Annotated in this window: 49 protein-coding genes, 2 tRNA genes and 1 riboswitch (1 of these 52 cut by a window edge); of the genes, 13 read left to right on the forward strand and 38 right to left on the reverse strand. The window is 65.7% G+C overall.

The annotated features are described in order from the left end of the window. Positions 1-1,092 (forward strand): HNH endonuclease signature motif containing protein (locus AC3A4Z_RS09905; protein ID WP_498711436.1); only part of this gene is annotated, 1,092 nt, incomplete at its 5' end. Between the two features lie 144 nt (positions 1,093-1,236). Here the strand turns inward: AC3A4Z_RS09905 and AC3A4Z_RS09910 are convergent. Next, positions 1,237-2,076: a hypothetical protein gene (locus tag AC3A4Z_RS09910; RefSeq protein WP_498711437.1), complete on the reverse strand. Its 840-nt coding sequence runs from the start codon at positions 2,074-2,076 to the stop codon at positions 1,237-1,239. A gap of 20 nt (positions 2,077-2,096) precedes the next feature. Next, positions 2,097-3,848, reverse strand: a complete 1,752-nt coding sequence (locus tag AC3A4Z_RS09915; RefSeq protein WP_498711438.1) for an NAD(P)/FAD-dependent oxidoreductase — start codon at positions 3,846-3,848, stop codon at positions 2,097-2,099. 234 nt (positions 3,849-4,082) lie between these two features. Between AC3A4Z_RS09915 and AC3A4Z_RS09920 the strand changes: the two genes are divergently transcribed. The 4 genes from AC3A4Z_RS09920 (at position 4,083) to AC3A4Z_RS09935 (ending at position 6,480) form a co-directional block, all read left to right on the forward strand. Further along, on the forward strand, positions 4,083-4,385 hold the full coding sequence (locus AC3A4Z_RS09920) for a UBP-type zinc finger domain-containing protein (RefSeq protein WP_498711617.1): 303 nt from the start codon (positions 4,083-4,085) through the stop codon (positions 4,383-4,385). A gap of 65 nt (positions 4,386-4,450) precedes the next feature. Continuing rightward, positions 4,451-5,143 carry an MSMEG_4193 family putative phosphomutase gene (locus AC3A4Z_RS09925; protein WP_498711439.1) on the forward strand — a complete coding sequence of 231 codons (693 nt, stop codon included), beginning with the start codon at positions 4,451-4,453 and terminating at the stop codon, positions 5,141-5,143. 24 nt (positions 5,144-5,167) lie between these two features. Next, the gene (locus tag AC3A4Z_RS09930; RefSeq protein WP_498711440.1) at positions 5,168-5,713 is read left to right on the forward strand and encodes a DUF3090 domain-containing protein; all 546 of its coding nucleotides are present in this window, start codon (positions 5,168-5,170) and stop codon (positions 5,711-5,713) included. Beyond that, complete coding sequence (locus AC3A4Z_RS09935; RefSeq protein WP_498711441.1) at positions 5,713-6,480, forward strand: SCO1664 family protein; 768 nt, start codon at positions 5,713-5,715, stop codon at positions 6,478-6,480. The genes AC3A4Z_RS09930 and AC3A4Z_RS09935 overlap by 1 nt, the downstream gene beginning before the upstream one ends. A 92-nt stretch (positions 6,481-6,572) precedes the next feature. Here the strand turns inward: AC3A4Z_RS09935 and AC3A4Z_RS09940 are convergent, their stop codons facing one another. After that, positions 6,573-7,406 carry an aldo/keto reductase gene (locus tag AC3A4Z_RS09940; RefSeq protein ID WP_498711442.1) on the reverse strand — a complete coding sequence of 278 codons (834 nt, stop codon included), beginning with the start codon at positions 7,404-7,406 and terminating at the stop codon, positions 6,573-6,575. A 272-nt stretch (positions 7,407-7,678) separates the two neighbouring features. Between AC3A4Z_RS09940 and AC3A4Z_RS09945 the strand changes: the two genes are divergently transcribed. Continuing rightward, entirely contained in the window at positions 7,679-8,842 is a 1,164-nt protein-coding gene (locus AC3A4Z_RS09945) for a low temperature requirement protein A (protein ID WP_498711443.1), read from the forward strand. Positions 8,843-9,058: 216 nt separating this feature from the next. Continuing rightward, positions 9,059-10,111 (forward strand): MsnO8 family LLM class oxidoreductase, encoded by a 1,053-nt coding sequence (locus tag AC3A4Z_RS09950; protein ID WP_498711444.1) that lies wholly within the window; start codon positions 9,059-9,061, stop codon positions 10,109-10,111. Between the two features lie 140 nt (positions 10,112-10,251). Here the strand turns inward: AC3A4Z_RS09950 and nrdF are convergent, their stop codons facing one another. From nrdF to AC3A4Z_RS09985, 7 genes are all read right to left on the reverse strand, one after another. Further along, entirely contained in the window at positions 10,252-11,226 is a 975-nt protein-coding gene (gene nrdF / locus AC3A4Z_RS09955; RefSeq protein WP_498711445.1) for a class 1b ribonucleoside-diphosphate reductase subunit beta, read from the reverse strand. A gap of 516 nt (positions 11,227-11,742) precedes the next feature. Next, complete coding sequence (gene nrdE / locus AC3A4Z_RS09960; protein ID WP_498711446.1) at positions 11,743-13,863, reverse strand: class 1b ribonucleoside-diphosphate reductase subunit alpha; 2,121 nt, start codon at positions 13,861-13,863, stop codon at positions 11,743-11,745. A 20-nt stretch (positions 13,864-13,883) separates the two neighbouring features. Then, on the reverse strand, positions 13,884-14,432 hold the full coding sequence (gene nrdI / locus AC3A4Z_RS09965) for a class Ib ribonucleoside-diphosphate reductase assembly flavoprotein NrdI (protein ID WP_498711447.1): 549 nt from the start codon (positions 14,430-14,432) through the stop codon (positions 13,884-13,886). Positions 14,433-14,483: 51 nt separating this feature from the next. Then, positions 14,484-14,729, reverse strand: a complete 246-nt coding sequence (gene nrdH, locus AC3A4Z_RS09970; protein ID WP_050054847.1) for a glutaredoxin-like protein NrdH — start codon at positions 14,727-14,729, stop codon at positions 14,484-14,486. Between the two features lie 399 nt (positions 14,730-15,128). Next, complete coding sequence (locus AC3A4Z_RS09975; RefSeq protein WP_498711448.1) at positions 15,129-16,541, reverse strand: class I SAM-dependent methyltransferase; 1,413 nt, start codon at positions 16,539-16,541, stop codon at positions 15,129-15,131. Beyond that, entirely contained in the window at positions 16,538-17,263 is a 726-nt protein-coding gene (locus tag AC3A4Z_RS09980) for a DUF1365 domain-containing protein (protein ID WP_498711449.1), read from the reverse strand. Before AC3A4Z_RS09980 ends, AC3A4Z_RS09975 begins: the two co-directional genes overlap by 4 nt. Continuing rightward, positions 17,260-18,660: an NAD(P)/FAD-dependent oxidoreductase gene (locus AC3A4Z_RS09985; protein ID WP_498711450.1), complete on the reverse strand. Its 1,401-nt coding sequence runs from the start codon at positions 18,658-18,660 to the stop codon at positions 17,260-17,262. The genes AC3A4Z_RS09980 and AC3A4Z_RS09985 overlap by 4 nt, the downstream gene beginning before the upstream one ends. A gap of 125 nt (positions 18,661-18,785) precedes the next feature. Between AC3A4Z_RS09985 and AC3A4Z_RS09990 the strand changes: the two genes are divergently transcribed. From AC3A4Z_RS09990 to AC3A4Z_RS10000, 3 genes are read left to right on the forward strand one after another with little or no spacing between them, the layout of a single operon-like run. Then, positions 18,786-19,703, forward strand: a complete 918-nt coding sequence (locus tag AC3A4Z_RS09990; protein WP_455834617.1) for a LysR family transcriptional regulator — start codon at positions 18,786-18,788, stop codon at positions 19,701-19,703. A 45-nt stretch (positions 19,704-19,748) separates the two neighbouring features. Beyond that, positions 19,749-20,255: a DUF2004 domain-containing protein gene (locus tag AC3A4Z_RS09995; protein ID WP_498711451.1), complete on the forward strand. Its 507-nt coding sequence runs from the start codon at positions 19,749-19,751 to the stop codon at positions 20,253-20,255. An 18-nt stretch (positions 20,256-20,273) separates the two neighbouring features. Next, a complete protein-coding gene (locus AC3A4Z_RS10000) occupies positions 20,274-20,978 on the forward strand; it encodes a DUF4386 family protein (RefSeq protein ID WP_498711452.1) in 705 nt (234 codons plus the stop codon). A gap of 62 nt (positions 20,979-21,040) precedes the next feature. Here AC3A4Z_RS10000 and metE read toward each other — a convergent pair whose 3' ends face one another. The 8 genes from metE to AC3A4Z_RS10040 all read right to left on the reverse strand — a co-directional run bounded on the left by metE (position 21,041) and on the right by AC3A4Z_RS10040 (position 29,914). Next, positions 21,041-23,371 carry a 5-methyltetrahydropteroyltriglutamate--homocysteine S-methyltransferase gene (gene metE, locus AC3A4Z_RS10005; RefSeq protein ID WP_498711453.1) on the reverse strand — a complete coding sequence of 777 codons (2,331 nt, stop codon included), beginning with the start codon at positions 23,369-23,371 and terminating at the stop codon, positions 21,041-21,043. An 82-nt stretch (positions 23,372-23,453) separates the two neighbouring features. Continuing rightward, positions 23,454-24,419, reverse strand: coding sequence for a methylenetetrahydrofolate reductase (locus AC3A4Z_RS10010; protein ID WP_498711454.1), 966 nt, complete (start codon positions 24,417-24,419; stop codon positions 23,454-23,456). A 363-nt stretch (positions 24,420-24,782) separates the two neighbouring features. After that, positions 24,783-25,493 (reverse strand): hypothetical protein, encoded by a 711-nt coding sequence (locus AC3A4Z_RS10015; RefSeq protein WP_498711455.1) that lies wholly within the window; start codon positions 25,491-25,493, stop codon positions 24,783-24,785. Then, complete coding sequence (locus AC3A4Z_RS10020) at positions 25,490-26,536, reverse strand: vWA domain-containing protein (RefSeq protein WP_498711456.1); 1,047 nt, start codon at positions 26,534-26,536, stop codon at positions 25,490-25,492. The genes AC3A4Z_RS10015 and AC3A4Z_RS10020 overlap by 4 nt, the downstream gene beginning before the upstream one ends. Next, positions 26,533-27,570: a vWA domain-containing protein gene (locus AC3A4Z_RS10025; RefSeq protein ID WP_498711618.1), complete on the reverse strand. Its 1,038-nt coding sequence runs from the start codon at positions 27,568-27,570 to the stop codon at positions 26,533-26,535. The genes AC3A4Z_RS10020 and AC3A4Z_RS10025 overlap by 4 nt, the downstream gene beginning before the upstream one ends. Next, positions 27,570-28,037, reverse strand: a complete 468-nt coding sequence (locus AC3A4Z_RS10030) for a hypothetical protein (protein ID WP_498711457.1) — start codon at positions 28,035-28,037, stop codon at positions 27,570-27,572. Before AC3A4Z_RS10030 ends, AC3A4Z_RS10025 begins: the two co-directional genes overlap by 1 nt. Next, a complete protein-coding gene (locus AC3A4Z_RS10035) occupies positions 28,027-28,899 on the reverse strand; it encodes a DUF58 domain-containing protein (RefSeq protein ID WP_498711458.1) in 873 nt (290 codons plus the stop codon). The genes AC3A4Z_RS10030 and AC3A4Z_RS10035 overlap by 11 nt, the downstream gene beginning before the upstream one ends. A 7-nt stretch (positions 28,900-28,906) precedes the next feature. Beyond that, on the reverse strand, positions 28,907-29,914 hold the full coding sequence (locus AC3A4Z_RS10040; protein ID WP_498711459.1) for an AAA family ATPase: 1,008 nt from the start codon (positions 29,912-29,914) through the stop codon (positions 28,907-28,909). Positions 29,915-30,054: 140 nt separating this feature from the next. On the opposite strand from AC3A4Z_RS10040, the gene AC3A4Z_RS10045 reads away from it, so the two are divergent. Continuing rightward, on the forward strand, positions 30,055-30,258 hold the full coding sequence (locus tag AC3A4Z_RS10045) for a hypothetical protein (RefSeq protein WP_050054834.1): 204 nt from the start codon (positions 30,055-30,057) through the stop codon (positions 30,256-30,258). 22 nt (positions 30,259-30,280) lie between these two features. On the opposite strand, the gene AC3A4Z_RS10050 is transcribed toward AC3A4Z_RS10045, so the two are convergent. Then, complete coding sequence (locus tag AC3A4Z_RS10050) at positions 30,281-33,661, reverse strand: nSTAND1 domain-containing NTPase (protein ID WP_498711460.1); 3,381 nt, start codon at positions 33,659-33,661, stop codon at positions 30,281-30,283. Positions 33,662-33,789: 128 nt separating this feature from the next. Between AC3A4Z_RS10050 and AC3A4Z_RS10055 the strand changes: the two genes are divergently transcribed. Then, entirely contained in the window at positions 33,790-34,569 is a 780-nt protein-coding gene (locus AC3A4Z_RS10055) for a hypothetical protein (RefSeq protein ID WP_498711461.1), read from the forward strand. Positions 34,570-34,652: 83 nt separating this feature from the next. On the opposite strand, the gene AC3A4Z_RS10060 is transcribed toward AC3A4Z_RS10055, so the two are convergent. The 6 genes from AC3A4Z_RS10060 to AC3A4Z_RS10085 form a co-directional block, all read right to left on the reverse strand. Then, entirely contained in the window at positions 34,653-35,534 is an 882-nt protein-coding gene (locus tag AC3A4Z_RS10060; RefSeq protein ID WP_498711462.1) for a carbohydrate ABC transporter permease, read from the reverse strand. After that, positions 35,531-36,412 (reverse strand): carbohydrate ABC transporter permease, encoded by an 882-nt coding sequence (locus tag AC3A4Z_RS10065; protein ID WP_498711463.1) that lies wholly within the window; start codon positions 36,410-36,412, stop codon positions 35,531-35,533. Before AC3A4Z_RS10065 ends, AC3A4Z_RS10060 begins: the two co-directional genes overlap by 4 nt. Positions 36,413-36,415: 3 nt before the next feature. Next, the gene (locus AC3A4Z_RS10070; RefSeq protein WP_498711464.1) at positions 36,416-37,768 is read right to left on the reverse strand and encodes an extracellular solute-binding protein; all 1,353 of its coding nucleotides are present in this window, start codon (positions 37,766-37,768) and stop codon (positions 36,416-36,418) included. Positions 37,769-37,876: 108 nt separating this feature from the next. After that, entirely contained in the window at positions 37,877-39,079 is a 1,203-nt protein-coding gene (locus AC3A4Z_RS10075; protein WP_498711619.1) for an ROK family transcriptional regulator, read from the reverse strand. Positions 39,080-39,293: 214 nt separating this feature from the next. Beyond that, on the reverse strand, positions 39,294-40,445 hold the full coding sequence (locus AC3A4Z_RS10080; RefSeq protein ID WP_498711465.1) for a class I SAM-dependent methyltransferase: 1,152 nt from the start codon (positions 40,443-40,445) through the stop codon (positions 39,294-39,296). 53 nt (positions 40,446-40,498) lie between these two features. Next, positions 40,499-41,581 carry an FAD-dependent oxidoreductase gene (locus tag AC3A4Z_RS10085; RefSeq protein WP_498711466.1) on the reverse strand — a complete coding sequence of 361 codons (1,083 nt, stop codon included), beginning with the start codon at positions 41,579-41,581 and terminating at the stop codon, positions 40,499-40,501. A gap of 67 nt (positions 41,582-41,648) precedes the next feature. On the opposite strand from AC3A4Z_RS10085, the gene AC3A4Z_RS10090 reads away from it, so the two are divergent. Further along, a complete protein-coding gene (locus AC3A4Z_RS10090; protein WP_498711467.1) occupies positions 41,649-42,983 on the forward strand; it encodes a class I SAM-dependent methyltransferase in 1,335 nt (444 codons plus the stop codon). 136 nt (positions 42,984-43,119) lie between these two features. On the opposite strand, the gene AC3A4Z_RS10095 is transcribed toward AC3A4Z_RS10090, so the two are convergent. From AC3A4Z_RS10095 to AC3A4Z_RS10155, 13 genes are all read right to left on the reverse strand, one after another. After that, positions 43,120-43,192: transfer RNA gene (locus AC3A4Z_RS10095), tRNA-Ala, on the reverse strand. A 193-nt stretch (positions 43,193-43,385) separates the two neighbouring features. Further along, positions 43,386-43,461 (reverse strand) — tRNA-Ala (locus AC3A4Z_RS10100). A 116-nt stretch (positions 43,462-43,577) separates the two neighbouring features. Next, positions 43,578-43,979, reverse strand: a complete 402-nt coding sequence (gene rsfS, locus AC3A4Z_RS10105; protein ID WP_050054813.1) for a ribosome silencing factor — start codon at positions 43,977-43,979, stop codon at positions 43,578-43,580. Positions 43,980-44,025: 46 nt separating this feature from the next. Beyond that, a complete protein-coding gene (locus tag AC3A4Z_RS10110; RefSeq protein WP_498711468.1) occupies positions 44,026-45,510 on the reverse strand; it encodes a hypothetical protein in 1,485 nt (494 codons plus the stop codon). Positions 45,511-45,517: 7 nt separating this feature from the next. Continuing rightward, on the reverse strand, positions 45,518-46,129 hold the full coding sequence (gene nadD / locus AC3A4Z_RS10115) for a nicotinate-nucleotide adenylyltransferase (RefSeq protein WP_493968846.1): 612 nt from the start codon (positions 46,127-46,129) through the stop codon (positions 45,518-45,520). 55 nt (positions 46,130-46,184) lie between these two features. Next, positions 46,185-46,418, reverse strand: a complete 234-nt coding sequence (locus tag AC3A4Z_RS10120) for a hypothetical protein (protein WP_498711469.1) — start codon at positions 46,416-46,418, stop codon at positions 46,185-46,187. 78 nt (positions 46,419-46,496) lie between these two features. Continuing rightward, a complete protein-coding gene (locus AC3A4Z_RS10125; RefSeq protein ID WP_498711470.1) occupies positions 46,497-47,876 on the reverse strand; it encodes a glutamate-5-semialdehyde dehydrogenase in 1,380 nt (459 codons plus the stop codon). 26 nt (positions 47,877-47,902) lie between these two features. Beyond that, entirely contained in the window at positions 47,903-49,054 is a 1,152-nt protein-coding gene (gene proB, locus AC3A4Z_RS10130; protein ID WP_498711471.1) for a glutamate 5-kinase, read from the reverse strand. Continuing rightward, entirely contained in the window at positions 49,044-50,633 is a 1,590-nt protein-coding gene (obgE, locus tag AC3A4Z_RS10135; protein WP_498711472.1) for a GTPase ObgE, read from the reverse strand. The genes proB and obgE overlap by 11 nt, the downstream gene beginning before the upstream one ends. Positions 50,634-50,749: 116 nt before the next feature. Then, positions 50,750-51,013, reverse strand: coding sequence for a 50S ribosomal protein L27 (gene rpmA / locus AC3A4Z_RS10140; protein ID WP_009372867.1), 264 nt, complete (start codon positions 51,011-51,013; stop codon positions 50,750-50,752). A gap of 59 nt (positions 51,014-51,072) precedes the next feature. Beyond that, a complete protein-coding gene (rplU, locus tag AC3A4Z_RS10145) occupies positions 51,073-51,381 on the reverse strand; it encodes a 50S ribosomal protein L21 (RefSeq protein WP_091422877.1) in 309 nt (102 codons plus the stop codon). 263 nt (positions 51,382-51,644) lie between these two features. Continuing rightward, complete coding sequence (gene thiD / locus AC3A4Z_RS10150; RefSeq protein WP_498711473.1) at positions 51,645-53,177, reverse strand: bifunctional hydroxymethylpyrimidine kinase/phosphomethylpyrimidine kinase; 1,533 nt, start codon at positions 53,175-53,177, stop codon at positions 51,645-51,647. Positions 53,178-53,185: 8 nt separating this feature from the next. Beyond that, a riboswitch (TPP riboswitch) is annotated at positions 53,186-53,283 on the reverse strand. Between the two features lie 174 nt (positions 53,284-53,457). Continuing rightward, positions 53,458-56,701, reverse strand: partial view of an Rne/Rng family ribonuclease gene (locus tag AC3A4Z_RS10155; protein WP_498711474.1) — the 3' portion only. It continues 173 nt past the right edge of the window; only the last 3,244 of its 3,417 coding nucleotides appear in the window; the start codon falls outside the window, past its right edge — the gene reads right to left on this strand; its stop codon occupies positions 53,458-53,460.

Genomic DNA, 56,701 nt, shown 5'->3' on the forward strand with positions numbered 1-56,701 from the left:
TTGCAGGCCGGAGTAATCTCCTGGCCGCACGCCCTGGTCATGGTGGAGGAAACCGCCGGCCTTGACCCCGCCGGCGCCGCCGCCCTCGAGGCACACTTCCTGGACCCCGAGGCGCCCAGGCCGGCTACGGCCGCCCCGATCGGTGAGCTGCCCGCCTACCGGTTCCGCTATAAGGCCAGGAACTGGCGGGAACGCCACCACCCGGAATCCATCGAGAAACGCCACGCCAGGGGTGTAGCGGACCGGCGGGTGGAATACCGGCCGGATCAGGACGGGATGGCGTGGCTGTCCGCCTGCCTGCCCGCGGACCAGGCCATGGCGGGCTGGAACCGGCTCACCGCCCTCGCCCGCGGAATGCAAGGACCCGACGAGCACCGCACCCTTACACAGCTGAAGGCCGACAACTTCACCGAGGCGATCCTTGGCAGCGGCAACGGCGCCGGTGCGGCGGCTGGCCCGTCCTCGCGGATCAAGGCGCAGGTGCTGGTGACCGTGCCGGTATGCTCCCTCCTGGGATCAACGGAGGAGCCGGCGATGCTGGACGGGTATGGTCCGATCCCGCCGTCGATGGCCCGCGAACTCGTTGCCAACGGTGCCACTTCGTTCTACCGGGTGCTGGTGGACCCCAGGGATGGGGCGCCACTGGAGATCGGCCGCACCAGCTACCGCCTCACCAAAGCGATGAAGAAGGCACTGCAGCTCCGGGACGGTAAGTGCACCTTCCCCGGCTGCAACAACCCCTCCCTGGACAACGAGGCAGACCACCTTAAGGCCTGGAAAGATGGCGGCAACACCGGGCTCAGCAACCTGGTCCAGCTCTGCCCCAAGCACCACCGCCTCAAACACTCCACCGGCTGGACGCCCACCCCGGCCGCCGATCACGAACCACCGGGCTGGATCTCACCCACCGGGCGCCACTACAAAACCGAACACCACGACTGGGAACCACCAATCTGGCCCAGGCAACTAAGACCGCTTTGGACAGACGCCACGAGGTTTCGATCGCCACCCGGCGAGCCGCCGGACTTGGTCTACTCCAGATGCTCCCCCGGAGAGGACTACATAGAGCGGTTCCTCCACGGCAGCACCTAGCGAACCCGTAATCGGAGCGATCGGCGGGTCCTGCATGTCCAAGTGCAGGACCCGCCCCAAACGCATGTCACAGGCCTGGTCGTATCCCACTGCCTTCATGCGAGCCTTGCCCGGCGCCCCTTCCCGAGCAGAAGGTCATTCAGGTCATTTCTGCCCGGGTGCCGGCGCGCGCGATAGTGCGAGCGCCCACCCGCCAGCTACTCCGATGGCAAGTAGTACGGCTACATAACCGATCGCCGGTCCGCTTGGCCATGTCAGGGCGCCGCCGTGCCGCAGGAGTGCAATGGCTTGCAGAAGGACGAAGGCAACGGAGGTCAGGGCCACGGGGCGGACGGTGCGGAGGTCGCGGCTAAACTGGCCCTGCGCGGCAGCCCACCCGAGGCCAACCAGCCATGCTCCGATCGCCCTCCCCGTTAGTTCGGACAGTGTCCACGGCCACCACGCCGCGGCGAGAGTGGGTACGGCCAGGAGCGCCACGCCGTACAGCAGCAGTACCCCGGCGATTGCCGCCAGGAGCAGCCGGAGCGCAAGGGGCAGCACTGGCCTTCCCGCTGTCACAGTCTTTGGCGCAGGACCCTGCGACCGGATCTGCATCCTGCTGATGACGAGCATCGCCACGGGCACCAGGGCATAGATTGCCAGCCACGCCCAGGTGGCTATCCGGGCAGTGGGGGCAGCATTGGAAGACAGGTGGAAGCGGTCGATATGAAGCAGGGTGACTCCCAAAGTTAATGCAGTGAAGATGAACACGGGCCATACTGCCAGCCTCGCTGACTCCCAACTCTCCGAACGGGCGCCCGTCACCTCCAGGCCTGCACTTGACCAGTAAGCAGCGCCGAGGAAGACCGCGGTCATGGGCGGATTGACTGTCCAAGAGAAGAATTCATCAGTCCGCAGCGGAAACACGAACAGCACGAGCCCGGCGAGAAACACGAGGAATGCAGCGACGTAGAGCAGCCGCCGCATCGGCACAATCAACGGCATGACCTCAGTCGAAGCGGACATCACCCGGGCAGCTTCCCGGATACGGCTTCCTCACCAGGTGCAGGAGGCGCCGCAGGCAGGGGGTTCTCCGCCAGGTAGGTGTGAAGCATCGAGACCACGGTGGCGCCGTCCCCCACTGCGGTGGCCACTCTCTTGATCGACCCTGCCCGCACGTCACCGATTGCGAAAATTCCCGGCATGCTGGTTTCCAGCGCCAAAGGCGCCCTGTCCGGCCTGACAGCCCCGGCAGCACTGACATTCCGGTTGACGCCGGTGCGCAAAAAACCGGCCGGGTCACGCTCTACGGTGTCGGGCAGCCAGGAGGTCCGCGGCACCGAACCGATCAGCACGAACAAGCCGCCCGCGTCGATCTCCTCGCTTTGGACTGCGTCGGGAGCACCGGCTGCGGCGACCTTGACGGCGGCAAGGAAGCCGTCCTGATCTCGTGCCCCCACGAGCACGGTGCCATAGCGGATGGCGACGTTCCGCGTAGCCTCAAGTTGGGAGATGAGGTACTCCGACATACTGGCCGACAACGAGGGTCCGCGAACCAGCAGCGTCACCTTCGCCGCGTACCTCGCAAGGTGCAGAACCGCCTGTCCGGCCGAGTTGCCGCCACCCACGACGCAGACGTGCTTTCCTGCCATCGACGGCGCCTCAGAGACTGTGGCCCCGTAGAAAACGCCCCTGCCTACCAGATCCTCCAGCCGCGGTATGCCGAGGCGGCGGTAGTCCACGCCGGTGGCCACCACCACAATGCGGCACCGGACCACAGTGCCATCGGAAATCGATACGGAGTACAACCCGCCGTCCGCACGGAGCCCTTCCACCTTGCGGAGGAAGAGGAAGTCCGTACCCAAAGTCCAGGCCTGGTGGAACGAGCGGTAGGCCAAGTGGGCGCCGCTCACTCCGCGGGAGAAGCCCGGGTAGTTGCGGATCAACGAGCTCGTGCCGGCCTGGCCTCCCACGGCCTCTCCCTCCACCACCATGGTGGCGAGGCCCTCGGAGGAGGCATAAACGGCGGTCGCGAGGCCGGAGGGGCCGGCTCCCACTACCACCACATCGAAAATCTTGTCGGCCGGTGGCGGCCGCGTCACCCCCATCGCTTCGGCGATCTCCAGGTCAGTGGGGTTTTCGAGGACAATCGGTGGAGCGGTGAACTCGAGTACCATAACCGGCAGCACGGGGTCGCTCAGGTGCAAGCTCGCCAGCGTTCGTTGGGCGCTCTCGGACCCCGCGGGGTGGAATCCTACCGGGATGTGGTTCCGGCTCAAGGAGTCGCGCAACATATGGGTCCTTTGGTCGCCCAGCTCTCCGATCAGCCGGACCGCCTCGAACCCGACTCCCTGGGCCAGCTGCCAGTCGTCGAGGGCGTCGGTAATCGCCCCGTGGAATTCTTCGTCGCGCGGCCGTTCCGGACGGATGATGACCAGTTCGGCGTACCCCTGCGCGATCGCCCGGAATACAGTGGGCGCGCTGGCGAAGTCGCCCCATGTCACCACAACAGCACGCTTGGCTGCCGGGTGGAATCCATAGGCACGCCGCAGGAAATCGAGTCCGCCACGGTCAGCCGGTCCGTAGCATCCGAGGATGAGGGCGACTTGGCGGTTCCACCGCCGGAGCCCCTCAAGCACCGCCCGCCCGTGGGCGTGTTCGGCGCACACCACCACCTCGTAGTCGGCACCGTACCGCCGGCGTAGCTCGTCTTCCAGAATGCGCCGCGAGGCCGGATCTGGGGTGGCAATCAGCATGATGGGAACCGGGTCATCCATGGCTGGCGTCTTTCCGGATCAATGGTTCGGTGGCGATCACGATACTCGCGCCGGGACAGTGGGGACAAGAGATTTCCTCGTTCCGAGGCCGCGGAGATTCTGCCACAATAGCTCCCGACGGCGGGGCAGCGGCATGGCCTGATCAGAATCGGAGTGGTGGAAATGGAGAACCCCATGGAAGATCGCCCGATTCGAGGAATCAGCCTCACCGCCACGCCCAGTGGGACAGGCTGCATGGAGTGCCTTCAAGGCGACGGCCCAGGTTGGTGGCTGCATCTTCGCCGCTGCGCCCAGTGCGGCCACATCGGCTGCTGCGATTCGTCGCCGTCACAGCACGCCCATGCCCACGCGAGCGCTGCAGGTCACCCTGTCGTGAGGTCCTTTGAGCCTGGCGAGAACTGGTTTTACGAGCACACCACACAGAAGTTCTTTCGCGGCCCGCGGCTGCCGGATCCTCAATCCAGGCCTCTGGAACAGCCGTCACCCGCACCGCCAGACAAGGTACCGGCAGACTGGCAAGAACGCCTCCACCGGTAGCCGCAGAGCCGGAGCAAAGCCACTGACACCGGGCCCCGGCGAGGAAGGCTGGTTAGGCTGTAGGGATGGCGACAGTTATCCTCGTGCGGCACGGCCGCACCACAGCCAATGCCGCTGGTCTGCTGGCGGGAAGGGCGGCCGGTGTCAGTCTGGACCAGATCGGGCGCGAGCAGGCAGCATTGACCGGGGACCGGCTCGCAGTGGTGCCCTTAGCCGGGGTGGTATCGAGCCCCCTTGAGCGTTGCCAGCAAACCGCGCGGCTCATCCTCGACCGGCAGGCCGGTAATCCTTCTGCGCCGACAGATCCCGATCTCACCGAGTGCGATTACGGCCAATGGCAGGGACGCCTGCTCAGTGATCTCGCAACCGAAGAGCTGTGGCCGGCCGTGCAGTCGCAGCCGTCCGCCGTCGTTTTTCCCGGCGGTGAATCCATGGCAGCTATGCAGGCTCGGTCGGTAGCAGCAATCCGCCGTCACGATGCAGCTTTCGAGGCCGAGTACGGGCCAGGAGCCGTGTGGGTGGCGGTAAGTCACGGTGACATCATCAAATCAATCCTTGCCGACGCGTTGGGTATGCACCTCGACCTGTTCCAGCGCATTAACGTGGGCCCTGCCTCCTTGTCGATCGTGCACTATGGCGCCGTTCGGCCGAGCGTCTATGCCACTAACACCGACGCGGGGGATCTGTCCTGGCTGTCGAAAGGCATCAACTCCGGCGACGCACCAGTGGGCGGCGGTGCCGGGCAGACGGCACATTAAACCTCATGTGCCTAAAATACTGACATGCCCACACGTGTTCACGAGTTTGCCTGGCCCGACCGGGTCGTCATCGGTACTGTCGGCGTTCCTGGGGCGCGCACGTTCTACCTCCAGGTACGCACGGGCAAGCAAATTGTGAGCATCGCCCTGGAGAAGCAGCAGTCGGCCCAGCTTGCCGAGAAGATTGACGAAATCCTCGATCAGCTCATCACCCTCGAGGGCAACCCCTTCAGCGTTCCCACGGGCACTCCCATCGAGCTCGTGGACAATGACCAGCTCGAGGCGGTTGAAGAGCAGTTCCGAACCGGGGCCATGACCTTAGGTTGGGATCCGACGACGGCGCAGGTGGTAATCGAGGCATACCCGATCACCGATGTCGATGACGACGAATCGCTCGAGGGGAACGGCGTCGAAGTGCCCGAAATGTTGCTGGTGCGGATGCCGGTTGGCACCGCCCGCGCGTTCGCCAAGCGTACCCGGGAGGTGGTGGGCGCCGGGCGTCCCGCGTGCCCGCTCTGCGGTTATCCCGTGGATGCGGACGGGCACGTCTGCACGCTGCCCGAGGTCTGATGCCCGCGCCCGACCTGCTGACTGACGAGCTGACGCTCACCGGGAGGATCACGACGGCGTCGAATGCCACCTTTGTGGGCACCATCGGCGACACCACGGTCGTTTATAAGCCGATAGCCGGGGAGAAACCGCTGTGGGATTTTCCCGATGGCTTCCTTGCCCACCGGGAGGCCGCGGCCTACCTGGTTTCTGAGGTCCTCGGCTGGAACGTGGTGCCCCGCACCTGGCTCCGCGATGGTCCTTTAGGCAAGGGAATGGTGCAGCTGTGGCAGGATACTGACCCCGACCAGAACGCGGTGGATCTCGTTGCGGCCGACGACGTACCGGAGATCGGGTGGAAACAGGTCCTCGAGGGCCAGGATGAGACCGGCCGGATGGTCGCCCTCGTACATGAAGACACACCGGAGCTCAGACGAATGGCGGTGTTCGACGTCGTGGTCAACAACGCCGACCGCAAAGGCGATCACATCCTTGCCATGCCAGGCGGACACCGGCACGGCGTGGACCATGGGCTGACCTTTCACCGTGACCACAAGCTGCGCACGGTCCTGTGGGGGTGGCTGGGAGACACATTGACCGACGAGGAATGCGACGGAGTCGATCGCGTCAACGAAGGACTGCGTGGTGAGCTGGGGCGAAACCTGGCGGACTTGCTGAGCGCCGGGGAAATTGCCGCACTCGCCGCGCGCTGCGACCGGTTGCGCTCGCAAGGGCGGTTTCCGGGTCCGCAGGGTGGGATGCCCGCGGTGCCGTGGCCGCTGTTCTAAGGACACCCGGGCTACGGGCTTCGCAGTCGCAGCTTGTTCCGTGGCGTGGATGGCGGGGCATGTACGCCCGCAACGGAGGCCAGAAGGGATCGTTAGATCACCTCGAGCGCGCGTTTGTGGGTGGGCGGGGGGTAAGCGTGGTCCAGATCGGCCAGGTCGCCAGGCGTGAGCTGAACGACAAGTGCCTGGTGGCAATCCTGGACATGCTGCGGGCTTGAAGCTTTCGGAATCGCCAGGACGAGCGGCTGCCTGAGCACCCAGGCGATGGCGATCTGCGGCGGGTTAACACCGTGTTCGGTAGCAATGCGGACCAGCACGGGATCGTCCAGCATTCGGCCCTGCTCCAGGGGTGAGTACGCCATGACCGGGATGCCCCTCTCGACGCACCGGGGCAGCAGATCGAACTCGATGCCCCGGCGGGTCAGGTTATACAGCACCTGGTCGGTCGCGACCTTCTGTCCGCCGGGAAGGCGCATAAGCTCGTCCATGTCCCCTACGTCGAGGTTGCTTACGCCCCAGTGCCGGACCTTTCCGGCGCGCTGCAGGTTCTCGAAGGCTTCGAGCGTTTCTGCCAAGGGAGCAACGCCCCGCCAATGCAGCAGGTACAGGTCGATACGGTCCGTTCCCAGGCGACGCAGGCTGCCCTCACAGGCGGCAACAGTTCCGCGCAGCGTCGCGTGATGCGGCAGGACCTTGGTCACCAGGAACGCTTCGTCCCGGCGTGCTGCCAGCGCCCGGCCGACAAGTTCCTCGGCGGCGCCGTCGCCATACATCTCGGCGGTATCGACCACGGACATACCAAGGTCCAGGGCCATCTGGATCGCCGCCTGCTCGCGCGCGGCGTTGCCGGGGTGCTCACCCATTCCCCACGTTCCGATTCCGAGTTCCGGGACAGCCTCACCGGACGGAAGAAGTATCTCGTGCATCGTGACTCCCGTCAGAAAATGCCGGTTCCCGTAGTGGAATGTGCTGAATCCCGTTTTGCCGGCGGACCGCACCGCCCCGGTTGCTTCAATTTACTCCGCAGGAGCAGGACATGACAGGTGCCCTAAGTCCGGGACCGGTGCAGCGCGGCTCCTGAGGACGGCAAATCTACTACCGCTCCGGCGAATTGGCCCTTGACTTCTGCGTTGACCGTTGTCAGTCTTTTCGACAACAGGAGGGGCGTCTTTCCGCTCCCAGCCAGTGGAGGCTGCTGATGTACCGTGCCAGGTCGTTGACGCGTTCTGCGACTTCCGGGGACCGGGTAACGCGTCTTGAGTTGTTCTTCGATCTGGTCTTTGTCTTCGCGCTATCGCAGCTGTCCCACCATTTGCTGGAGCATCCTTCGGGGGTGGGTGCCGGTGAGACATTTGTGCTTCTTCTCGGAGTTTATAAGGTGTGGGTGTACACGACGTGGTCGGCGACGTTGCTGGACACTTCGCGGCTTGAGGTGCAGTGGATGCTGCTGATCGTCATGTTCGTCACACTGTTCATGAACGCCTCAATCGGCGCAGCGTTTGGCGCCTTCGGCTGGCTCTTTGCTGCGGGCTATCTCCTGGTTCAGCTCGGCAGAGGTGCGTGGATGCTCACTGTCGGCCTTGACCGAACCACCCACGACCACTTCGTGCGCACGCTGATCTGGGGCTGCATGAGCGCGCCTTTTTGGATTGCCGGCGTCTTCTTCGGTCCTGGGACACGTTTAGCGTTCTGGGGTGTCGCTGCCGCGATTGATTTGGGCGGCCATATGCTGGCACATCGGTTGCCGGGCAGAAAAACCGAAGGAATCCGGGTTCCGCTTCCGGGAGAGAGAATCTTTGAGCGATTCGGGTTGTTTTACCTTATTGCGCTCGGTGAGACGATCCTTTCAACCGGCCTGGCGATAGCGGGCAATCTGGAAGACCCCTTGATCCTTCTCACCGGGACTGTAAGTTTTGCTGGCAGCGTCGCGATCTGGTGGTGCTACTTCCATAGCCTTGAGCGGGAGATTCTGGAAAAGCTCTCTTCCGTTGATGATCAGTTCCGGCCCGGTATATTGGCCGGCAACGCGTTGTTGGTGTTACTCGCGGGCCTGATCCTGGTAGCGGTTGGTGATCAGCTCGTGATCAGCGATCCGGCCGCCCGCCCTGATCTGGCCACCGTCCTGTTTCTGTATGGCGGGCCGGCTCTTTTCCTTGCCAGCCGGGGCTTTTTTATTCATCGGGTACTGGGCCACCGCGTAGTGTCCGATCTCGCCGGCATCGGGGCCCTGGCGGTCCTGGCCAGCTTGAGCACCTTCCTCCCGGCATTCGTTGCCGCTATAGGGGCGGCTCTTCCCCTCTTGGGTGTAGCAGTGTCCGACGGCGTGAACCGCCCCCGCCGAACGAAACAGGGCGCCCGTTGACGGTTATTGAAGGTCAAGGAGCGCATTTCGGCCGGCTTGGCCGCCTGGTGGAGGCCCCGCTGTCCTGAGCTATTCCTGCACGGATGTCACAAAATCACCGGGCACTGCCCGCTCTCCAGCAAGATAGAGCTCCCCCACCCCATACCTATCCACCGGGGGAACCAGCCGCACCCTCGTCTTGCGGAATTCTTCCGCGGCCGGAATGGTTCCAGCAGTATGGCCCTTCCCTTTCCCCGGATTTCCATCCTCGACCGTGCCAACGCCCGGGTCGGTTTTCCGGCTGCGGACGCCCTGAACCGGGTCCTGGAACGGGCCCAGCGGGCCGAGGAATGGGGTTACCACCGCTTCTGGGTCGCAGAGCACCACGCGGTACCAGGCATTGCCGGTTCCGTTCCGGCCGTGCTGATGGCCGCCGTCGCTGCCCGGACGCACTCCATCCGGGTCGGTTCAGGAGGCATCATGCTTCCCAACCACCAACCAATCGTGGTGGCCGAACAGGCGTCCACGCTGGAGGCTCTGCATCCCGGGCGGATCGACTTGGGCGTTGGCCGGTCCGTCGGTTTCACCCCGGCAGTCCGGAATGCGCTGCGCGCCGGGAAACAGGACGCGGAGCGGTTTGAAGACCAGCTGGCCCAACTGCTTGCTTACCTGTCCGGCGCCGCACCCATCACTGCCCGGCCGCAGAACGATTCGGCTGCACCGGTATTCGTGCTGGCCACCGGTTCCGGAATCGATGTTGCAGCCCGTGCCGGCCTGGCTGTGGTGTTGGGCGGGCCAGCCGTGTTCCGGACGGATCAGAACGGCACACTCCCTGCCCTGGAAAGGTATCGCTCACAATTCCGTCCATCACGCTGGTTCGAGCGGCCCTTCGTCCTGGTTTCCGCCAACGTAGCAGTGGCCGCGACCCGCCAGGCGGCGAGGGACCTGCTTCTGCCCGAAGCCGTCGCGCTGGCCCGCTCCCGGACCACCGGCGAATTCGCTGCCTTGGCGCCCGTGGGTCCAGCCGAGTGGGCCGGGCTGACTCTCCGGGAAAAGGAAGCGGTCGAAAGGAGCCTGTCCACATCGCTCTACGGCACGGCCTCCGAGGTGCGGACCCAAATCCAGCACCTGCTCGCGACCTCCGGAGCTAACGAGTTGCTGATCACAGGCGGAGCCTTCGACGTCGAGGCACAGGCAGAATCCGACCGGCTCCTGGCCGGGCTCTTCCCCCCAGACGAGAGCCGCAGCATGGACGACCGCCTTGGATTCGCGGCATCCCAGCAGACCTGACTTGACGCCACCTGGCGCCCTCACAGCGCACCCGCGGCCATCCCCCTTAAACTTAAAGATCAGATGCCGGAAGGCAAAAAAGGCGGTCGACCCAAGTCGACCGCCTCAGCTTTTTGCGCTTCTTAGCCCGAGCGCCGAGCCTAGAAGTCCCAGTCCTCGTCCTCGGTATTGACAGCCTTGCCGATCACGTAGGACGAACCCGAACCCGAGAAGAAGTCGTGGTTCTCGTCAGCGTTCGGGGACAGTGCCGAGAGGATGGCCGGGTTCACGTCCGTGACTGAGGACGGGAACATTGCCTCGTAGCCCAGGTTCATCAGGGCCTTGTTGGCGTTGTAGTGCAGGAACTTCTTGACGTCCTCGGCCAGGCCAACGCCGTCGTAGAGGTCGTGCGTGTACTGGACTTCGTTTTCGTAGAGCTCGAAGAGGAGCTCGAACGTGTAGTCCTTAATCTCCTGCTTGCGTTCCTCGGACAGGCCTTCGAGACCCTTCTGGAACTTGTAGCCGATGTAGTAGCCGTGCACGGCCTCATCGCGGATGATCAGGCGGATCAGGTCAGCGGTGTTCGTCAGCTTGGCGCGTGAGGACCAGTACATGGGCAGGTAGAAGCCCGAGTAGAACAGGAAGCTCTCCAGCAGCGTGGAAGCCACCTTCCGCTTCAGGGGGTCGTCGCCCTGGTAGTAGTCCATGACGATCTGCGCCTTCTTCTGAAGGTTCGCGTTCTCGGTGGACCAGCGGAACGCCTCGTCGATCTCCTTCGTGGAGGCCAGCGTGGAGAAGATGGAGGAGTAGCTCTTGGCGTGCACCGACTCCATAAAGGCGATGTTGGTGTACACGGCTTCTTCATGCGGGGTCAGCGCATCCGGGATCAGCGAGACGGCCCCCACCGTGCCCTGGATGGTGTCCAGCAGGGTCAGGCCGGTGAACACGCGCATGGTGAGCTGCTGCTCAGCAGGCGTCAGCGTGTTCCATGACTGGACGTCGTTGGACAGCGGCACCTTCTCCGGCAGCCAGAAGTTGTTGACCAGGCGGTTCCAGACGTCAACGTCCTTGTCGTCCTGGATCCGGTTCCAGTTAATGGCCTCGACGTGGCTCAGCAGCTTGACCTTTTCGCTCATCATTTCCTCGCTTGTTATAACAGAACCAGCACTTTTGGGCCTGGAGTTGGGGGCTGGGCCGCAGGCTTCAGCCCCCAACCCACTTACACGCGCTGGCTTATCGTTCCGCCAGGATTACGCTTGGCCGCTGCGTCTGTCACGAATTGTCCAGTGGCCGCCGACCGGTTCACGGTCTTGGCATTGGACGTTCCGTTTCCAACGCGCTCGGTGGTCGTCTTCGACGGCCACCGAGCGGCTGCTGCGTTACTGACGAAGCGGCCACTGCCGGCGCTCCTGTTTACAGTCCTACCCATAATTATCACCTCCTCCAGGGCAATCACGCCCCGGATGAGGACCGCCTGGCAGCGGTGCAAAACTCATGTAAACTCAACAGTCCAAGGTGCAACTTTGGAACCGTCTCATTACCGGGACATTTGAGGAGTCATGTTCGAGCATGACTCCTCAAACTTTTAAATCTCGCGTACGACGGCGGGCGGGCACCCGCCGTCGTACTTCACGAGTCAGTTGAAGCTACAGCTACAGCATGCAGCTGACGCAACCCTCAACCTCTGTCCCTTCCAGCGCGAGCTGGCGGAGACGGATGTAGTAGATGGTCTTGATGCCCTTTTTCCAGGCGTAGATCTGGGCCTTGTTGATGTCGCGCGTGGTGGCGGTGTCCTTGAAGAACAGCGTCAGGGACAGGCCCTGGTCCACGTGCTGGGTGGCGGCGGCGTAGGTGTCGATGACCTTCTCGTAGCCGATCTCGTACGCGTCCTGGTAGTACTCCAGGTTGTCGTTGGTCAGGTACGGCGCCGGGTAGTACACGCGGCCCAGCTTGCCTTCCTTGCGGATCTCGATCTTGGACGCCACCGGGTGGATCGAGGAGGTGGAGTTGTTGATGTAGGAGATCGAGCCCGTGGGCGGGACAGCCTGCAGGTTCTGGTTGTAGATGCCGTGCTCCATGACCGACGCCTTCAGCGCCAGCCAGTCAGCCTGCGTGGGGATGTGCACGTCCTTGAACAGCTCGCGGACCTTCTCGGTCTGCGGAACCCATTCCTGCTCCGTGTACTTGTCGAAGAACTCTCCGGAGGCGTACTTGGACTTTTCGAAGCCGCCGAAGGTCTGGCCGGTCTCAATGGACAGCAGGTTGGAGGCGCGGACGGCGTGGTACACCACCGAGTAGAAGTAGATGTTGGTGAAGTCCAGGCCCTCTTCGGAACCGTAGTGGACCCGCTCGCGGGCCAGGTAGCCGTGCAGGTTCATCTGGCCCAGGCCGATGGCGTGGCTCTGGTCGTTGCCCTTGGCAATGGACGGCACCGAGGTGATGTTGGACATGTCCGAGACAGCCGAGAGCGAGCGGATGGCAGTCTCGATGGTCAGGCCGAAGTCCGGGCTGTCCATAGTCTTGGCGATGTTCAGCGAACCCAGGTTGCAGGAGATGTCCTTGCCGGTGTCAGCGTAGGACAGGTCATCGTTGTACGTGGTGGGCTGGGAAACCTGGAGGATCTCCGAGCACAGGTTGGACATGATGATCTTGCCGTCGATCGGGTTGGCCCGGTTCACGGTGTCCTCGAACATGATGTACGGGTAGCCGGATTCGAACTGGATCTCGGCGAGGGTCTGGAAGAACTCGCGGGCCTTGATCTTGGTCTTCTTGATCCGGGAATCGTCCACCATCTCGTAGTACTTCTCGGTAACCGAGACGTCGGAGAAGGGCATGCCGTAGACGCGTTCGACGTCGTACGGCGAGAACAGGTACATGTCCTCGTCCTTCTTGGCCAGCTCGAACGTGATGTCCGGGATGACCACGCCAAGGGAGAGGGTCTTGATGCGGATTTTCTCGTCCGCGTTCTCGCGCTTGGTGTCCAGGAACCGGTAGATGTCCGGGTGGTGGGCGTGCAGATACACGGCACCGGCACCCTGGCGGGCACCGAGCTGGTTGGCGTAGGAGAAGCTGTCTTCGAGGAGCTTCATCACGGGGATGACGCCGGAGGACTGGTTCTCGATCTGCTTGATCGGGGCGCCGACTTCGCGGATGTTGGTCAGCGCGAAGGCCACGCCGCCGCCGCGCTTGGACAGCTGCAGCGCGGAGTTGATGGAGCGGCCGATGGACTCCATGTTGTCTTCGATGCGCAGCAGGAAGCAGGAGACCAGCTCGCCGCGCTGCTTCTTGCCGGCGTTCAGGAAGGTGGGGGTGGCCGGCTGGAAGCGGCCCTCGATGATCTCGTCCACCATCTGCAAGGCGAGCTGCTCGTTGCCGCGGGCCAGGTGCAGGGCAACCATGCACACGCGGTCCTCGTAGCGCTCCAGGAAACGCTTGCCGTCAAAAGTCTTCAGCGTGTAGGACGTGTAGAACTTGAACGCGCCCAGGAAGGTCTCGAAGCGGAACTTCTTCTTGTAGGCGCGGTTGAACAGGTCACGGATGAAGTTCATCGTGTACTGGTCGAGGGTTTCGCGCTCGTAGTACTCATTCTTGACCAGGTATTCGAGCTTCTCTTCCAGGTCATGGAAGAACACGGTGTTGTTGTTCACGTGCTGCAGGAAGTACTGGTGGGCGGCCTCGCGGTCCGCCTCGAACTGGATCTCGCCGCTGGGACCATACAGGTTCAGCATCGCGTTCAGCTCGTGATAGCCCAGGCCCTTGTAGGCGGCAGGCATCTCAGGCTTCTGGGCCCTGGTTACTTCTGTGTCTGCGACAGTCGTGTCCAAAACGTGTCCAATCCATTGTTTACACGGGTCACGTCGTCTGGCGTGCCCATTAATTCGAAGCGGTAGAGGTGCGGTACTGCGCACTTGGCGGCGATGATGTCCCCCGCCATGCAGTAGTTGTCCCCGAAGTTTGTGTTGCCGGCCCCGATCACCCCGCGGATCAGCTGCCTGTTCTGCGGGTTGTTCAGGAACCGGATGACCTGCTTTGGGACGGACCCCTCTCCCCCGGTGCCGCCATATGTCGGCACCACCAGCACATAGGGCCGGGTGGCAAGGAGGGGTGCGTCCTTCGGGAGCAGCGGAATCCGGGCCAACTCACGGCCAAGCTTCGAGACGAAGCGGCTGGTGTTCTCGGATGCCGAGGAAAAGTAGATGAGCTGGCTGCCGGTGACAACCGCGGAAACCGGCTCCGCAGCATCCACGCGCTGAGCCGCGTGGGTTTGCTGCGTTCCGGAGGTTCCCTGCGATGTATAGGAGTCCTGCACCATGTAGGATTCCTGTGCTGCTGGTGCTGCCATGGGAGTCACCTCAGCTGGTTGACGGTTGCCGGCAGGAAAAAGTTTGGCCCCTTAGGCCACGGAGGAGACGGCGGAGAGCGCCAGTTCCTCGATCTTGTCCGGGCGGAAGCCTGACCAGTGGTCCTGGTCCGTGACCACAACGGGGGCCTGCATGTAGCCCAGTGCCTTCAGGCGCTCCAGGGCTTCGGCGTCCTGGGAGATGTCAACGCTCTGGTACGCGATGCCCTTTTTGTCGAGAGCCCGGTAGGTGGCGTTGCACTGAACACAAGCAGGCTTTGTGTAAACCGTTACGGTCATGGTTCCTGTCCCCTTTTCTGGAAAACTTGCTCGTCCGGTGTTCCCGCCCAAGCTGTACCTAGATACTACATCTAGTGCAGACGCCTCTTTGGAACCCCAAGATGATGTATTACAAGTATGTCATTTAATGCACCTTTAATCCACAGGGAGGGGCCATCAAAATGTCCGGAATCCCGCTGTTTTCGCGGACGGAATCCACACCCTGTGGAGTACTTAGCCACAATTAACGCCCAGCGTGTCGTGGAAAAGACGGCGTGTCGCACCTGCCGCCCGGAGTACCGGCGGGGTGCGGACGGCACCAAAAAGGGGCTCCGAAGTGACCTTCGGAACCCCTCCAGGTGATCAAACGCACGACGCTGGCGGCCGGCAGGTGCCCCACCCCGCCGCAGTCAGCGGCTGCTAGAGCTGGACCTCCCGGCGGTCCAGCACCACCTGCTGCACATCCAGGTAACCGGACTGGAAGCCGGCCCGGGAGTAGCACAGGTAAAACAGCCACATCCGCTGGAACACCGCATCGAAGCCCAGCTCCGCCACCTCGCGGGACCGCTCCAGGAACCGTTCCTCCCACAACCGCAGCGTGGCAGCGTAGTGGTCCCCCATGCCCATCCGCTCGCGCACGCGCAGCGTGGTGTGCTGCTGGGTGACGCCCTCGATGGCCCGGACGGACGGCAGGAAGCCGCCGGGGAAAATGTACTTGTGAACCCAGGTGTAGGCGTTCCGGGTGGCCAGCATCCGGCCGTGCGGCATGGTGATCGCCTGGAGGGCCACTTTTCCGTCCGGCGCCAGGACGCGGTCGATGGTCTGGAAGTAGATGGGCCAGTATTCGTAGCCCACAGCCTCGATCATCTCCACGGATACCACGGCGTCGTACTCGCCTTCCACGGCCCGGTAGTCTTGCAGCGCGACTGTCACCCGGTCCGAATAACCGGCTGCGGCAATCCGCTCCTGCGCGAGTGCCTGCTGCTCGCTGGAAAGGGTGACGCTGTAGACGGTGGCGCCCCGGGCTGCTGCCCGCAGTGCCAGCTCGCCCCAGCCGGTGCCGATTTCCAGCAGCCGGGTTCCCTCTCCCACGCCGGCTTTGTCCAGCAACCTGTCAATTTTTGCCCGCTGGGCTTCCGCCAGGGCCTCCCACCCCACGGCGCCCAGCGGTCCGGCGTCAGCCGGGAACAGGGCTGAGGAATAGCTCATGGTGGAGTCGAGGAAGTTCGAGAACAGGTCGTTGGAGAGGTCGTAGTGCCGGGAGATGTTGCTGCGCGTGTTGTGTTCGGCATTACGCTCCTGCCGCGGGGTACGCGGCAGGTACAGTGCGCGGAGTTTCTGCAGCGGCGTGGGAATCAGCGTGTCCACCGATGCGGCAAAGACTTCAAGGACGCCGGCCAGGTCGCTGGCTTCCCAGTCACCGGCCATAAAGGACTCACCCAGCCCGATCAGGCCGTTGTCACCGATCCTGGTTTCGAACGCCTCCGGCCGAACCATCACCATCACCGGGGCATCGGGCCCGCCCGTCCCGATGACGGTGCCGTCCGGGTATTCCACCCGCAGGGGCAGGCGCTTGGCTGCCCCCTTGAAGAGGAGCCCGGCGGCCTTTCCGGCAATGGCTGCTTTGGCTCCCGACGGCGGGTGGGCCACTCCCGGCCACAGGTCCGCATCGATGGTGGCGGGCGACGCCGGCACTCCCGTTGGGTGCCAGGCTCCGGCCAGCTGCGTGGCACCTTGGCCAGGCGCCGCCTTCATGGCTTTGGCTTCAGCCTGCTGCGCGGCCTTTTCCCGGAAAGGAGCTGCGGCCGTTTCGTTGTCGTCCGTCATTGTCATTGAACTGCCTCCTGTGAGGGGTGGTGTGGTCTGGCGACGACGGGCAGGCGTCTTGCCCAGAGTGTAATGCCCTGTACCCGGATGAGCGCGGAAACCAGCAGCGGCGCGGCCGGAACCGTGAACGCCGCCGCCAGGATGTTCCGCACGGTGGCGGGCCGGCGCGACCCATCCATGGACGCGACGAACGGCCGGTGGCCCTCGCGGTCCAGGACGATGGAAACGGCCAGCCGCTCCCCCGGCGCAGGCAGCTTCATCCGGTATTGCCCGTCCACATCGTTGAACGGTGAAACGTAGAACGCCTTGGGAACGGAGGCCCGCCCGGAGGGGTCCGTCCGGAGGAGGTAGCAGTGCCGCTCTCCGTACGTGTTGTGGACCTCGGCAACCACGCACTCAAGCTCGCCGCTGGAGCGGTAGCACCAGAACAACGTCAGCGGATTGAACACGTAGCCGAAGACCCTGGCGCTGGTCAGCATGTGGATAGGGCCGCCGTCGGGCTCTATCCCCTGCGTGCGCAGGTACCGCTCCACGTTGCTGCGGATGGTGGCGTCCGGATCGCCCAGATGGTCGCCGGACCGGAAGACGGCCAACGGCCGCAGCGGTAACGGCAGCCTCGGAAGCCTGTCAACGTCGACGAACCAGCTGTAGCTGCGGTACGTGAACGAGTTTTTCAACGGGGTATGCCGCACGTGCGAGATGGAGGTGCGGTAGATCGCGGAGCTCATACCGGTTCCGCGGCGGCAGCAAGCTGCCGCCCGCCGTCATCGAACGAAGCGGGTCCTTCAGCGGGCAGGACAGGAGCCCATTGCCGGCCAAGCTTCCCGGCGGCCCGGACGCCGGACAGCGCGCCATCCTCGTGGAAACCCCAGCCAAGGTATGCGCCGGCGTAGGCAATGCGCTCGTCGCTGAGTGCAGCGATTGCCTGCTGTGCCTGCACCGATTCGGGCGTGTACTGCGGGTGCTCGTAGACCATCCGTTCCAGTACTGCCTCATCGGCAATGAGTTCGGACTCCCCCAGGCTCACCAGGTACCGCTTGCCGTCCAGCGGGCTCAGCCGCTGCAGGCGCGTCAGGTCGTAGCTGACCAGGACCTTGTCCGGCCGGGCTTCGCAGGACGGCAGCCGGTAGTTCCAGGATGCCCGGGCATTGTCGGCGGACGGCAGAACAGCCGGATCCTGGTGGAACACGGTGTGGTTCACCGAATACGGCATCCCGCCCAGCGCTTCCTTCTCGTCCGGCGTGGCGTCGGCCAGGAACCCGAGCGCCTGCGCCGGGTGGGTGGCAATAACAACGGCCTGGAAATCTTCCACTCCGGCTTCGGTCACCAGTTCGACACCAAGCGCGTGCCGCCGGACGGCGGAAACGGGTGTGTTGAGCCGGACATCCGGAAGGGTGGCCGCCAGCTTCTCCACATACCGCGCCGAGCCGCCGGTGACCGTGCGCCACTGGGGTGAGCCCTTGACGCCCAGCAGCCCGTGGTGCCCAAGGAACGTGAAGAGGTAGCGGGCCGGATAGGCCAAAGCGGTGGTGGGGTCGCAGGACCAGACGGCGCTGACCATCGGGGTCATAAAGTGGGAAATGAAGTAGGGGCTGAAGTTTTCCCGTTCGAGGAATTCGCCCAGGGTCAGCTCGGGAACTGCCGCCTCCGGGCTGACTGCGGAGACCGGGGCCGTGTTCAGCAGCGCCCTGGCCTTGCGGTAGAAACGGGTGACCTCCAGCAGCATCAGCAGGTAGCGGCCCCGCAGCAGGCTGGACGGACGGGCGATGATGCCGCGGGCACCGCCACGGGCACCGGCGTATTCCAGCCCGCAGCCGTCGCAGCGGATGGACATGCTCATTTCGGAATCCTGGGTTTCCACCCCCAGCTCGGCAAACAGCCGCAGCAGTGTGGGGTACGTCCGCTCGTTGTGGACGATGAATCCGGTGTCCACGCCGAGAACCGAGCCGTCCGGTTGCGGCATGTCGTGGGTGTGGGCGTGTCCGCCCAGCCGCGAATCCGCCTCGAACAGGGTCACGTCGTCCTCGCGGTTGAGGACATAGGCGGCCATGAGGCCGGCAACGCCGCTGCCTATGACGGCCACCCGCCGTCGTCCGGTTCCGCTTGCTGCTGGGTCAGGTGACAATTGATGCTCCTCTGCTGAACATTTGCCAGGTATGTGTATACGTAGGGAAGTTCGCAGCACCCGGGCCGCCGGATGGGTGCGTGCTTCAGCTTTTTCGACAGGAGGCGGCAGAGTACTGTGGGCTGGTGGTAAATCCGGTACACCTGAAGACCCTCCTGGAGGTCACGCGGCTGGGCTCGTTCGCGGCCGCCGCGTCAACGCTTGGCTACACCGCCTCAGCCGTTTCCCAGCAGATGTCCGCGCTGGAACGGGACACCGGCGTCGTCCTTTTCCAGCGCTCGGCGCGCAGCGTGGTGCCCACGGAAGCCGCCGTCGTGATGACCCGGCACGCCGCCAAGGTACTCACGGACATCGAGGCACTCATGGCTGCCGCCTCTAAAACACAGGATTCGGCGCACCAGGAACTGCGGCTCGGGATCTTCCCCAGCCTGGCCACCTTTGTCCTGCCGCGGATCCTGAAGAATCCAACGTGGAAGAACCTGGGCATCGACCTGAAGGTCTCCGTCGCTGAGCCCGGCCAGACCATCCAGGGGCTGCGCGCCGGCGGCGACCTGGACCTGGCGGTGGTTTTCCAGGTGGGCCAGACCGGCTTCGCGTGGCCCAACACGATCAACAGGCAATGGATCGGCGACGACGACTTCCGTGTGGTGCTGCCTGCCGGCTGGGGTTTCCGTGCCGAAGCGAAAGTGGCAGCGGACCATTTGTCCGAGATGCCCTGGATCATGCACCACCCCGGAACGAGCGATGCCATGGTCATCGAGCGGCTCTTTGCCGGCTGCAACCTGCACCCACGGGTAGTGGCCCACAGCGACGACTTCCATGCCAGCCTGGAGATGGCGGCTGCCGGGCTGGGGGCGGCCCTGGTCCCCGAGCTCGCGCTGCGGAACAAACCCGCAGGCGTGGTGGTGCTGGACGTACCGGAAATCCGGCTGGCCCGCAATGTTTTCGCACTGCTCATCAACGACAGGAAAACCGCGCGGGTACAGCTGTTTGTCGACTTGCTAGCCGAGACCTTCGCCGGGATGCCCAAGGCGGTGAATTAGGCCCGAACGCTGGAATGCACCGCTGTTCGGGTCTATGTTGAAACTATGAACAAGGTAGCGAGCCAGCACTTTGGCGAGATCGAGCTCAATCACGGCAGCGATCACAACATCGCTGCCAAACATGAGCTGCGCGGCCATCCGCTGGAGATCGACCTGAATATCACCGCGCACGACCACTTCGACGAGGCGGCAATGCGCAAAGTCGATTACCGCCTGCGGTTCCTGCCCGAACTGGTCGACGAAGTGCGGGACATGATTGCGGAGGAGCTGGACCAGGAAGGCACCAGCCCCCAGGAATACCTTCACTTCCACTGCAACGCGCTCAAGGACGAATACCTGCACAAGGTTTTTGGTGTGGAGGACCGGAGCCAGCTCACCAAGGAAGTGTTCCTCAAGGCACTGAAACTCGGCCACGTGGGTATCTATCCGGGCCAGCCTGAACGCTACTTCGTGATGGACTTCACCCTGGGCGAGCACTTCACCGATGAAGTCCTGGTGGCCTCGGCGGACGAAGACGGCGTAGTGGACGACGAGATCGTCTGGGAGTCCTAAAACCCGGGGTGGTGGGCCATGGGCGGAACCAGAACCGGGACCTGGCGGCTTGCTGCGACACTGCTCGTCGCCGGTGTGGTGGTCTCACTCCTGGCTGGACTGCTGCACGCGGAGTCCCATGACCCGAACGACCATGCAGCATCGTTTACTGCCTACGCCAACAGCAGTATCTGGACCGCGGTCCACTTGGGTCAGTTTGTTGGCATGGCGCTGGTGTGCGCCGGACTGGTAACTCTCTGGTCCGCCCTGGACCTGCGGCGGGGTGCCCAAGCGTGGATCGCCGGCATGGGGTCTCTTGCTGCCGTCCTCGCGTTGGCACTTTACGGCGCGCTGCAGGCAGTTGACGGTGTAGCCCTCAAACAGGCGGTGGATGCATGGGCTGCCGCTGCCGAGCCGGACAAGGCGGCACGATTCGCCACCGCCGAGGGGATCCGCTGGCTTGAATGGGGAATGCGCAGCTACCAGAGCTTCCTGCTGGGCGTCGCGCTGCTTCTCCTGGGCGCCGCGGTGGCTGCGCGGCGCCGTGTCTCCCGGGCTATCGGCTGGCTGATGGCGCTGTCCGGGCTGGCATATCTGGCGCAAGGCTGGATCATCGGCGAACATGGTTTCGCCGCCGCCAATTCGCTGCCCACCCTGGTCGGTATCATCGCTACCGTCATCTGGACTGTCTGGCTTGCTGTCAGTGCCTGGCGGATGGAGGAGACGACGGCTTCGACAGGCTAGGGCGCCGAACAGAAACGACGTCGGCCGGTCACCTGGGGTGACCGGCCCGATGGTTCGCTCGGTTACTTCGCAGCTTCCAGCAGTCCGGCGCGGACCGTCTTGGTGGCCTCGACCAGGTTCCGCAGGGATTCCTCAGTCTCAACGTAGCCGCGGGTCTTCAGGCCGCAGTCCGGGTTGACCCAGAGCTGGCGGGACGGAACGTGCTTCACGGCCGTGCTGAGCAGCTCAGTCACTTCCTCGGTGCCGGGAACGCGCGGCGAGTGGATGTCGTAGACACCCGGACCAACGCCGCGGTCGAAGCCGTGCGACTCAAGGTCGTGCACCACCTCCATGCGGGAACGAGCGGCCTCGATGGAGGTCACGTCCGCGTCCAGGCCGTCGATCGCGTCGATGATCACGCCGAACTCCGAGTAGCAGAGGTGGGTGTGGATCTGGGTTGCGTCGGCTGCACCGGCGGTGGCCAGGCGGAAAGAGTCCACGGACCACTTCAGGTAGTCGGCGTGGTCCGCCTTGCGCAGCGGGAGGAGCTCGCGCAGGGCGGGCTCATCCACCTGGATGACCTTGATGCCGGCGGCTTCGAGGTCGGCGATCTCGTCGCGCAGGGCCAGCCCGACCTGGTTGGCGGTCTCGCCCAGCGGCTGGTCGTCACGGACGAAGGACCAGGCCAGGATGGTGACCGGACCCGTGAGCATGCCCTTCATCGGCTTGCTGGTCAGGGACTGCGCGTACTCGGCCCACTTCACCGTGATGGGGGCGCTGCGGGTCACATCGCCCCACAGGATGGACGGACGGGTGCAGCGGGAGCCGTAGGACTGGACCCAGCCGTGGACGGTGACGTCGAAGCCTTCGAGGTTCTCGGCGAAGTACTGCACCATGTCGTTGCGCTCGGGCTCGCCGTGCACCAGGACGTCGTATCCCAGCTCTTCCTGCAGGTCCACAACGCGCTTGATCTCGTCCTTCATGAGCTTTTCGTACTGCTCGTTGGTGAGATCGCCCTTATTGTTGCTGGCACGGGCCGAACGGATCTCCGACGTCTGCGGGAAGGAACCGATGGTGGTGGTAGGCAGCGGCGGCAGGTTCAGCGCCTGTTTCTGGGCTGCTTCACGGACCGGGTACTCGGAGCGGGAGAAGTCTGCAGCGGTCAGGGCCTCGGTGCGGGCCCGGACGTCTGCACGGCGAACGCCTTCGGCGGTGGCACGGGAGGCGATCACCGCGGTTGCCTCGTCGATGGCTGCCTTCGCGGAGGCGGGATCTGCCAGGTATGCGGCGAGGGTCTTGACCTCCACGGCCTTCTGGTCGGAGAACGCGAGCCAGCTGCGCAGCTGCTCGGACAGCTGGATTTCCTCGGCAACGTCGTGCGGGACGTGCTGGGTGGAAGTGGAGGTGGAGACGGCGAGCCTGCCGGGGGCTTCCTTCAGTGCATCCAGCTTGGCGGCAGATGCGGCGAGGTCGTTGCGCCAGATGTTGTGGCCGTCCACGACGCCGGCAACCAGGGTCTTGGTGCCCAGGCCCGCCAGGGTGGCGGCGGAGGGAACTGTGCCCTTGAAGACGTCGATGTGCAGGGCGTCGATGTTGGTGGCGGCGAGGATGTCCAGCTGGCCGTCGAGCGAGCCGTAGGGGGTGGACACGAGGATCTGCGGGCGGTTGGCCGCAGCGGTGAGGACCTCGTAGGCGCGGGCAACGGCTGCTTCGATGTCGGCGGCAGGGGTGTCCTGGTCAACCACCAGGGCCGGCTCGTCGAGCTGGACCCAGCCGGCTCCGGCTGCTGCGAGCTTCTCGAGCAGCTGGACGTAGACGGGCAGGATGTCCTCGAGGCGGGACAGCGGGGCGAAGCCGGCGGGGGCGTCGTCGGAGGCCTTGGAGAGCAGCAGGTAGGTGACCGGGCCAACGATGTACGGGCGGGTCTCGATGCCGTTGGCCAGCGCGAAGGCGAACTCCTCAACCTTTGCGGTGGAAGCGAGGGTGAACTCGGTCTCCGGACCGATTTCCGGCACCAGGTAGTGGTAGTTGGTGTCGAACCACTTGGTCATTTCCAGCGGCTGCTGTTCCTTGTTGCCGCGGGCCAGGGTGAAGTAGCCGTCGATGTCCAGCTGTCCCTCAGCGTTGAGGAGTTTGCCGAAGCGGGCCGGCACTGCGCCGAGGTGCGCGGTGGTGTCCAGGACCTGGTCGTAGTAGGAGAAGGTGCCCGGGACGGCGGCGGCTTCGGTCAGGCCGATTTCCTGCAGGCGCCTGGCGATGGCCAGCTGGATGGCCTTGGCGGCGGCGTCCAGTGCGGCGGCGTCGATCTTGCCGGCCCAGTAGGCCTCGACGGCCTTCTTGAGCTCGCGGCGGCGGCCAATGCGGGGGTAGCCGAGGAGTGAGGCGGACGGGAAAGGCGTGTTGTTTTCCGGCATGGCAAATCCTCACGTAGGAGCTGGGTTTGAAAGTGTGGGCTTGACGCCGGGGCCTAAAGCGTGGGGTGGCTCGCGGAAGCCGTCAGCTGGCGAGCTGGCGCCGGGCGAGAGCGTCCCGCCGGATCCCGGAACGGGAGTGCCGGGGAAGGGCCAGTTTGTCCAGCACTTCCAGTGCGCTTTGGTGTTCATTGAAGGTGTAGAGGTGGATGCCGGGCGCACCTGCATCCAGGGCGGCGTTGGCCAGGTCCACGGTGGCATCGACGCCGATGTGGAGGCGTTCGATGTCGTTGTCCGCGGCGGCCAGGCGTTCCATCAGTTCTGCGGCCGGCTCGACTCCCGCCAGCTCGCCCAGCCGTTTGAGGCGGCGGAGGCTGGTCAGCGGCATCACGCCGGGAATGATGGGGATGGTGACGCCCGCACGGCGTGCCCGGGTGAGGAGGTCGGCGTACTGCTCTGCCTGGAAGAAGACCTGGGTGATGGCGAAGTCCGCGCCGGAACGCTGCTTGGCGAGCAGCACCTCGACGTCGTGCTCCTCACTCGGCGACTCGGGGTGCCGGGTGGGGTATGCCGCCACGCCAACAGCAATCTTTCCTGCACAGAGCAGTGCTGAACGCCGCTGCTCCACCCGGCGGATGAGTTCGATCAAGTCCTGGGCGTACCGCAGGGCCCCCGGAACGGGTTCGCCGCCGTCCTTGGGAAGATCGCCGCGCAGCGCGAGGATTCCGCGCACACCGGTGTCCAGCAGTTCGCCGATGATGCCCGCCAGTTCCTGCGGCGTATTGCCAACGCAGGTCAGGTGGGCCAGCGGCCGGAGGGTGGTTTCGAGCAGGAGCCGGTTGATGAGCTCGACGGCGGTGTCCCGGTTGGAGCCGCTGGCACCATAGGTGACGGAGACGTAGTCGGGCTCGGTGGTTTCCAGTTCCCGGATGGTGGTCCAGAGCGTTTCCGCTGCTGCCGGCGAACGGGGCGGGAAAAGCTCGTAGGAAAGCGCCACCGGGGCGGTGTCGGAGAGATTCGGGTGTGTGTCGATAAGGCCTGGTGGCGACATTTGCATCCTTGGCTTTGGGCCATTGGGGGCTCCCCTGCCAACATACGACGGGAGGCCGGCAATGAATTTGAGTTTGGGGAACACGAAAAAACTTCATAAGGACGGAGCCGCGACTGTGACGCCTGGAATGAAGTTCTCCGTGAGCAAATGTCAGGCCCACATGGGGGCACCCACACCCTCCGCAACGGAGGATCGCTGACACGTTACCGCGGTAACTTGTATAGAACTCTATGAGCGACCGGAGGAGCTTTCAAGTTGGGGTCCGAATTAAGACGCAGTCTTACGCCTTGTTTCTTTCCTGGACAGAATAATCTTCGCTCGGGCACCCCTTCACGGCTGCCGCCGCCCCCTCACCAAGGCCAATCACCACGGCCGGTCCACGCAGGTACCGGTTCCGGAGTCCTCAAGGTAGTCCGAGCGTTCCCGTCCCTTGTTGCGTTCCCGCTGGGACTCCCGCGCGCTCTGCTCCAGCTGTTCCAGCTGGTTCGGGCTCGGGGAATCTGCCTCCCGTTCCCCCGGCGGGCTCTCCTCCGCCGCATCGCCCTGCTCCGCAGCGGAGTCTCCGGCCGTGGTGAGTTTCCCGTTCAGGCGCCCTTCGGCCTCGCTGAGTTTTTCACCGGCATCAGCCGCCGCTCTTCCGGAGAAGCATCCGTCCGGGGCTGCACCGGCAACCTCCAGTGCCTCGGTAAACAGGGCTGCGGCACCCGCCCGGTCCTCCGCCCGCTGCTTCTCGTCCCCGAGCCGTTCCAGGGACAGGACCAGGTTGAGCCGGATGGCGCAGGCGTCGGGGGAGCCTGCCGGGGCCAGTTCCAGTGCGTCCTCGAAGCGCAGCCGGGCAGCGGCAAAGTTGCCGGCGAGCGCCTGGGCGTCCCCGGCTGCGAAGGGCGCCTTGTGCCGCTCCACAATATTTCCGGCCATGAGCCCATCTGCAGCTTGTCCGACGGCGGCCGCGTCCTTGGCGTCGAAGGCCCTGGCTGCGTGCCCGGCAAGGGGATCAAGGCTGAGCAGCCTGGCCGCCAGGCACAGCACCAGCACGGCGGGCAGGGCTGACCACACGAGCAGGCGGCGCCTCATCGTGCCCGCTCCTTGGGCTGGCCGCCGTGCGGCGCACGAAGAGGCCTGCCGGCAGGCCGCACCTCGCGCAACTGCCGGACGATCCCTGTCATCTCCAGCAGCCCGAGCACAAAGGCCGCGGCGGCAAGGAGCCAGTAGACCTCGGTCCTGCCGGTCAAGGTGCTGTCCTCCGGAGCCCGTTCCAGTGCCCCGGGCCGCGCCTCCTGCAGCATGGCTGAGGCCGGATCCCCATCCGACCGGTGCACGTAGGGGACGCCCAGCTGGGCCGCGATCTCCCGCAGCCTGCCCTCATCGATGACCGATACGGCGTCCCCGGCGGCACCCCCGGTGGAGTCCTGGATGTAGGGGGCATCGGCGTCGGACTCCATCCCGGTGTTCTCCTTCATGCGTCCACCGCCGGACGTTCCGTATCCCAGCACCGCTCCCCCGGCCACCAGGCCGTCGTCGAGCGTGAGGGGTGCTGGTTCCTTTCCGCTGGTTTGCTCGCCGTCACCCAGGTAGAACACCAGCCGTGGCCGGCCGGGGTGGGTGTCCCTGGCCGCCGACAGGCGTTCAGCCAGCAGCTCACGCGCGGCGGTGATGCTGCTCCCTTTGGCATAGACCGTGACCTGCGGTTCGAGGATGGCGGTGATGGTTTCCAGCGCTGAAGTGTCGGTGGTCAGGGGCATCCGGACACGGGCTTCGGTGTCAAAGGTGATCACGGAGAACCGGGCCCCGGGCAGTTCCTCGGCGATGGTGGTGATGTCCCGGCGGACGCCGGCCAGGCGGGGCGCCGCATGTCCGTAGTCCTCGGCCACCATGCTGCTGGTGGTGTCCACGACAAAAAAGACGTTGAGATCCGCGGCGGCGGCCTGGACGGAACCGCCCGGCAGGCCGGGCCGGAGTGCCGCCGCCACGACGAGGAGAACCAGCACGCTCCGGCGGACCCACGCCCGGCGGCCGGGCCGCCGCCGTTCGAGTACGATCCGCCAAACCAGGAACAAGAGGATAGCCGCGATGACAGGCAGGAGGATCCACCACGGCAGGACCGGCAGCAGCGTCATGGCCTGAGCCGCCAGGAAGCCACAGCAAGGACGAGCCCGGACAACAGGGCGGCGGCCAGTGGCAGGTCGGGCCCCTCGGTGACCACAGCCCGGGGCGCCCCCTGGAGGGCAGTTGCTTCGGTGTCCTGCACCGCGCGCACAATGCCGGGCACTGCCTCCGGGCTGTCCAGGGCGTAGTAGGCTCCCCCGCTGAGCTCGGCGGCCGCCCTCAGCTGCGCCCCGGGCTGGTTCGCATCGGTCCCGTAATCAAAGTCTCCGGGGTTGAGGGCATAAACATGCACATCCCGTTCCTTCGCCATTTGGGCAGCTTCCGCAAGGGTCATGATGGGATCCCCCGAAACGAAGTTGTCCGTGGCGAGGACCACTGACCGCGAGCGCCGGGGTGGTTCGTTCTCCCGGCCGGCGCTTGCTTCGTTGCTGCCTGCATGGTTGCTGCCTGCCTGGCCCGTGCCGGGCGGGAAGCTGGTGACGCAGGAGGCCAGGCCGTCCCCGATCAATGATGAGCCGCGGCCGCTCCAGGTCCCGTCGAGGAAGCCGGATGTTCCTGGTTTGCCGTTGAAGGCGTCCCGCGCAAGGGTCAGCTGTTCCCGGGCGTACTCATAGTCGTCGGTGAGGGGGAAGACCTGGACGGCTGTGCTGTCAAAAACAGTGAGCCCGATCCGTTCGCCCTTAAAGTCTTCGGCCAGCCGGGCGAACGCATCCACCACCTCGGCGTCCGCGCTGCTCATGGATCCGGAGGCGTCCAGGCACAGGACAACGTCGCGGTTGTGCTGCTCCGGCCGGATAGTGTCCACGTCCACAGGGCGGGCGGCGGCCAGCAGGGTTGACGCCAACAGGGCGCCGCAGGCGGCTGCTGCAACAGCAAGCCAGCGGCGGTGCCGCCGCAACGCCGCCTGGTACTCGGGCAGCAACGTGAGCCTGTCAACGTGGGCTGCCGGCCGGCGTCGTGCATTTGCATTCCTGCCCGGACGCAGCGCCGCCCAGGCCGCGAGAGCCGCACCGGCGGCACCCAGTGGAACCACCCACCAGAACATCAGCTCCACGAGCGCACCGCCTCGCGTGCCGTCGCGGCGGAGGACGCGACGGCGGGCAGCGGCTCGGGCCCGAACTCGCCCGGGTACAGCGCACCGACGGCGTTCGCGGCCTCAGGCAGGGGGTGCTTCGCGAGGTCGGCCTGCGTCATCCTGGGAGCGTCCACCCCGGTGGCGTCGCGCACGAACCGCCGCAGCAGGAGGCTGATCTCCTGATGGGCGGCACGGGCACTCATGTTCCCCGCTGCCGCCTGCTGCTCCACGTCAGCGATGCGTTGGAGGTAGGCCCTCTGGAGTGCAGGCAGGTCGGTAAGGGGGGCGGGGCGGGAAGCCTGCTTCGGCCGGGGACGCCTGGTGCCGGCCAGGACAAACACATACCAGGCCGCTACCAGCAGCACCAGGGCTGCGCCTGCCCAGGTCCATAGAGGATTGTAGGGCAGCGGGCCGATGAATCCGGGGTCAGCCTGCACGCCGGTGCCTTTCCAGGAGTGCGAACAGTTCCGTCATGACGTCCTGGCTGCCGGAAACCGAACCCTCGGCGATTCCTGCCTGGCGGAGCATGTCCTGCCGGCCGGCGTCCCTGTCCGTCACCGCCCGGGCATAAGCTGCGGCCACACCGGCGGACCCGGCCAAGTGCCCTGGCAGTGGTGTGGAATCGTGCACGCTGTACCAATCGCCTCCAATAGCCAGTTCGGCATCGCGGACCGTGAGCCAGAGGATCTCGTGCTGCGCCCGGAGCCGGCGGAGCAGACCGGCCAGCGAAGGGGTGGCCGTTATTTCGTCCGCCACGACGAACAGCAGGAATCTCCCCTTGACGGTGCGGGCCACATGCTCCAGCTGGTCCTCCAGTCGGCTGGCAGCGGAATCCGCGGTGGCACTGGCATGGACGTGGCGCAGAAGCCGTTCGAGGTGGGCTTCGCCGCCCTTGGCCGGCAGCGACTTTGTCTCCTTGGCGTCGCCGCTCACCAGGCCCACCACGTCCCCGTGCCGGTGGGCCAGGTATCCCATCACCCCCAGCGCCATGACGGCAATTTCCTTCTTGATTTCCCCGCCGGCAGCTTCGGCTGCCATGTTGCGCCCGGTATCGGTGATAAGCAGGACAGTTTGCCGCCGGACGGCCACGTATCTCTTGATCAGCGGCGTGCCGTGGCGGGCCGTCGCCTTCCAGTCGATGTCGCGCACCTCGTCGCCGGGAACGTAGGCGCGGAGATCGTCAAAGTCCAGGCTGCGTCCGCGGAACACGGAACCGTATTCGCCGTCGAGCATGCCACGGGCCTTGCGGTGCGCGAAGATGGCCATCTTCGACTTCACCCGGGGAAGGAGGCTGGTCATTCCGGCCTCAGGGTGTCTGGACGGCGGCGACTACGGCGTCGATCACCGTCTCCACCGGCACCTGCTCCGCCACTGCCTCGAAATTCAGGATGAGCCGGTGCCGCAGGACGCGGTGGGCGAGGGATTTCACGTCCTCCGGGATCACGTGGTCCCGGCCCTGCAGCAGCGCCACTGCGCGTGCCGCCTGACTGAAGGCGATGCTGGCGCGCGGGCTGGCGCCGAACTCAATAAAGCCGGCGAGCCGCGGGTCGATGTACTGCTGCGCGTTCCGGGTGACGTAGACCAGCCCCACGATGTAGTTGATGACCGCCGGATCGATGTAGATCCGCTTCACCACGTCCTGGATGCCGGCCACCGCATCCAGGGAGGCCGCAGCTGCCGGCTTTTGCCCGTCGGTGAAAACTCCGGCGTCGATCCGGCGGATGATCTCGGCTTCCTCCGCGGGCGAGGGGTAGTCGAGGACGTCCTTGAGCATAAAGCGGTCCATCTGGGCTTCCGGAAGCTGGTAGGTGCCTTCCTGCTCAATCGGGTTCTGGGTGGCCAGGACCAGGAACGGGGACGGCAGCCGGTATTCCTGGCCGCCGATGGAGGTCTGCCGTTCCTGCATGGCCTCCAGCATGGCGCTCTGGGTCTTCGCGCTGGAGCGGTTGATCTCATCCAGCAGCACGATGTTGGCGTGCACCGGGCCCAGTTGGGTGATGAAAGTCCCCTTGGCGGCGTCGTAGATCTGGGTCCCCACGATGTCGCTTGGCAGCAGGTCCGGTGTGCACTGGATCCGCCGGAACTCGGCGCTGATGGCCTCGGCGACGGTCTGGGCAGCGGTGGTCTTGGCAAGGCCCGGAACGCTTTCCAGCAGGATGTGGCCGCCGGTGAGCAGGCCCACCAGCAGCGATTCGCGCAGGCGGGACTGGCCCACCATCTTGGCGTCGAAGCTCCTGGAAATGCTGGCTGCAACCTGCTGCGCCCGGGCCAGCTCCTGCGGTTCGATCCTTGCCGAAGAGCTGGTTTGAAGCACTGCAATTCCCCCTGGTGGCTGTGTTGGGCGCGCGTTCCCGGCCGGACCGCGCTCCGCCGCCATCCTATCCAAGACGGCCCCTCGGGTTCTGGCAATGGGGACCCCTCCCCACCGCCGCTGTGCAGGTCTATTCTTTTGACATGAGCGAGCTTCCAGCCAGTTACAAGGAGTTTCTCGCCGACAAGAGCGAGATGTTCATCAGCACCGTCAAGCCTGTCCTGCAGCAGTCAGCGGCGGACAAGCTTCATGGAGTCCGGGTTGTTTACAACCCCGGTGCAACCGGCCACCAGGCGCACCTGGACGACAGCATCCCCTTCGGCGTGGTGGTGGAGGACATCGACTGACGGGATTGATGCGGGGTGCCGGTTAGTCGCGGCATGCCGGGGAGTATGGACGGGTTCCCAACAGATCCCTCCACTCCTTCTCCGTCAACACCCGTCCTGCGATCCGGCACGCATGGTCCTGCCACGCCGCCGGTTCGGCGACTATCACTTGAGTGTTGCCGTCTGGTTGTTCGAGCACGAGCCTGCGCTCGTCCTCCTCTTCGAGGAAGATGCCTCTGCTGGCAAAAGTGTGGGTGCGAAAGTTCGCCGACCAGTCGCCGAGATCCCACGTCACTATCGCGCCGTCTGCTCCGGCCGTCACCAGCTCGCCGGTCGACCGGAACTCTGCTGTGGTGACCCCGCCATCGTGAGTGCGAAGATTTTCCGTGGTATCCCCGGTCCCGGCGTTAACCACCACCACCCGGGTACCGGCGGGGATGGCGATCTGGCCTCCATCAGGACTGAAGTCCGCCCCCGTCGGGGTCGCTGGCAATGAGACCGTGATAGGTGGCGCTGTCCCTGAAACATCGACGATGCGGACCGCGAGCAAGCCGTCCCGGACCGCCACCCGACGTCCATCCGGGCTGACGGCCAGAAGCCCGTTGCCGGCTATCCGGTCGATCTCCTTGCCTGAGGACGTGTCAATCACCACGGTGGGTCCTAATCGGCTGGCGTACAGGCGAGAGCCGTCCGGCGCAAACTTGAGTGCGCCGAACTGTCCCCCCAACCCGGAAGGCCCCGGGTCAGAACTGTTCACCTCCAGGTTCAGGAGCATCGGATCGCCGCTGCCGCCCCGCCAGAGGGCGACGCCCGCCGACGGTTCCATCCAAAGCGTGGCCGCCAGCGCCGCGAACAGGGATCCGTCGGCAGAGTATTCAACGTCTGCCGCCGCCTCAGTTAACCCACGGTAGGTCTTCAGGCCCGAGCGGCCCCCGTTCGCGAGGTCGAGCGTTCCCGTTCGTCCCCGGTCGCAGGGGAGGTCGTAGCAGAGGCCCAATGTCCTGCTGAATGCAACGTGGCCCGAAACGGGGTCGATGGCGGTTGCCGCCACCGTGCCTGGTGAATATTCGCCAAGCTGGGATCGGTTGGCGAGATCGAGTAGCCGGAGATCCCCGTTGCTGTCAATCACCGCCGCGCGGGTTCCGCTCTTCGCGAGCGACATGCTTGCAGGCGTCACTCCATCTTCCTGGATGCGGGTGATGCTTGTGGCACGGGGTGCCCGCGAGAAAACCCTCACAAGATTGGCACGCGTTTCGGAGTTGTCCCAGAGCTGGACGGCCTCTACGGCGAGCAGCAGCGCGCGATCAAATTCCGGATCCTCCAAGGCGGCCGCCGCAACGCGCCGTGCCTCTGCGACCGACGCCCGCTCCTCGGCAAGGTTCGCCTGGAACCCGGCCAGGAGGCCTGCCGTTACAGCAACGATTGCGAGACCTGCTGCGCCGGCTGACACCCAGGACAGGCGGCGCACCATGCTGCGCTCCTTGTCCAACTGCCTCCGGGTAGCAGCCAGTCCCTCGGTTTCAGCAGTTGCGCCGGCTTCAAGGAATTCCCGCTCAACCGCGGTGAGCGCGGGATTAACCGCATCCCGCCACTGCTGGGCCGCCGTTTGCCGGCTGCCGCGGTAGAGCTCGCTGTTGGGGCGTCCCATCGCCTCCCAGGCAGTGGCTGCGGAACCAAGATGCCGCATGATCCGCTGACCCTCGACGTCATCGGCGAGCCACTCCTTCAGCCGTGGCCACTCGCGTGCCAGCGCCTCATGGGACAGCTGGACAGTTTCCCTGTCCGTGGTGAGAAGGCGGGCATCGACCAGTCGATCCACGATCCTGGCATGGGCGTCGTCGATTGCGATCCTGCTGCGCTCGATCCGACGGGAAACCATTGCACCGTCCGCGGAAGCTTCGACAAGACGGAGAAGGATATCGCGCAGCAGACGCTGGCCCTCCGCTGAGAGCTCGGCGAAGACCTCTTCGGCGGTCTTCGCAACGGCACCGTTGATCTCACCCGATGCCCGGTACCCGTCCACCGTCATCACGCGGCCCTCCCGGCGAGACCATACCTGCCGCAGGGAGTGGGACAGCAGCGGCAGGTTCCGCCCATCGGCGTCACGGACGAGGATCTCGACGAGGCCCGGCTCCAGGATGAGCCCGGCCTGCTCTGCCGGCTTCTCGATCACAGCACGCAGTCCGTCAGGGCCGAACGCGGTGAGCATGAGCATGTGCGATTGGATGATTTTGGCGAAGCCTTCGTGTTCAGCCAGGTCTCCCAGACGGTCGGCACGGACAGTGACGACGAGCATCCCGCGGAAGACTTCCCGTGACAGCGCTTCAAAGAACTCACTGGTATCGGCAGGGTTCTCCGCGGCGAACGCCTGCTCGCATTGATCGATGATGAGCAGCGAACTTCCGGCCGTTCGGACTACTTCCCGTAGGGCCTCGAGAGGATGCTCGCCGGGTGTTACTACAGCAACCTGCGTGCCGCCTGCGGCGAACCGGGCGCCGATGCCTGCCTTGGCGAAGGAGGACTTGCCGATGCCCGATGAGCCCGAGATGAGCAGCACACCATGCTCCTCGAGTGCCCGAAGTGCCCAGTCCAGCTCCTGCTCACGGCCGAAGTACCGCTCGGCATCCTCCATGCCGGCGGGAGGCAGGCCGAAGTACGGACACTCGGAGCTCCCGGCCCGGAATACCTGGGCGGACAGCAACGAGGGATCCTGCCGGAGAATGGCTTGCTCCAGTTCAGCGAGCTCTGTGCACGGATCCAGTCCAAGCTCGGCAACAAGGAGTCCCCGCGCCCTCCGCACGGTTGCCATCGCTTCCGCCTGCCGGCCCTGGCGGTACTGCGCCACGCTCAGCATGACCCATCGCCGCTCGCGCAGCGGAGCTTCGGCAACGCGGGCGCGCGCCAAGGCTGCCACCTCCTGGACCTCACCGGCCTGCAGCCGCGCGTCGAGGAGCAGTTCCTCGGCCCCCAGGCGGATCTCTTCAAGGCGGCCGGACGCGATCTGGGCCGGCCCCCAGTCAATGAGTTCGACGAACGCCTCACCCCTCCACAGCGCGAGGGCCTCCGAGTATGAATGTGCTGCACGTTCCGGCTCACCAAGCTTCAGCTGTTGGGAACCCCGGCTGACGAGCTGCTCGAACTGGACTGCATCGACCTCGATGTGGTCCGCGGTCAGCCGATACCCGAATGCGGTCGTTTCGATCCGTGCAGGCGCAATGAGCCGCCGCAACCGCATGATGCACCCCGGAATCACCTTCGACCACGAGGGGGGCAGATCATTGCCCCAGAGAGCCTCGGCCAGGGACTCGACGGACAGTGATGCGCCCAAGCGGACCGTGAGCGCACCCAACACCACACGATCCCGCCGTGCCAACGGAATCCGATCCTCATCGAGCGTCAGCGCTCCAAGAACGCGCACCTCCATGAGGCCACCATCCGCCCTGACCCTCCATCCGTCAAGACGGCTGGTATCGCGCCGATACCGCGTTCTTAGGCGGCAGTATCCTGCTGATACCGGCGTGTTCTTCACTGGTCGAACAGCCACGGCGCTGCATGGATCGAAGTAAAGGACTTGAGATGTGGACTTCCAACCGGCGCTCCCGCGCCACTAACGGCGGGGGCTCGCACCCGGTGGGTGCCGCCGTCGTAATCCTGGCCTGTTCCGGCCTCTCAGGGTGCACCGCCGCCGAGGCGCCATCCCCCGCATCGACTACGGAGGCCCGCACGGTCGCCCCGCTGCCGGAGAGCGGCGAGATCGACGCCGGCACATACTCCGTCACCGCCTTCACCGTGCCTTTGGAGGTCACCGTCCCAAGTGGCTGGTCGAGCCACGACGGCGACACCCTGGCCAAGGAGGACCCGGATCACCCGGGCGTATGGTCGGTCTTCCTGACTTTCTGGCCCGCCGACTATGTGCCCACGGACGCATGCGCGTGGCAGGGCGCGCTCGTCGAGATCGATCCGTCGGTTGAGGCCTTCGTCGACGCGATGACGGCGCAGACGTCAACGGCGAGCACCCCTCCCGTCGAAGTCATGGTGGGCGAATACTCCGGCGTTGAGTTCGATCACTCCGTCGAAGGCGTCGTGGACATCACAACCTGCGACGACGACAAGATCTGCATCCGCTCAGACATGTCGTATATATGCACCCGCTGGTACTCAAGCGTCGCCGAGCGCGAAACATACCGGGTGGTCGACTTGAACGGCGAACGCGGTGTGGTCGGGGTGACCTATTTCCACGAATCGATCAATCCGGAGCTGACGAAAGAGGCACGCGCAGTCTTCGACTCGATAGCATTCGGAACCGGCCAAACCACCGATAAACAGGGCTAGGCAACCATCGAGGCCAAGGCACCTGCCAGGTGGGTAGCCGGACCGGGGTCAAATGACGCGGCTCCGCTGTGGGCGCTACCCGCTCATCCCCTCACCGCTCCGGACAGTGCAAAGGAGTTGCCGGCACCCCTGGCCACAATGACGTACAGGGCCAGCACCGGCAGTGAATACAGGATGGAGAACGCGGCCAGCTGGCCATAGGCAACTGCCCCGTGCTGTCCAAAGAAGCTGAAGATGGACACCGCCGCGGGCTGCTTTGCCTCGGACAGGAGCAGCACAAACGGGACGAAGAAGTTGCCCCAGGCCTGGATAAACACAAAAATGAACACGACGCCGAGCCCCTGCCGCATCAGCGGCAGGACGATGGTGCGCAGCGCAGTCATCCTTGACGCGCCGTCCACCCACGCCGCTTCCTCCAGGGATACCGGCACCGCGTCCATGAAGTTCCGGGTCATCCAAATGGCCATGGGCAGGGCGGTGGCGGCCATAAACAGGATGGTGGCCGGCATGGAGTCCAGCAGTTCCAGCTGGACGAAGAGCCCGTAGACCGGCACCATGATGGCCGTGATGGGCAGGCAGGTGCCCAGAAGCACCGCGGTCATAAACGGCGTGTTGAACCGGGACTGGAAGCGGGACAGCGGATAGGCCGCGAGCACGGCCGCCGCAAGCGTGACAAGGGCTGTCCCGGCCGAGAGGAGCAGGCTGTTCCACAGCGGCTGCAGCAGGAGCCCGGGTGTCATCACGGCGGCGAAGTTGTCCAGGGTGACGGCCTTTGGAATCTGTGTCTCGTGGCCCGCTTCGGCGTCAAAGGATGCCAGGACGAGCCACAGCAGGGGAAGCACAAAACAGGCGCCCAGCAGCAGAAGAACCAGATCTGCGGGACTGCTGCGGCGGTGCCGCGGCCTGCGCGGACGCGCGGGCGCTTCGGAGGGGGCAACCCCTGGTGCCCTTGCCGGCGCGGTCAACGCTTCCCCTCCCTCAGCAGCCGGATATAGCCGACACCGAACACCGCGCCGATGAGGAGCAGCACCGAAGCCACCGCAGTCCCGTACCCGATGTCGCCGAACTTGAAGGCTTCCTGGTAGGCCAGGACCGGGAGGGTAGTGCTGGAGTTGGCCGGGCCGCCGGCAGTCATCACCCAGATCAGGGTGAAAACAGCGAGCGTCTGCAGTGTGATGAGCATCAGATTGGTGGCGATGCTGTTCCGGATCATGGGCAGCGTAATGAAGGCCAGCCGTTGCCAGCCGCCCGCGCCGTCCATCTGGGCGGCTTCAACCACCTCTGCAGGAATATCGTTGAGGGCAGCGCGGTACACCAGCATCGAAAATGCCGTGCCACGCCAGATATTGGCCAGCACCACCGCCGCCATCGGCCATGTATAGAGCCAGTCAGGCTGCCCCGCCCCCAGGCCACCCAGCAGTTGGTTCAGCGTTCCGTCCCGGCTGAAGTAGGCGTAGGCGGCGAAGGCCGCCACGATTTCGGGAAGCACCCAGGCCGCCACCACGGCGGTGCCCACTACCGCAGACACGGCCCGGCGCGCCCGCCGCATCAGTACAGCCAGGGCCAGCCCCAGCAGGTTCTGGCCCAGGACAGCGGACCCTCCCACGAACAGCACGGTCAGCCCCAGAGAGAGCGGAAACACCGGGTCCAGCAGCAGCCGCTGGTAGTTCTCCAGCCCCACCCATTCAGGATTGCGTGCGTTCCTGCCTGTCAGTCCGGTATTGGTGAACGAGGCCTGGAAGGCCCAGAACACGGGTCCGGCGAGGAAAACCAGCAGGAGCAGGAGGGCAGGCAGGACAGGCAGATAGCGCAGCAGGCCCCGTCCCCCCGATCGGGCCGGCACCGCTTACTTCCGGACGGTCTTGTCGCCGCCCACAATGTCCGCAACGGCTGCGTCGTAGTCCGCAGCGGCCTGTTCGGGCGACTTTGCTCCGGTGATGACGGCCTCCGTTGCCTCCTGGACTGCCGCGGAGATGCGGGGGTAGTCGGACGTGGCAGGGCGGTAACGGGTGACGGAGACGAGTCCGGAGACGTCCTTCACGAACGGGTTGGCCGCCTGGTAGCCGGAGTCACCGGCAACATCGCTGCGGACCGCGATCTGGGAGCTGTCCAGTGTGAACTTCAGGGAGTTGTCCCGGTTCAGCGCAGTGCTGAGGAATTTGAAGGCGAGGTCGGGTTCCTTGGTCCCGGCTCCGATGGCCAGCGTCCAGCCTCCGGACATGCTCACGGCTCCGGGCTCGCCGCCGTCCTGGGTGGGGAACGGGGCCACGGCCATGTCCTGGGCGTAGCCGGGCCATTCGTAGCTGCCGCCGTCCTGCCAGAACGACGGCGCGTAGGAACCTTCCACGGTGGCGCCCAGTTTTCCGGTGGGGAACCACTCGCCGAACACCTTTTTCCACACGTTGGCGTCGAGGGCCTCGGCAGGCGTCACGGCCAACCCCTCGTCATAGAGGGTCTTGAGGAAGCCCAGCGAATCCTTGAACCCGGCGGAGCCCACCACCCACTTTTTGGACTCTTCGTCGTAGAGGGTGGAGCCGGTGCCGTAAAGCAGCTCGTAGAAGCCCTGCATCACAGTGCCTTCGCCTGTGCCCTTTCCGGCGTACATGTTGAAGGGGATCACGGCGGGATCGTCCGCCTTGATCTTCCGGGCGGTGTCGAGAAGCTCCTGCCAGTCGCGCGGTTGCCATGGCAGGCTGATTCCTGCGGCTTCGAAGACCTTTTTGTTGTACCAGATGGCCCGGGTGTCGGTGCCCAGCGGCACTGCGTAGGTGCCGCCGTCGTCCGCGCGCCCTGCTGCCTTGGCGCCGTCGTCGAACTTTGCCCAGTCCGCCCAGCCCTCAAGGTGGCTGTCCAGCTTCAGAAGGTAGCCGGCGTCCACGTCGGAGCGGACTTTGAAGGTGTCCTCGTAGAAGACGTCCGGCGCGGTGGACGGCGATCTGAGGGCAAGGGCCAGCTTGGTGCCGTAGTCGTCGTCGTTCCCCTGAATGGGCTGCAGCTCAACGGTGACTCCCTGGTTTGCCGCCTCAAACTCCTGCTTGGCGGCCTGGAACATCGTCTCCAGTGCGGTGAAGGAATCGGTCTTCTGATAGACCACCTTCAGGGTCTTGGAGCCCTCTTCCGGAGACGCCGGCGTGCACGCCGTGAGGATGAACGCTGCAGCAGCGATGAGGGAGATGCTCTTCAGGCCCGGGCGGCGCATGGTGCTCCATTCGATCGAAGGCTGCGGACCCCTTGTCAGCGGGCCCCAGCCGCGGCAATACGCAAATGCTAGATGGGAGTCCTGCCCCGGACAAGGGCAGGGCTCCCCCTAACTCTCCAGGAGGAGCCTCTGGGCACGCGGCGCCAGGGTGTGTTCCAGGACCAGGGAGGCTGCGCCGATGGCACCCACATCCTCGCCAACCCCGGTACCAACCACCTCGATTCGGTGGATCAGCCGCGCAGCGCTGTTGGTCTCCAGCAGCGGCGGCACTTTCGCGAGGTAGCGTTCGGCTAAGCCGCTCCAGAACGGACCGCCAAAGACCACCCGCTCAACGTCAAGGGTATTGGTGATCACCGACACTGCGCGGGCAACCAGCACAGCCGACTTGTCGATGATGGCCAGCGCCTGTTCGTTACCGGAGTCAGCGAGTTCGCACAGCCGGGAGAAGCTTTGCTGGATCTCGGCGCCGCTGTTGCCGGACCGGGAGCCGTCCAGGATGCCCATGGCCTCGGCTTCGGCCACCAGGACCTGCGGGATGCAGGAGGACTTAACGCAGCCCCGCAGGCCGCAGTCGCACTCCGGGCCGTCCGGGTCGACCATGATGTGGCCGATCTCACCGGCGTTGCCCGAGGTGCCGCGCACCACTTCGTCGTTCAGCACAATCCCGCAGCCGATGCCGGTACCCATGTACATAAAGATGAAGCTGCCCGCTCCGCTCGGACCGCCGGCCCAGGTTTCGGCGACGGCCGCGCTGGTGACGTCCTTGTCCATCAGGACTGAGTATCCGGTGGCCTCGGAGAGCGCGTTGCGCAGTTCCACCCGGTCCCAGCCGGGCAGGAGCGGCGGGTCAACCACAGTGCCGTTGTCCAGGTCGATGGGGCCGGGGGCCGCCACGCCGAGGCCTGCGATCCGGTCCCGGTCCACGCCGGAGTTTTCCACCAGCTGGGCGATCTCGGCGGCGATGGTGGAAATGACTGCCGAAGGATCATTGCCGCCGGGCGTCTTGATGCGGGAGTGCTGTACCACCGCACCTACCAGGTCCAGGACCACGAACGTGGTGACGGCGGGGTCCAGGTGGACGCCGACGGCGAACATCCCGTGGGGATTGAGGCGGAGGATAGTGCGGGGCTTGCCGGGGCCGCTGCCTTCCTTGCCTGCCTCGACAATGAGGTTCTGGTCCAGGAGGCGGCGGGAAATGTTCGAGATGGTCTGCGGCGAGAGGCCCACGATCTGGGCAAGTTCCACCCTGCTGAGCCCGCCTGAGGACCTGCGGATGGCATCGAGGATCACCGTGAGGTTGAAATCGCCCATCCGGGGAAGGTTCGTGCCGCGCCTCGGTGAGGATTGACGGATCTCAGTCACGGCGTCCCCTTCGTCTTCGGCACATACTTACTGATGTCTGAATCGTACGTTACGCACCTCCGCAGACCCATAGGAGCGGCCGACGGCGCGGCGCATTGTGCGGGAAAGCGCAATGGGCTGCGGGGCGCGGCGGTCCGCTGCCGCGTCAGTGCTTTTGGCAAGGTCAGCCCGGGCCGCGGCGGGTGCTCAGGGTCACCGTGAATTTGGGGTTTTGGCCTTTGACGACGGTAGGGCCGACGTGCCGCTCGAGGGCCGGGAAGTAGGCCAAATGCCGGTTGAAGACGGTCCAGAGCTCCCCGCCCGGGGCCAGTACACGGCCTGCCGCTTCGATGAGCTTCAGGCCTGCTCCGGCGTGGACACCGGCCCCCACATGGAACGGCGGGTTCAGGAGGATCAGGTCCGCGCTGCCCTCCGCGAGCGTGGCCATGGCGTCGTCCTGCAGCACGTTCACCTGCCCCGCCAGGCCGTTGGCGGCGGCCGTCGCCAGTGCGGACGCCACCGCTGCGGCTGACTGGTCCGTGGCAGTGACGGCTGTCCCCGGATGCTGCCGGGCGTACATGGCGGCAAGGATCCCGGTGCCGCAGCCAAGGTCGACGGCGTGCCGTGCGGTGCGCATGGCGGGCAGGAACGTCAGCAGGAACCTGGTGCCGATGTCCAGGCGCGGGCCTGCGAAGACGGCGCCGTGGGCGGCAACGTTGAGGTCGATTTCGGCGAGATGTTCGACGACGGGGAAGCGCTCCGGTTCCCCGCTCCCCTGTGGACCGCTGGCCACGATGACGCGGGATTTCTGCCGTGCCAGCTGGGGTGCAACAGAGCTGAAGTGACGTTCCAGGACGGCGTTCATGCCCAGGGACATGTGCTTGACCCGGCCGCCGGCCAGGAGCACCGCTTCCGGCGCGGCGTGGCGTGCCACAGCCTCCGCGATCTGGTCCAGCTCGGCAAGGGTCTTGGGTAGCTGCAGCAGGACAATGTCCGCGCCCTCGAGCAGTTCCGGGCCGAGGGGCAGCTGGGTGAAGCCGGCCCCGGCAGCATCGAGGCCGAGCACCTCGGCGGTGTTCAGGCGCAGCGCCTGCTCGCCGGTGATGAGATCCTGGTGGACCCGAAGCGTTCCGGGACTGAGTACTGCCACGGCTCCGAGGGTCAGGGCGCCGTAGCGGTCGCCGATGACCGTGACACTGCTTCCCGGCTGCATCCGCTCGGCTGCATTGTCGAGCAGCAGGCGGTCCGTTGCATCCCAGGCCTGCAGGTTGGGTGCTTCCACGTCCGGCCGCCGCCGGAGCCTGGGGAGGACCTCGTCAAGACTCGTTACTGCCACCTGGTTCCTGCCGCCTTCTCCTGTTTGCAAATCTCCGTCCGGGCTCCGGACGGTCAGCCCCAATTTACCGTCCCGGCGGCGGGGCGGATCCCGGGCAGTTTCAAGATCGCGGCAACCGCGGCGCGTCCGGCGCGGTTGGCCCCGATGGTGGACGACGACGGGCCGTAGCCCACCAGATGGACGCGCGGCTCGGCTGCCACTTGCGTCCCGTCCATCACGATGCCCCCGCCCGGCCCGCGGAGGTGCAGCGGGGCGAGGTGTTCAAGTTCCGCCCTGAATCCGGTGGCCCACAGAATGACGTCTGCCGCGAGGTGGCCTCCGTCCGCCAGCCGGACGCCGTCGGGCTCGATGGCGGTGAACATGGGCTGCCGGTTCAGGGCACCCCGTGCTGCCGCCGCCCGCAGTGTCGGTGTCCAGATCAGCCCGGTCACGGACACAACGCTTTGCGGCGGCAGTCCCTGGCGCACCCGCTCCTCCACGAGCGCCACGGCATCGTGCCCGGCCTTGGCATCAAACTCCGCATCCCGCCATACCGGCTCCCGCCGGGTGAACCAACTGGTGGTGGTCACGAGGGAGATCTCGTCCAGGAGACCCACAGCGGAAATCCCGCCGCCCACCACAATGACGTGCTGCCCGGCGAATTCTTCGGCTGAAACATAATCGGCAACGTGCAGCTGCCTGCCCCGGAATGTGTGCTGGCCAGGGTAGATCGGCCAGAAGGGCCGGGTCCAGGTACCGGTGGCATTAATCACCGCGGCAGTGCTCCAGTCCCCGCGGGACGTGCTGACCAGCAGCCTCCCGGCCGGGTCGTCGTCCTCGCGGCTGACGGAGGCAACCTTGACCGGGCGCTGGATGCGCAGGCCCAGCTCTTCCTCATAGTCCCGAAAATAGCGCGTCAGGAATTCCGAACTGGGTTCCCTGGGGTCCACGGCGGGCTTGGCGATGCCGGGGAGATCGCTGATGCCGTTCACGGTGGCCATCCGAAGGCTCTTCCACCGGTGGCGCCACGCACCGCCCGGGCCATCCTCGGCGTCGAGCACTGTAAAGTCCAGTCCCCGCCGCTGGAGGTGGTAGGCGGCGGAAAGCCCCGCCTGGCCCGCGCCGATCACAACAACGTCGGCGCGGGGAGAATTCACCCACCCATGATAGTCGGGCGGGCCCTCCCTCCCTTAGTGTTGGCCCAACGACACAGGGAGGACAGCCATGACCACCAGAAGAGGGAATGCAGACCGGCTCGCAAAAGCCCTGGCCATTGTGCTGGGAACAGAGGAAATCCCGCTCCGGCTGCGGGCGTGGGACGGTTCCGAAGCCGGCCCGGAAGGCGCACCGGTCCTCGAATTCCGCTCCCGCCGGGCGTTGCGTCGCATGCTGTGGTCCCCCGGCCAGCTGGGCCTCAGCCGCGCCTACGTATCAGGTGACATTGATTCCCCCGGGGACATCTTCGCCGCCTTCACGGCGCTGAGTTCGGCCGGCAAGTTTGCCGAACCCGGGCCGTTCAAGCCGCTCACTGCGGGTGAACTCTGGACGCTGGTGCGTACGGCGGTGAGGTTGGGAGCGCTGGGCCCCAACCCTGCTCCCCCAGCCGAGGAAGCACGGGTGGCCCGGAAGGGCCGCGTCCATTCCCGGCGCCGTGACTCCGCTGCTATTTCCCACCACTACGATGTGGGCAACGACTTCTATTCCCTGGTACTGGGGCCGTCCATGGTGTACTCCTGCGCTGTATGGCCAGAAGAGGCCTGGCCCTCCAACGGGGAAGGACCGGTTCCCGCCGGTTCACGCCTTGCCAGTGGTTTGGATGCCGCCCAGGAAGCCAAACTGGACCTCGTGTGCCGCAAACTGGGACTGACGGCAGGCATGCGGGTGCTGGACGTCGGCTGCGGCTGGGGCAGCTTCGCCCTGCATGCCGCGGGCAAGTACGGCGTCACGGTGGTGGGCGTGACGCTGTCCACCGAGCAGGCAAACCTGGCCCGCAAACGGGCGGCAGAAGCGGGCCTCACGGAGAACGTGGACATCCGGGTGCAGGATTACCGGGATGTCCAGGACGGGCCCTTTGACGCCATCAGTTCCATCGGCATGTCGGAGCACGTGGGTCGGGCGGAAATGCCCCGGTACACGGCCGCATTGTTCAACCTGCTCCGTCCGGGCGGCAGGTTGTTGAACCACGCCATCTCGTGGAATGCCGGGCCTACGGACCCCGATCCCGATTCCTTCATCCCCCGGTACGTTTTTCCCGACGGCGAGATGATCAGCCTGGGCGAAATGACAACAGCATTGGAATCGGCAGGCTTCGAGATCCTGGACGTGGAGGCGCTGCGCCGGCACTACGCGCTCACGCTCCGGGCATGGGTCCGCAGGCTGGAGGAACATTGGGACGAAGCCGTGAAGCTGACCAGCCTGGGCCGCGCGCGGGTGTGGCGGCTGTACATGGCGTCCAGTGCGTTGGGTTTTGAAAACGGGCTCACGGGAGTGAACCAGGTCCTGGTCCAGCGGCCGGGCGGAGACCTGCCGCCCCCGCTGCGCCGGGCCCAGTGGCTGTAACGGCTGCTTCCTGAACCGCCCGCTAACCCCGGTTCCCAGGCTTGTTAATGGATCCGAACCTTCAAGGCACGGATTTGCGAACAGGCACGGGACATAAAAAGAGGAACCATCCATCAGGATGGTTCCTCTTTACCGGTGGAGCTGAGGGGACTCGAACCCCTGACCCCCTGCATGCCATGCAGGTGCGCTACCAGCTGCGCCACAGCCCCGGACTTGCTGCTTTTGCGGTGTCCCGCCGAAGCAACCTGATCAGCTTAATGCACTTTCGCCCGCTGCGCCAATCGGCGTCCCTGGGCGTGTCTTCTACTGCTGCCGTTCTTTGCCCTCGGCCTGTGGGGGGACAAAAAGTCAGGAGCCGCAAACCAAAAAATCCGCCGGAATCAATTGATTCCGGCGGATTGTTGGTGGAGCTGAGGGGACTCGAACCCCTGACCCCCTGCATGCCATGCAGGTGCGCTACCAGCTGCGCCACAGCCCCGAATTATTGCTGCTCTGCGAGCTTTTCTCCCGGGTTTCCCCGAAGCAACTCAAATATCTTAGAACAGCAATTCCGAAAATTCCAAATCGGGCATATTCCGACTGGTTCCCCTGTTGTTACTCCGCGTCGGAGGCGGCGGCAGCCTTCGCCGAGGTGTCGTCGCCCAGCTGCAGGTCCACTACCGGGCAGTCCTTCCAGAGGCGCTCGAGTGCGTAGAAGACGCGGTCTTCCTCGTGCTGGACGTGGATGACGATGTCCGAGTAGTCAAGCAGGACCCAGCGGCCGCCGGAGCGGCCTTCCCGGCGCACCGGCCGCAGATCCTGCTTGGCGAGCTCTTCTTCGATGCCGTCAACGATGGCGTTGACCTGCCGCTCGCTGGGGGCTGAAGCAATGAGGAAAACGTCGGCCAGGGCAAGGCGTTCGCTCACGTCCAGGGCCACGATGTCCTGGGCAATCTTGTCCGCGGCCGCTTTCGCGGCGGCGCGGGCTGTGATGATGGATGATTCTGATGCAGTCACGGGACTCCTTGTTGATTTAAAAAGCGTGGATGCCGGCGGGGGCCGGTCAGTTGGACATGCCGCTGATGATCAGCACGATGCCCGAGATGAGGGCCAGGATCCCGAAAGCCAGGACGCAGAACTGGAGAATCCGGTTGCGGTTGGCGCGGGCGAGGCCGGCCGTGGCCGCATCGAGGGGATCGAGTCCATGGGCAGACCGTGCCGGGATGCGTGGCAGGTCCGCGAAGGCGTCCTCGGCCTCGGGGTGGGCCGCCGCCGGTGGCTGAACTGCGGGCCTTGGGCGGGTTGCCGCCCTGGCCGCAGCTTCGGCCCGGGCGATGACCTGCGACCGGCCGGTTCCGCCATCGGACGGGGTTGGCCTTGAGCCGCCAGCGGGGCGCCGCTGCTTGGTGCCGGCCGCAGGAGGAACCTTGCTGCCGGGGCGGGTTGTGACCGGAACGTGGGATGTTGCCGGCGGTTTCATCACCGGCCGGTCCACCCCTGGCACCTGGACGAATTCCAGCGGCGTGACCATGGCCAGGTTGCTGGCCGCCGAGGGGGCTGGACGCTGGTCTGCAGCAGGCTGCGCCTTCGGTCCCTGCTGCCCGGACTTCTGCTGGCCCGGCGCGGGTTTCCGGCCCGGTACAGGTTTAGGGCCTGGTACAGGTTTAGGGCCGGGCACGGCTTTCCTGCCCGCTTCGGATTCGGGAGCAGGCGCCGGTTCGTGGCCCGGTAAAGGCTCATGGCCGACCGGGACGCCGGCCTGTTCAGCCAGCTTCTGTCTGGCCATGGCCCGGCGGTTGATGACGGCGGCACGTTCTGCCAGCGCAATCTGCTCCGCCAGGATCTCCGGGTCCACTGCTTCCGGATCCAGGGAAGCAATGTGTTCCATCTTGGCGATTTGGTTCTTGGCCTGCTCGGCGAGCAGCGCCCTTGCCGCCAGCGCCTGTTCCACCGTCATCCCCACGGGAGCCGTGGCAGTGCGCGAAGACGCGGCCGGGGCGGTGGCAGCCTGGGGGTTCCGGGCCTCGGCGGGCTTCTCCGGGGCAGGACGGTTTCCGGGCCCGTTGGTGCCCGGAGCAGCCGGACCGGCGGGGGCCACGATAGGGGTGGCAGCGGTGAGTGCCTGCTCCTTGAGCTGCTGCAGGCGGAGTTGGCGCCGCGTGGGCGGGCCGCCACCGGCCAGCTGGCCCTCTTTTTCTTCCAGCTCCTTGATGGTCCGCAGCGCGGCGCGGTCCCGGGCACGGATCTGCGAGGAACGCTGGGTGTGTGTCTGTTCGGCCCCGCGGGCAGGTGCGCTCTGGGCAGGTGCGCTCTGGGCGGCTGCGCCCGGGGAAGGGGCACTTGGGGTGCGCGCACCCGGGGTGCCGGCACCAGGGACAGTGTTGCCAGGGACATTGGCGCCGGAAGGGCCGGGGCCCGGCCGGCTTCCCGGGGGCTGTTTTGCGGCAGGGGTGACCTGATCCGTACCTGTGGACACGGATGCCTGTTGCGCATCCCTGGCCTTCCGGAGTTCCCGGCGGCTGCGGATGGGGGGCTGTTCCTGACTCATTGAGAACTCATTCAGTGCTGGCTGGTTCGCTTGCTTCGGAAGTGGCATACCCGCCTGCCGGCGCTTCCAGGTACAGGCCGTACTTGGCGATGTACTGGACCACCCCGTCAGGAACGAGGTACCAGACAGGGTTGTTCGCGGCCACGCGGGAACGGCAGTCCGTGGAGGAGATGGCCATAGCCGGCACCTCCAGCAGGCTGACGTCCTTGCGTCCCATGCCGTCCAACACGTGTCCAGGCCGGGTGACGCCAACGAAGTGCGCCAGTGACCACAGCTCGTCGATGTCCTTCCAGGACAAAATCTGCGCGAGGGCGTCTGCTCCAGTGATGAAGAACAGGTCAGCCTCGGGACGCTGGGCCCGGAGATCGCGCAGGGTATCGATGGTGTACGTGGGGCCGGGACGGTCAACGTCCACCCTGCTGACGGTAAACCGCGGGTTGGACGCCGTGGCGATCACAGTCATGAGGTAACGGTGTTCCGGTTCACTGACCTGCTTGTGGGACTTCTGCCACGGCTGCCCGGTGGGGACAAAGACCACCTCGTCCAGGTCGAACTCGGCAGCAACTTCGCTGGCAGCCACAAGGTGGCCGTGATGGATGGGATCAAACGTCCCGCCCATTACGCCCAGCCGCAGCCTGCCGTTGGCACCGTTACGGTGCAGAGCGCGGGAAATGTTAGTGGCCCTGCCCGTGATCGTGCTTGTTCGGGTGCTGGCGGTGCGGATCCGCGTGCTCCTCAGTTGCGGCGTGGCGGTTGCCCAGGTTGGTGTAGGAGAGGGTGATGAACATCATGACCAGGAGGATGGCGAAAATGCTGATGCCGAAGACCCACGGCTCAGCCCACAACGGCGCGAGCTCTTCATGTTCTCCGCCCTCGGCGATGGTCGTGGCAATCTGCTGGAACAGCATGTTCTCCCCTAATGCTCAAAGGATTGTGGCAGCGGAAAGCTCCGCCGATTCTGACTTCTGGTCTATGTTACCGCGTTGCTACCCGCGGACCTGGCCCTCGCCCTGCACGATCCACTTCGTGGTGGTGAGCTCCGTCAGGCCCATGGGACCCCGGGCGTGCAGCTTCTGGGTGGAGATGCCCACTTCGGCACCCAGGCCCAGCTCCCCGCCGTCGGTGAACCGGGTGGAGGCGTTGACGATGACGGCAGCCGAGTCCACCTCCGCAATAAAACGCTCGGCGTTGGAGAGGTTGTTGGTGAGGATCGCCTCGGTGTGCCCAGTGGTCCAGGTGCGGATGTGCTGCACGGCCTCATCGAGGCTGTCCACCATGGCAACGGCAAGATCGAGGTCCATGTACTCGGTGGCCCAGTCCTCATCGGTGGCCGGCTCCGACTCGATCGACGCGGGAAGGGCGGCACGGATGCGTTCGTCGGCGTGAAGCCGGACACCGGCCTTGCTCAGCGCCGTGGCGACGGCGGGCAGCACGGTGGAACCGGAGTGGACCAGGAGGGTCTCCACCGTGTTGCACACACTGGGCCGCTGGGTCTTGGCGTTCAGGAGGATCTCCACTGCCATGTCCTCGCTGGCGGACTCGTCAATGAAGATGTGCACGTTCCCCTCCCCCGTCTCGATGACCGGGACGGCGGAATTGGTGACCACAGTCTGGATGAGGTCACGGCCGCCGCGGGGAATCAGCACGTCCACCCTGCCGCGTGCGCGCATGAGGACGTTGGCACCGGCGCGCCCGAACTGGTCAACGGTCTGGACGGCGTCCGCAGGCAGGCCGACGGATTCCAGGGCCTCACGCAGGACGCGGACCAGGACTTCGTTGGTTGCCTCGGCAGCGCTGCCGCCGCGCAGGATCACTGCGTTGCCGCTCTTGAGGGCGAGTCCTGCGATGTCCACTGTGACGTTGGGCCGTGCCTCGTAGATGGCGGCCACCACGCCCATGGGGACGTTGACCTGCCGCAGGCGCAGCCCGTTGGGAAGGGTCTGCCCGCGGACCACGTTGCCGACGGGATCGGGAAGATTTGCCAGGTTCTCCAGGGCAGCGACCAGCCCGGCGATCCGGGCATCGGTCAGCGTGAGCCGGTCCAGCATGGCCGCGGAGGTGCCGTTGGCTTTCCCTGCCGCGACATCCTTGCTGTTGGCTGCGAGAATGGCGGCGCTGTTTTCCTGCAGTGCAGCCCCCACGGCACGAAGCGCGCGGTCCTTCCAGGCGCGGTTGGCCATGGCCAGGCGCCGGGCGGCAAGACGGGAACGGTCTGCGATGGCGTGGACTGCTGCTTCGACATCGCCGCCGGAAACCGGAGCCTCGGCCGGGACCTTGACTGCAGAGGAATCGGCCGGCTGCGCGGCGGAAGCGGCAGCGGTGTCTCCGGAATTTTCAGCAGCGGTGTGGATCAGGGCCTCAGTCATGCTCCAAGTTTAGGCGAGCCCGGGGCTCAAACCAGCACCAGGTCATCTACATGAACAACTTCACGGTCGTAGCCGCTGCCGAGCGCCTCGCCAAGGTCCCGGGTGGAACGGCCCAGCATCTGCGGCAACTCAGCCGACGAGTAGTTCACGAACCCCCGCGCCACGACGGTGCCGTCGGCACTGGCGATTTCGACGGCGTCGCCCGCTTCAAAGTCGCCGTGCACTGCGGAGATGCCGGCCGGCAGCAGTGAGGTGCGGTGGTGCCGCACCGCTTTCACGGCGCCGTCGTCCAGGACCAGCCGGCCCTGGACCGACGCCACGTGGGCGAGCCAGAGCAGGCGGACGGGTTTGCGGGCCCCGTTGACGGTGAACCAGGTGCCCACGTCCTCCCCGTTCAGCGCGGCGGCTGCGTTGGGCGTTGAGGTGACCAGTGCGTGGATCCCGGAGCCGGCCGCCATGGTGGCTGCCTCGACTTTGGTCTGCATGCCGCCGGTGCCCACGCCGGCTTTGCCGGTCTTGCCGATGGACACCCCTTCGAGGTCCTGCGGGCCTTCCACGAGCGGGATCCTTTTGGCGCCGAGTGACGGCGGCCCATCGTACAGGGAGTCGACGTCGGACAGCAGCACCAGCGCATCGGCCCGCACCAGGTGGGCCACCAGGGCGGCCAGGCGGTCGTTGTCGCCGAAACGGATTTCGTGGGTGGCCACGGTGTCGTTTTCGTTGACCACCGGAACCACGCCGAGGTTCAGCAGCCGGTCCAGGGCACGGAACGCATTGGTGTGCTGGCTGCGGCGCATCAGGTCCTCGGCAGTGAGCAGCACCTGGCTGACGGTCACGCCGTGCGCGCCGAAGGCCTGGGTGTAACGGGCCATGAGGAGGCCCTGGCCCACGCTGGCGGCAGCCTGCTGGGTGGCGAGGTCGCGGGGGCGCTTGGCCAGGCCCAGGGGGGCCAGGCCGGCGGCGATGGCGCCGGAGGAGACCAGGATGATCTCCGTGCCGGTGTTGCGCTTGGCGGCCAGCGCATCAGCGAGGGCCGTCAGGGATTCCTCGGAGATGCCGCCCTTGATACTGGTCAGGGACGATGAACCCACCTTGACCACGATCCTGCCCGCGTTGGCGAGCACGCTCCTGTCCACGGACCGGGTGAGCGGTACCGCGGCTGCAGCCCTAGAACTCATCGTCTGTGTCCAGTCCACTCTCCTTGAGGGGCTTGGCCACCCGGCGGCTGCTGACTGACTCGGTCCAGATGCCTGCCTTGCGCTCAGCTTCCAGTTCGGCGCGGGCGGCCGCCTTGGCGTCCTTCCGCTCCTGCTGCTCGTCCCGCTTCTGGCTGCGGGTGGGCCGGTCGCCGATGTCCGCAAAGCGGATGTCGGTGCCGCGCGGGGATGCGAGGAGCTCTGCGCCAGCCATCATGGTGGGCTCCCAGTCGAAGACAACGCCGTCGTCCTCGCCGATCACCACGGTGTCGCCGGGCTTGGCACCCTGCTTGAACAGTTCGGCCTCCACACCGAGCTTTGCCAGGCGGTCGGCGAGGTAGCCAATGGCTTCCTCGTTGGTGAAGTCCGTCTGCTTGACCCAGCGCACGGGCTTCTCGCCCAGGACGCGGAACAGCGGCTCAAGGTTCTTTTCCTCGCGGCGGATCTTGAACCCGGATTCGTTGACAGCCCGCGGCCGGAGCACGGCCGGCTGGACCTTGGGCGGAGCAGCAGCCACGGCATCACGTGCGGCCTTGACGATTCCGGCCATGGCGAAGCCGAGCTGGCGGAGGCCCTCGTGGCTGGTGGCCGATACCTCAAACACCTGGTAGCCGCGGGATTCAAGTTCGGGACGCACAAAGTCGGCCATGTCCTTGCCGTCCGGCAGGTCCACCTTGTTCAGCGCCACCAGGCGGGGACGGTGGTTGAGCGGAACAACCTCGCCGTCCTGCCCGGCGTAGCTCATGTCCACGGCGTACTTTTCCAGTTCGGCCTCGATGATGGCCAGGTCGGAGAGCGGATCGCGTTCAGATTCGAGCGTGCCGCAGTCCAGGACGTGGACCAGGGCAGCGCAGCGCTCTACGTGGCGCAGGAAGTGGTGGCCCAGTCCCCTGCCCTCGCTGGCGCCTTCGATGAGGCCGGGAACGTCGGCAATGGTGAAACGGACTTCACCGGCCTGTACAACACCGAGGTTGGGGACCAGCGTGGTGAAGGGGTAATCGGCAATCTTGGGGCGGGCGGCGGACATGGCAGCGATCAGGCTGGATTTGCCGGCCGATGGGAAGCCAACGAGAGCGATGTCGGCGATGGACTTCAGCTCGAGGATGACGTCCCGGGATTCGCCTTCGATGCCAAGCAGCGCGAAGCCGGGCGCCCGTCGCTTCTGGGAGGAGAGGGCAGCATTGCCCAGGCCGCCGATGCCGCCTGCTGCCGCCACGAACTCGGTGCCTTCGCCCACGAGGTCCGCCAGTACGGTGCCGTCCTTGGACTTGACCACGGTGCCATCCGGGACGGGGAGGATGAGGGTCTCGCCGTTCTTTCCGCCGCGCCAGTCGCCCATGCCCGGGCCGCCGTTGCTGGCATGCCGGTGCGGTGCGTGGTGGTAGTCGAGGAGTGTGGTGGTCTGGTGGTCCACGCGGAGGATGACGTCGCCGCCGTTGCCGCCGTCGCCGCCGTCGGGACCGCCCAGCGGCTTGAACTTTTCACGGTGGACGGAGACGCATCCGTTGCCGCCGTTACCGCCGGATACGTGCAGTACTACCCGGTCTACAAAGCTGGCCACGTGGATCTCCTCAGTGCTGTTTCCTGGACGCCGCGGGGCGCCAAGAAGATTGTAATGCGGTTAAAAGAACAGTGGAGCGGACCCTCAGGCCCGCTCCACCGCTTCAGAACTGTTTGTTACTCTGCAGCTGCAGCAGCAACGATGTTGACGACGCGACGACCGCGGCGGGTGCCGAATTCAACGGCTCCCGGGGTCAGTGCGAACAGGGTGTCGTCGCCGCCACGGCCAACGCCGGCGCCCGGGTGGAAGTGGGTGCCGCGCTGGCGGACGATGATCTCGCCAGCGGAAACAACCTGGCCGCCGAAGCGCTTTACGCCGAGGTACTGAGCGTTGGAATCACGACCGTTGCGAGTGGAGCTCGCGCCCTTTTTATGTGCCATCTGAAATGCCTGCCTCTAAATTCTGGGGATCTGCTGAAAAACCTGAACAGTAACGAAGGTTACTGGATACCAGTGATCTTGACCTTGGTCAGTTCCTGGCGGTGACCCTGGCGCTTCTTGTAACCGGTCTTGTTCTTGAACTTCTGGATCACAATCTTCGGACCACGGAGGTCGTTCAGGATCTCAGCTGTAACAGTTACCTTGGCCAGGTCAGCAGCGGCAGTGGTGATCTTGTCACCATCAACCAGGAGCAGCGCGGGCAGCTGAATGGTGCTGCCAGCCCCACCGGCGACGCGGTTCAGGGTAACGAAGTCTCCAACGGAAACCTTCTCTTGGCGGCCGCCTGCGCGGACAATCGCGTACACCACTTGGGAACTCACTTCTCTCGACGTTTATAACTAAATTTGCGTGCGGAACCGACTATCAAAAGCCTGGTTTCTCGCTGTGCCTCAACGCCGTGGGGTCGTAACCCAAGTGTTGGCGTAAGCACCGAAGATCTAGATTACGCTAATTTTGTCCTCGGCCGCAAATGAGGCTGGTTCCCGGCGGGTTGCTGTGATAGGTACCACAGTCCAGGTCCGGCGTCCGCACCCTGCCCCACAATAGTACCGGTCCGCCCGCCGGCATCCGCTCAGGAGTGCAGGCGCGGCGCGTCGAAGAAGTCCACTTCCAGCCGGCAGGACTGCTTGAACGCGGTAATCATGGCCTCCCTGTCCGCGGCGGAGGCTGTGCGCCCGGCCTCATCCACGATGGCAATGGCCCTGCGCGTGGCAGCGGCGAAGTCTTCATCGGCGTAGGTCCGCAGCCAGGCCGCGTACGGGTGCCCGGCGGGTTCGCCGGCGGCGAGGAACCGGGCGTGCAATGTTGCGCCCACCTCCGCGTAGAGCCAGAAGCAGGGCAGGACGGCGGCCGCCAGGACGGCATAGCTGCCCGACGCCGATGCTGCGGTCAGGTGGTCGACATAGGACTTTGTGACCGGGCCGAGTTGGGGCTGGATGGTGCGGGTGCTTAGCCAGGAGCGGTGCAGTTCCGACTCGACCTCCAGGCATTGGCTCGCTGATCCGGCCCAGAAGAGCTGTTCGGCCTCGGTCGGCGCCAGGGCACTCGCCCTGGCGAGCACGCGGGAATAGCCGTTGAGGTAGATGGCGTCCTGCGCAAGGTAGTACGCAAACTCTTTCTCCTGCAGGCTGCCTGAAGCCAGGTCACGGATGAAGTCCAGGGCGTAGATGTCCTCCAGGTCCGGCTGGGCCTCACTCCAGAGTTGGGCGGCGAAGCTGCCTTCGGGCTGGAGCCGCTGCAGGTGGTGGAAGTGGTGCACCGGGCCGTTGCCGGTTCCCACCTCCAGCGTGGCGGATGCCTCCAGTGCGCCTGCCAGCCAGGGCTTGACTTCGCGCAGGGATGCTTCCCAGTCCCCCAGCCGCGCCTGGGCAGTGGCCATCGCGGAGGACAGCGAACATCCGGTGCCGTGGCTGTTCCGGGTAGCCACGCGCTGCCCCGGCAACACCACCACTTCCCCGGACAGCAGGCCGGCAGTGTTTACCAGGGCATCGGGGCACTCGTGACTGTCCAGGTGGCCCCCTTTGACCAGCACGGTGGCGCCGGTAGCTGCGGAGAGGGCGCGTCCCTGCTCGAGTGCTCCTGCCCAGTCCTCCTGGACGTCGCCGCCCACCAGCCTGGCGAGCTCAACGAGGTTGGGGGTGACGAGGTGGGCCAGCGGCAGGAGCACGCGCAGGGCGGCTTCGGCGGACTCCTGCAGCAGCCGGTCACCGCTGGTGGCAACTATCACCGGGTCCAAGACCACGACGGCGGGACGCACCTTGCGGAGCCAGTCCCCTACCGTCTCGATCACCTCGGCGCTGCCGAGCATTCCGATCTTGACGGCATCGATGGCGATGTCATCACTGATGGCGTCCAGCTGCGCGGCCAGGAAATCGGCCGGCAGCACGTGGACGGACCGGACGCCCTGGGTGTTCTGGGCAGTGAGGGCCGTGATAGCGGCCATCCCGTAGCCGCCGAGTGCAGCGATGCTTTTGAGGTCGGCCTGGATCCCGGCGCCGCCGGATGGGTCGGAGCCCGCAATGGACAGCACCCGGGGTACGGGACGGCCTGGCGGGGTCGAGGCAGTGAACGTTGCGGGCGCGGTTGCCGGGGTGGCAGTGGGCATTGCAAGAGTCGCAGACAAGAGGACATCCCTTCGCCGGTGCTAGCCGGACAGGTTCAACGGGTGTGGATCTCAGCCGGCTCTCTGCGCGGCACCCCGTGTCGGTTCCCCAGCCTAGCTTTTTTGGCGGCCGCAGGCAGAAGGTGACACTTTGCGACCGGCCCCGCGGCCAGCCATGCCCCCGCCCCTGGATACGGTTCGGGAGCAGGTACAGGAATGCCCGGCCGGCCACTCTTGGTGGCCGGCCGGGCATTCCCGGTTATCGTCAGCGTTCCTTGACCTCTTAGAGCTCCGAGGCCGGAACCCCTACACCGAGGATGATGGGCGCCTCGGCTGTCTCGGCTGCCTTGGCTGCCGGCTGTTCGGCACCCGTGCTGCCGGTGCCTGCCTGCTCGGGAGCTTTGGCCTCATGGGAGTGGCCCGTGCTGGCTGCCGCAACGTCCTCGTGTTGCTGCACGGCGGTTTCGTTGGCAGCACCCTGCGCACGGCTGGCGCTGCGGTGGCGCCGGGGCCGGCGCTGCCGCGTCTGCTCCAGGGTGTGGTCGCTGTAGTCCTTCTCGGGGGCCGCAGCGCGCTGCGGGGCAGCCGTTGACTGCTGCACCGGCGCCGCGGGCTCCGCCTGGGGCGCCTGCTCAGGTTCCGCCTGCGCCTGCTGTCCTTCCGCGTCCGGCGCCGTTTCGGGTTCCGTTGCGGGCTGGCCGAGATGGGCGAACGCCTCGGCGAGCCGGTCCAGGGTCAGTGCCGGCCGCGGCTGCTGCTCCTCCGCGTGCTCCACAAACGGCAGCACGACCTTCTCGCCGCCGAAGGTCAGCACGGCCGCCGGCCGGGCATCGGCGTCGCGCTTTTCAGCTGCAGGGGCGGCAGGCTGCTCTCCGGCCGCCTGCTTGGCTGCGGCCACCTCGTCGTCATGCAGGTGCGCCGCGTGCGCAGCAGCGGCGATGTTGGCCAGGGCCAGCCTGGTGGCTTCAGCCTTGGCGTGACGTTCCGCATCCGAGGGGTCCGGGTGCACGGTGTGGATCTGCACGGCAGCAGCCGGCGCTGCTTCGGGCTGCTGGCCGCCGCGGCCCCGCCGCCGCTTGCGGTCCGGGCGGGCACCGGGCTGGTTGTTGTCCGGGCGCAGGCTGTCAGGGCGGTGGCCTTCGTTGCGCGCTTCCGGCCGGCTGTCCGCACGCTGGACGTGGTGCTCGGCGGCCACGATGTTGGCGCGCCGGTGCTCCACGGGGTCGTCGTGGGTGACCACGCCGCGGCCTGCGCAGGCTTCACACTGCTCGCCGAACACTTCGAGCAGGCCGGTGCCCATCCGCTTGCGGGTCATCTGGACCAGGCCAAGCGAAGTGACCTCGGCAACCTGGTGCTTGGTGCGGTCGCGTCCCAGGCATTCCACGAGCCGGCGCAGCACCAGGTCGCGGTTGGATTCGAGGACCATGTCAATGAAGTCGATGACGATGATGCCGCCGATATCGCGCAGCCGGAGCTGGCGGACCACTTCCTCGGCAGCCTCGAGGTTGTTTTTGGTCACCGTCTCTTCGAGGTTGCCGCCGCTGCCGGTGAATTTGCCGGTGTTGACGTCCACCACGGTCATGGCTTCGGTGCGGTCGATCACGAGCGAACCGCCCGAGGGCAGGAAGACCTTACGCTCCAGCGCTTTGTGGATCTGCTCGTCAATGCGCCAGGCCGCGAAGATGTCCTGGTCCTTGGTCCACTTCTCGAGGCGGCCCACCAGGTCCGGAGCAACATAGGTGACGTATGCCTCGATGGTGTCCCAGGCTTCCTCGCCGGAGACGATGAGCTTGGAGAAGTCCTCATTGAAGACGTCGCGGACCACCTTGATGGTGAGGTCCGGTTCGCCGTAGAGCAGCTCCGGGGCAAGGATCTTGGTGGATTTCGACTGGCTCTCGATGCCCTCCCACTGGGCGCGCAGCCGGTTGATGTCGTGCGTCAGCTCTTCCTCGGACGCGCCCTCGGCAGCGGTGCGGACAATAACGCCGGCGTGCTCGGGAAGGCGGTCCTTCAGGATGCGCTTGAGGCGGTTGCGTTCGACGTCGGGCAGCTTGCGGGAAATGCCGGTCATGGAGCCGCCGGGTACGTACACCAGGTAGCGGCCGGGCAGTGAGATCTGGCTGGTCAGGCGGGCGCCCTTGTGGCCCACGGGGTCCTTGGTCACCTGGACCAGGACCGTATCGCCGGACTTCAGCGCGTTTTCGATGCGGCGCTGCTTGCCCTCGAGGTTAACGGCTTCCCAGTTGACCTCGCCTGCGTACAGGACGGCGTTGCGGCCGCGTCCGATGTCCACGAAAGCAGCTTCCATGGACGGCAGCACGTTCTGGACCTTGCCCAGGTAGACGTTGCCGATCAGGGAGTCCTGCTGCGTCTTGGACACAAAGTGCTCGGCCAGGACGCCGTCTTCGAGGACGGCGATCTGGATTCTGTCATCGCGCTGGCGGACGATCATCTGCCGGTCCACGGATTCGCGGCGGGCCAGGAACTCGGCTTCGGTGATAACAGTGCGGCGGCGGCCGGTATCGCGGGACTCGCGCCGGCGCTGCTTCTTTGCCTCCAGGCGGGTGGAACCCTTGACGCTGGTGACCCGGTTGCTGACCGGCGCTTCGCTGACGGCGCGCGGCGCGCGGACGCGGGTGACGGTGTTGGGCGGATCGTCTTCCCCGCCGCCGGTCAGCTCGAGGTCCTGGTCACCGCGGCGGCGGCGACGGCGACGACGGGAGGTGACACCTTCCTCCGGCTGCCCTGCAGTCTCCTCGTCGGCCTCATCGGAGGCATCGGCGTCGGCCCCTTCACTGCCTTCAAGCTCGGCGTCTTCACCCTCGCCCGGACGGCCGCGGTTGCGGCGGCCGCGGCCCCGGCGCCTGCGGCGGTTGTTGGCGTCATCGCTCTCATCATCTTCGGCTTCGCTCTCGCCTGCTTCCTCGGCGGCGGCAGGTACGGGGCGCACCACGGTGCTCAGGTCCGGAGCCTGGAAGAGCACGGAGGTGGGGGAAGTCGGCTCCAGGAACAGGGAGCCAAAGGGGCTGGCCGGCGCTGCGGGCGCCTGGTCCTTCGATGCTGCTTCCGGGGAAGCCTCTGCGGACGCCTGTACTGGTGCTTCTGCGGTTTCTACGGCTGGGGCTTCTACTACCGCGGCTCCTTCTGCTGGAGCCTCCTCTTCCGTAACCGCACCGGCCTCGACGGCGGACGGTACGGACGCGGCGGCCACCGGTTCTGCGGCTGGGGAGGCGGCCGGCGCGGTTTCCGCCGCGGACCCTCCAGTTATGGGTTCCTCAACTGCGGATTCGGCCGCCGCTGCGGGCACGGCCTCGGCACCAGCGGGCGCAGAGGTCTTGCGGGTGGCCACGCGGCGGCGGCGGACCGGCTTTGCTTCGGGCTCAGCCTCCGCGGCTTCCACTGCTGCTGGCAGTGCGGCGGCCTCGGCCGGGAGTTCGGCGGTGTCAGGGGCCGCTTCCCCGGCAAAGGCCGGAAGCGGCTCAGCGACGTCCGTCTTCTTGCGGGAGCGCGACCGGCGGACAGGCGCC

This window comes from Arthrobacter sp. Soil_C_49 (assembly GCF_057656635.1).

Coding starts and splice junctions, on each gene's coding strand:
- AC3A4Z_RS09910 (WP_498711437.1), bottom strand. CDS start 2,076: ATGCCGTTGATTGTGCCGATGCGGCGGCTGCTCTACGTCGCTGCATTC.
- AC3A4Z_RS09915 (WP_498711438.1), bottom strand. CDS start 3,848: ATGGATGACCCGGTTCCCATCATGCTGATTGCCACCCCAGATCCGGCC.
- AC3A4Z_RS09920 (WP_498711617.1), top strand. CDS start 4,083: ATGGAGTGCCTTCAAGGCGACGGCCCAGGTTGGTGGCTGCATCTTCGC.
- AC3A4Z_RS09925 (WP_498711439.1), top strand. CDS start 4,451: ATGGCGACAGTTATCCTCGTGCGGCACGGCCGCACCACAGCCAATGCC.
- AC3A4Z_RS09930 (WP_498711440.1), top strand. CDS start 5,168: ATGCCCACACGTGTTCACGAGTTTGCCTGGCCCGACCGGGTCGTCATC.
- AC3A4Z_RS09935 (WP_498711441.1), top strand. CDS start 5,713: ATGCCCGCGCCCGACCTGCTGACTGACGAGCTGACGCTCACCGGGAGG.
- AC3A4Z_RS09940 (WP_498711442.1), bottom strand. CDS start 7,406: ATGCACGAGATACTTCTTCCGTCCGGTGAGGCTGTCCCGGAACTCGGA.
- AC3A4Z_RS09945 (WP_498711443.1), top strand. CDS start 7,679: ATGTACCGTGCCAGGTCGTTGACGCGTTCTGCGACTTCCGGGGACCGG.
- AC3A4Z_RS09950 (WP_498711444.1), top strand. CDS start 9,059: ATGGCCCTTCCCTTTCCCCGGATTTCCATCCTCGACCGTGCCAACGCC.
- nrdF (WP_498711445.1), bottom strand. CDS start 11,226: ATGAGCGAAAAGGTCAAGCTGCTGAGCCACGTCGAGGCCATTAACTGG.
- nrdE (WP_498711446.1), bottom strand. CDS start 13,863: ATGCCTGCCGCCTACAAGGGCCTGGGCTATCACGAGCTGAACGCGATG.
- nrdI (WP_498711447.1), bottom strand. CDS start 14,432: ATGGCAGCACCAGCAGCACAGGAATCCTACATGGTGCAGGACTCCTAT.
- nrdH (WP_050054847.1), bottom strand. CDS start 14,729: ATGACCGTAACGGTTTACACAAAGCCTGCTTGTGTTCAGTGCAACGCC.
- AC3A4Z_RS09975 (WP_498711448.1), bottom strand. CDS start 16,541: ATGACAATGACGGACGACAACGAAACGGCCGCAGCTCCTTTCCGGGAA.
- AC3A4Z_RS09980 (WP_498711449.1), bottom strand. CDS start 17,263: ATGAGCTCCGCGATCTACCGCACCTCCATCTCGCACGTGCGGCATACC.
- AC3A4Z_RS09995 (WP_498711451.1), top strand. CDS start 19,749: ATGAACAAGGTAGCGAGCCAGCACTTTGGCGAGATCGAGCTCAATCAC.
- AC3A4Z_RS10000 (WP_498711452.1), top strand. CDS start 20,274: ATGGGCGGAACCAGAACCGGGACCTGGCGGCTTGCTGCGACACTGCTC.
- metE (WP_498711453.1), bottom strand. CDS start 23,371: ATGCCGGAAAACAACACGCCTTTCCCGTCCGCCTCACTCCTCGGCTAC.
- AC3A4Z_RS10010 (WP_498711454.1), bottom strand. CDS start 24,419: ATGTCGCCACCAGGCCTTATCGACACACACCCGAATCTCTCCGACACC.
- AC3A4Z_RS10015 (WP_498711455.1), bottom strand. CDS start 25,493: ATGAGGCGCCGCCTGCTCGTGTGGTCAGCCCTGCCCGCCGTGCTGGTG.
- AC3A4Z_RS10020 (WP_498711456.1), bottom strand. CDS start 26,536: ATGACGCTGCTGCCGGTCCTGCCGTGGTGGATCCTCCTGCCTGTCATC.
- AC3A4Z_RS10025 (WP_498711618.1), bottom strand. CDS start 27,570: ATGTTCTGGTGGGTGGTTCCACTGGGTGCCGCCGGTGCGGCTCTCGCG.
- AC3A4Z_RS10035 (WP_498711458.1), bottom strand. CDS start 28,899: ATGACCAGCCTCCTTCCCCGGGTGAAGTCGAAGATGGCCATCTTCGCG.
- AC3A4Z_RS10045 (WP_050054834.1), top strand. CDS start 30,055: ATGAGCGAGCTTCCAGCCAGTTACAAGGAGTTTCTCGCCGACAAGAGC.
- AC3A4Z_RS10050 (WP_498711460.1), bottom strand. CDS start 33,661: ATGGAGGTGCGCGTTCTTGGAGCGCTGACGCTCGATGAGGATCGGATT.
- AC3A4Z_RS10055 (WP_498711461.1), top strand. CDS start 33,790: ATGGATCGAAGTAAAGGACTTGAGATGTGGACTTCCAACCGGCGCTCC.
- AC3A4Z_RS10070 (WP_498711464.1), bottom strand. CDS start 37,768: ATGCGCCGCCCGGGCCTGAAGAGCATCTCCCTCATCGCTGCTGCAGCG.
- AC3A4Z_RS10075 (WP_498711619.1), bottom strand. CDS start 39,079: ATGGGCGATTTCAACCTCACGGTGATCCTCGATGCCATCCGCAGGTCC.
- AC3A4Z_RS10090 (WP_498711467.1), top strand. CDS start 41,649: ATGACCACCAGAAGAGGGAATGCAGACCGGCTCGCAAAAGCCCTGGCC.
- AC3A4Z_RS10110 (WP_498711468.1), bottom strand. CDS start 45,510: ATGAGTCAGGAACAGCCCCCCATCCGCAGCCGCCGGGAACTCCGGAAG.
- nadD (WP_493968846.1), bottom strand. CDS start 46,129: ATGGGCGGGACGTTTGATCCCATCCATCACGGCCACCTTGTGGCTGCC.
- AC3A4Z_RS10120 (WP_498711469.1), bottom strand. CDS start 46,418: ATGCTGTTCCAGCAGATTGCCACGACCATCGCCGAGGGCGGAGAACAT.
- AC3A4Z_RS10125 (WP_498711470.1), bottom strand. CDS start 47,876: ATGACTGAGGCCCTGATCCACACCGCTGCTGAAAATTCCGGAGACACC.
- proB (WP_498711471.1), bottom strand. CDS start 49,054: ATGAGTTCTAGGGCTGCAGCCGCGGTACCGCTCACCCGGTCCGTGGAC.
- rpmA (WP_009372867.1), bottom strand. CDS start 51,013: ATGGCACATAAAAAGGGCGCGAGCTCCACTCGCAACGGTCGTGATTCC.
- thiD (WP_498711473.1), bottom strand. CDS start 53,177: ATGCCCACTGCCACCCCGGCAACCGCGCCCGCAACGTTCACTGCCTCG.